Source organism: Arenibacter algicola (genome assembly GCF_000733925.1).
Taxonomy (GTDB): Bacteria; Bacteroidota; Bacteroidia; order Flavobacteriales; family Flavobacteriaceae; genus Arenibacter; species Arenibacter algicola.
The window spans coordinates 288,357-346,027 of sequence record NZ_JPOO01000003.1; the positions used below are offsets into that span (position 1 = coordinate 288,357).

At 37.2% G+C, this 57,671-nt stretch carries 54 protein-coding genes (2 of these 54 cut by a window edge); 29 read left to right on the forward strand and 25 right to left on the reverse strand.

What is annotated here, in order from left to right:
* The 3 genes from U735_RS0111370 to U735_RS0111380 form a co-directional block, all read left to right on the forward strand.
* Positions 1-4,560, forward strand: the 3' portion of a protein-coding gene (locus U735_RS0111370; protein ID WP_031443934.1) for a T9SS type B sorting domain-containing protein. It extends 2,967 nt beyond the left edge of the window; only the last 4,560 of its 7,527 coding nucleotides appear in the window; the start codon falls outside the window, past its left edge; its stop codon occupies positions 4,558-4,560.
* Positions 4,561-4,562: 2 nt separating this feature from the next.
* A complete protein-coding gene (locus U735_RS0111375) occupies positions 4,563-5,561 on the forward strand; it encodes a PorP/SprF family type IX secretion system membrane protein (protein ID WP_031443935.1) in 999 nt (332 codons plus the stop codon).
* Positions 5,562-6,088: 527 nt separating this feature from the next.
* Positions 6,089-7,687 carry an amidase gene (locus U735_RS0111380; RefSeq protein WP_198036649.1) on the forward strand — a complete coding sequence of 533 codons (1,599 nt, stop codon included), beginning with the start codon at positions 6,089-6,091 and terminating at the stop codon, positions 7,685-7,687.
* A gap of 183 nt (positions 7,688-7,870) precedes the next feature.
* Here the strand turns inward: U735_RS0111380 and U735_RS0111385 are convergent, their stop codons facing one another.
* Positions 7,871-8,089, reverse strand: coding sequence for a hypothetical protein (locus tag U735_RS0111385; protein ID WP_031443937.1), 219 nt, complete (start codon positions 8,087-8,089; stop codon positions 7,871-7,873).
* Between the two features lie 12 nt (positions 8,090-8,101).
* Positions 8,102-8,590 (reverse strand): DinB family protein, encoded by a 489-nt coding sequence (locus U735_RS0111390; protein ID WP_031443938.1) that lies wholly within the window; start codon positions 8,588-8,590, stop codon positions 8,102-8,104.
* 324 nt (positions 8,591-8,914) lie between these two features.
* Between U735_RS0111390 and U735_RS0111395 the strand changes: the two genes are divergently transcribed.
* Positions 8,915-9,871, forward strand: coding sequence for a helix-turn-helix transcriptional regulator (locus U735_RS0111395; protein WP_031443939.1), 957 nt, complete (start codon positions 8,915-8,917; stop codon positions 9,869-9,871).
* Between the two features lie 100 nt (positions 9,872-9,971).
* On the opposite strand, the gene U735_RS0111400 is transcribed toward U735_RS0111395, so the two are convergent.
* The 6 genes from U735_RS0111400 to U735_RS0111425 all read right to left on the reverse strand — a co-directional run bounded on the left by U735_RS0111400 (position 9,972) and on the right by U735_RS0111425 (position 17,309).
* On the reverse strand, positions 9,972-10,991 hold the full coding sequence (locus tag U735_RS0111400; protein WP_031443940.1) for a hypothetical protein: 1,020 nt from the start codon (positions 10,989-10,991) through the stop codon (positions 9,972-9,974).
* Positions 10,988-12,163, reverse strand: coding sequence for a M20 family metallopeptidase (locus U735_RS0111405; protein ID WP_031443941.1), 1,176 nt, complete (start codon positions 12,161-12,163; stop codon positions 10,988-10,990). The genes U735_RS0111400 and U735_RS0111405 overlap by 4 nt, the downstream gene beginning before the upstream one ends.
* On the reverse strand, positions 12,160-12,771 hold the full coding sequence (locus tag U735_RS0111410) for a flavin reductase family protein (protein ID WP_031443942.1): 612 nt from the start codon (positions 12,769-12,771) through the stop codon (positions 12,160-12,162). Before U735_RS0111410 ends, U735_RS0111405 begins: the two co-directional genes overlap by 4 nt.
* 409 nt (positions 12,772-13,180) lie before the next feature.
* Positions 13,181-13,336 carry a hypothetical protein gene (locus U735_RS25580; protein ID WP_157365021.1) on the reverse strand — a complete coding sequence of 52 codons (156 nt, stop codon included), beginning with the start codon at positions 13,334-13,336 and terminating at the stop codon, positions 13,181-13,183.
* Positions 13,337-13,339: 3 nt separating this feature from the next.
* Positions 13,340-15,769, reverse strand: a complete 2,430-nt coding sequence (gene ppsA / locus U735_RS0111420) for a phosphoenolpyruvate synthase (protein WP_031443943.1) — start codon at positions 15,767-15,769, stop codon at positions 13,340-13,342.
* Positions 15,770-16,616: 847 nt separating this feature from the next.
* A complete protein-coding gene (locus U735_RS0111425; protein ID WP_031443944.1) occupies positions 16,617-17,309 on the reverse strand; it encodes a LytR/AlgR family response regulator transcription factor in 693 nt (230 codons plus the stop codon).
* A gap of 372 nt (positions 17,310-17,681) precedes the next feature.
* Between U735_RS0111425 and U735_RS0111430 the strand changes: the two genes are divergently transcribed.
* From U735_RS0111430 to U735_RS25295, 3 genes are all read left to right on the forward strand, one after another.
* Complete coding sequence (locus tag U735_RS0111430; protein WP_051892093.1) at positions 17,682-18,275, forward strand: YceI family protein; 594 nt, start codon at positions 17,682-17,684, stop codon at positions 18,273-18,275.
* A 272-nt stretch (positions 18,276-18,547) separates the two neighbouring features.
* Entirely contained in the window at positions 18,548-19,111 is a 564-nt protein-coding gene (locus U735_RS0111435) for a DUF2867 domain-containing protein (RefSeq protein ID WP_051892096.1), read from the forward strand.
* A gap of 238 nt (positions 19,112-19,349) precedes the next feature.
* On the forward strand, positions 19,350-19,730 hold the full coding sequence (locus U735_RS25295) for a hypothetical protein (RefSeq protein ID WP_083260642.1): 381 nt from the start codon (positions 19,350-19,352) through the stop codon (positions 19,728-19,730).
* A 252-nt stretch (positions 19,731-19,982) separates the two neighbouring features.
* Here U735_RS25295 and U735_RS0111440 read toward each other — a convergent pair whose 3' ends face one another.
* The 3 genes from U735_RS0111440 to U735_RS0111455 all read right to left on the reverse strand — a co-directional run bounded on the left by U735_RS0111440 (position 19,983) and on the right by U735_RS0111455 (position 23,270).
* Positions 19,983-20,654 carry a fibronectin type III domain-containing protein gene (locus U735_RS0111440; protein ID WP_180994014.1) on the reverse strand — a complete coding sequence of 224 codons (672 nt, stop codon included), beginning with the start codon at positions 20,652-20,654 and terminating at the stop codon, positions 19,983-19,985.
* A 787-nt stretch (positions 20,655-21,441) separates the two neighbouring features.
* Positions 21,442-22,719: a hypothetical protein gene (locus U735_RS0111450; RefSeq protein ID WP_031443949.1), complete on the reverse strand. Its 1,278-nt coding sequence runs from the start codon at positions 22,717-22,719 to the stop codon at positions 21,442-21,444.
* A gap of 2 nt (positions 22,720-22,721) precedes the next feature.
* Entirely contained in the window at positions 22,722-23,270 is a 549-nt protein-coding gene (locus tag U735_RS0111455) for an RNA polymerase sigma factor (protein WP_034248446.1), read from the reverse strand.
* Positions 23,271-24,417: 1,147 nt separating this feature from the next.
* Here U735_RS0111455 and U735_RS0111470 point away from each other — a divergent pair.
* Positions 24,418-24,783: a hypothetical protein gene (locus tag U735_RS0111470; protein WP_031443951.1), complete on the forward strand. Its 366-nt coding sequence runs from the start codon at positions 24,418-24,420 to the stop codon at positions 24,781-24,783.
* Positions 24,784-24,915: 132 nt separating this feature from the next.
* Here U735_RS0111470 and U735_RS0111475 read toward each other — a convergent pair whose 3' ends face one another.
* From U735_RS0111475 to U735_RS0111485, 3 genes are read right to left on the reverse strand one after another with little or no spacing between them, the layout of a single operon-like run.
* The gene (locus U735_RS0111475; protein ID WP_031443952.1) at positions 24,916-25,134 is read right to left on the reverse strand and encodes a hypothetical protein; all 219 of its coding nucleotides are present in this window, start codon (positions 25,132-25,134) and stop codon (positions 24,916-24,918) included.
* A 14-nt stretch (positions 25,135-25,148) separates the two neighbouring features.
* Complete coding sequence (locus tag U735_RS25015; RefSeq protein WP_051892098.1) at positions 25,149-25,571, reverse strand: hypothetical protein; 423 nt, start codon at positions 25,569-25,571, stop codon at positions 25,149-25,151.
* Positions 25,572-25,589: 18 nt separating this feature from the next.
* Positions 25,590-26,117, reverse strand: a complete 528-nt coding sequence (locus U735_RS0111485) for an RNA polymerase sigma factor (protein ID WP_031443954.1) — start codon at positions 26,115-26,117, stop codon at positions 25,590-25,592.
* A gap of 272 nt (positions 26,118-26,389) precedes the next feature.
* Between U735_RS0111485 and U735_RS0111495 the strand changes: the two genes are divergently transcribed.
* The 6 genes from U735_RS0111495 (at position 26,390) to U735_RS0111520 (ending at position 29,069) form a co-directional block, all read left to right on the forward strand.
* Positions 26,390-26,767 carry a DNA-binding protein gene (locus U735_RS0111495; protein ID WP_031443955.1) on the forward strand — a complete coding sequence of 126 codons (378 nt, stop codon included), beginning with the start codon at positions 26,390-26,392 and terminating at the stop codon, positions 26,765-26,767.
* A 2-nt stretch (positions 26,768-26,769) separates the two neighbouring features.
* A complete protein-coding gene (locus tag U735_RS24595; protein ID WP_198036650.1) occupies positions 26,770-27,081 on the forward strand; it encodes a hypothetical protein in 312 nt (103 codons plus the stop codon).
* Positions 27,082-27,350: 269 nt separating this feature from the next.
* Positions 27,351-27,683: a metalloregulator ArsR/SmtB family transcription factor gene (locus U735_RS0111505; RefSeq protein WP_031443956.1), complete on the forward strand. Its 333-nt coding sequence runs from the start codon at positions 27,351-27,353 to the stop codon at positions 27,681-27,683.
* The gene (locus U735_RS0111510; RefSeq protein ID WP_031443957.1) at positions 27,673-28,179 is read left to right on the forward strand and encodes an SRPBCC family protein; all 507 of its coding nucleotides are present in this window, start codon (positions 27,673-27,675) and stop codon (positions 28,177-28,179) included. The genes U735_RS0111505 and U735_RS0111510 overlap by 11 nt, the downstream gene beginning before the upstream one ends.
* Before the next feature lie 4 nt (positions 28,180-28,183).
* Positions 28,184-28,687, forward strand: a complete 504-nt coding sequence (locus tag U735_RS0111515) for an SRPBCC family protein (protein ID WP_031443958.1) — start codon at positions 28,184-28,186, stop codon at positions 28,685-28,687.
* 4 nt (positions 28,688-28,691) lie between these two features.
* Positions 28,692-29,069, forward strand: coding sequence for a DoxX family membrane protein (locus U735_RS0111520; protein WP_031443959.1), 378 nt, complete (start codon positions 28,692-28,694; stop codon positions 29,067-29,069).
* Between the two features lie 576 nt (positions 29,070-29,645).
* On the opposite strand, the gene U735_RS0111530 is transcribed toward U735_RS0111520, so the two are convergent.
* The 10 genes from U735_RS0111530 to U735_RS0111575 form a co-directional block, all read right to left on the reverse strand.
* Positions 29,646-30,041, reverse strand: coding sequence for a response regulator (locus U735_RS0111530; protein ID WP_051892101.1), 396 nt, complete (start codon positions 30,039-30,041; stop codon positions 29,646-29,648).
* Positions 30,042-30,090: 49 nt separating this feature from the next.
* Positions 30,091-30,846, reverse strand: coding sequence for a LytR/AlgR family response regulator transcription factor (locus tag U735_RS0111535; RefSeq protein WP_031443962.1), 756 nt, complete (start codon positions 30,844-30,846; stop codon positions 30,091-30,093).
* Between the two features lie 781 nt (positions 30,847-31,627).
* Complete coding sequence (locus tag U735_RS0111540) at positions 31,628-32,029, reverse strand: response regulator (protein WP_031443963.1); 402 nt, start codon at positions 32,027-32,029, stop codon at positions 31,628-31,630.
* Between the two features lie 26 nt (positions 32,030-32,055).
* Positions 32,056-32,814, reverse strand: a complete 759-nt coding sequence (locus tag U735_RS0111545) for a LytR/AlgR family response regulator transcription factor (RefSeq protein ID WP_031443964.1) — start codon at positions 32,812-32,814, stop codon at positions 32,056-32,058.
* 278 nt (positions 32,815-33,092) lie between these two features.
* Positions 33,093-34,298, reverse strand: a complete 1,206-nt coding sequence (locus tag U735_RS25020; protein WP_031443965.1) for a sensor histidine kinase — start codon at positions 34,296-34,298, stop codon at positions 33,093-33,095.
* 21 nt (positions 34,299-34,319) lie between these two features.
* Complete coding sequence (locus U735_RS0111555; RefSeq protein WP_031443966.1) at positions 34,320-35,357, reverse strand: cobalamin B12-binding domain-containing protein; 1,038 nt, start codon at positions 35,355-35,357, stop codon at positions 34,320-34,322.
* A 285-nt stretch (positions 35,358-35,642) separates the two neighbouring features.
* Positions 35,643-36,170, reverse strand: a complete 528-nt coding sequence (locus U735_RS0111560; RefSeq protein ID WP_084681106.1) for an adenylyltransferase/cytidyltransferase family protein — start codon at positions 36,168-36,170, stop codon at positions 35,643-35,645.
* Between the two features lie 556 nt (positions 36,171-36,726).
* Positions 36,727-37,158 carry a response regulator gene (locus tag U735_RS0111565; protein ID WP_031443968.1) on the reverse strand — a complete coding sequence of 144 codons (432 nt, stop codon included), beginning with the start codon at positions 37,156-37,158 and terminating at the stop codon, positions 36,727-36,729.
* Between the two features lie 202 nt (positions 37,159-37,360).
* Positions 37,361-37,822 (reverse strand): UpxY family transcription antiterminator, encoded by a 462-nt coding sequence (locus U735_RS0111570; protein WP_031443969.1) that lies wholly within the window; start codon positions 37,820-37,822, stop codon positions 37,361-37,363.
* 58 nt (positions 37,823-37,880) lie between these two features.
* The gene (locus tag U735_RS0111575) at positions 37,881-38,984 is read right to left on the reverse strand and encodes a glycosyltransferase family 4 protein (RefSeq protein WP_198036651.1); all 1,104 of its coding nucleotides are present in this window, start codon (positions 38,982-38,984) and stop codon (positions 37,881-37,883) included.
* Positions 38,985-40,222: 1,238 nt separating this feature from the next.
* On the opposite strand from U735_RS0111575, the gene U735_RS0111580 reads away from it, so the two are divergent.
* The 15 genes from U735_RS0111580 (at position 40,223) to cysI (ending at position 56,666) form a co-directional block, all read left to right on the forward strand.
* Complete coding sequence (locus tag U735_RS0111580; RefSeq protein ID WP_031443971.1) at positions 40,223-41,251, forward strand: mannose-1-phosphate guanylyltransferase; 1,029 nt, start codon at positions 40,223-40,225, stop codon at positions 41,249-41,251.
* Positions 41,252-41,255: 4 nt separating this feature from the next.
* Complete coding sequence (gmd, locus tag U735_RS0111585) at positions 41,256-42,374, forward strand: GDP-mannose 4,6-dehydratase (protein ID WP_031443972.1); 1,119 nt, start codon at positions 41,256-41,258, stop codon at positions 42,372-42,374.
* A 338-nt stretch (positions 42,375-42,712) separates the two neighbouring features.
* Positions 42,713-43,663, forward strand: coding sequence for a GDP-L-fucose synthase family protein (locus U735_RS0111590; RefSeq protein WP_031443973.1), 951 nt, complete (start codon positions 42,713-42,715; stop codon positions 43,661-43,663).
* The gene (locus U735_RS0111595; protein WP_031443974.1) at positions 43,664-45,028 is read left to right on the forward strand and encodes a lipopolysaccharide biosynthesis protein; all 1,365 of its coding nucleotides are present in this window, start codon (positions 43,664-43,666) and stop codon (positions 45,026-45,028) included.
* Positions 45,028-46,077, forward strand: a complete 1,050-nt coding sequence (locus U735_RS0111600) for a polysaccharide pyruvyl transferase family protein (RefSeq protein ID WP_051892105.1) — start codon at positions 45,028-45,030, stop codon at positions 46,075-46,077. Before U735_RS0111595 ends, U735_RS0111600 begins: the two co-directional genes overlap by 1 nt.
* Entirely contained in the window at positions 46,077-47,327 is a 1,251-nt protein-coding gene (locus U735_RS0111605) for a glycosyltransferase family 4 protein (RefSeq protein ID WP_031443976.1), read from the forward strand. The genes U735_RS0111600 and U735_RS0111605 overlap by 1 nt, the downstream gene beginning before the upstream one ends.
* Entirely contained in the window at positions 47,299-47,922 is a 624-nt protein-coding gene (locus U735_RS0111610) for an acyltransferase (protein WP_031443977.1), read from the forward strand. Before U735_RS0111605 ends, U735_RS0111610 begins: the two co-directional genes overlap by 29 nt.
* Before the next feature lie 355 nt (positions 47,923-48,277).
* A complete protein-coding gene (locus tag U735_RS0111620) occupies positions 48,278-48,556 on the forward strand; it encodes a transposase (protein WP_031443978.1) in 279 nt (92 codons plus the stop codon).
* On the forward strand, positions 48,553-49,401 hold the full coding sequence (locus U735_RS0111625) for an IS3 family transposase (protein WP_031443979.1): 849 nt from the start codon (positions 48,553-48,555) through the stop codon (positions 49,399-49,401). The genes U735_RS0111620 and U735_RS0111625 overlap by 4 nt, the downstream gene beginning before the upstream one ends.
* A gap of 61 nt (positions 49,402-49,462) precedes the next feature.
* On the forward strand, positions 49,463-49,684 hold the full coding sequence (locus U735_RS0111630; RefSeq protein WP_031443980.1) for a hypothetical protein: 222 nt from the start codon (positions 49,463-49,465) through the stop codon (positions 49,682-49,684).
* A 377-nt stretch (positions 49,685-50,061) separates the two neighbouring features.
* Positions 50,062-50,877: an FRG domain-containing protein gene (locus U735_RS0111640; protein WP_031443981.1), complete on the forward strand. Its 816-nt coding sequence runs from the start codon at positions 50,062-50,064 to the stop codon at positions 50,875-50,877.
* Between the two features lie 449 nt (positions 50,878-51,326).
* Positions 51,327-52,220: a LysR family transcriptional regulator gene (locus U735_RS0111650; protein ID WP_031443983.1), complete on the forward strand. Its 894-nt coding sequence runs from the start codon at positions 51,327-51,329 to the stop codon at positions 52,218-52,220.
* 229 nt (positions 52,221-52,449) lie between these two features.
* A complete protein-coding gene (locus U735_RS0111655) occupies positions 52,450-53,085 on the forward strand; it encodes a peroxiredoxin (protein ID WP_031443984.1) in 636 nt (211 codons plus the stop codon).
* An 18-nt stretch (positions 53,086-53,103) separates the two neighbouring features.
* The gene (locus U735_RS0111660; RefSeq protein WP_031443985.1) at positions 53,104-54,924 is read left to right on the forward strand and encodes an assimilatory sulfite reductase (NADPH) flavoprotein subunit; all 1,821 of its coding nucleotides are present in this window, start codon (positions 53,104-53,106) and stop codon (positions 54,922-54,924) included.
* A gap of 41 nt (positions 54,925-54,965) precedes the next feature.
* Complete coding sequence (cysI, locus tag U735_RS0111665; protein WP_031443986.1) at positions 54,966-56,666, forward strand: assimilatory sulfite reductase (NADPH) hemoprotein subunit; 1,701 nt, start codon at positions 54,966-54,968, stop codon at positions 56,664-56,666.
* A gap of 475 nt (positions 56,667-57,141) precedes the next feature.
* Here cysI and U735_RS0111670 read toward each other — a convergent pair whose 3' ends face one another.
* A protein-coding gene (locus U735_RS0111670; RefSeq protein ID WP_031443987.1) for a LytR/AlgR family response regulator transcription factor crosses the window boundary here: on the reverse strand, positions 57,142-57,671 show its 3' portion. The gene runs 163 nt beyond the window's last position; 530 of the gene's 693 nt are visible here — the last part of the coding sequence; its start codon lies off the right edge, out of view; its stop codon occupies positions 57,142-57,144.

Consider the following 57,671-nt stretch of genomic DNA (forward strand, 5'->3'; position numbering starts at 1 on the left):
GACCCGCCTTCGGTAACACAGGATAATTACTATAGAAGAATTACCACTTCTACCTTAAATGGTCTATCCTGTACGGTAACCAGTAACGTATTGGAAATCATAAACGGTGGAAATGCCACGGGAGGTACTATAGGTACAACCCATGCGAACGGTAGTAATGGAACCAATGAAGAGGTAGTTTGTAGCGGGGATGATCCTAGCTTAATTCAAGAGTTGACCCCTTCTACAGGACAGACCTTAACCTACCAATGGTATGCCAATGGCGTAGAGATTGTTGGTGCCACCGGCACTAGTTACGACCCGACCAATATCATAAATACAACAACCTATATTAGAACTACCACAAGCACGGATATTTCCGGGGTAGAATGTGTAGTGGACAGCAACCCCGTAACGGTTTTGGTGCCACAAGCGGACAATATTGGCAACAATATTACCATCTGTTATAATACCATGGCCCCGACCCTTGGCAACCCCAGCGCCATAGAAGGATTGCCTTATTTGGCTTTTAGATGGTACGAATCCAATGATGGATCTACCTTCACTGAAATTATTGGAGCAACCAGTGAAACCTATACCCCCGGAACGGCCTTTACCGCCGATAAATATTATAGGAGGGATTACCTAGCTACTGTCGACGGTATTCCCTGCGAGCCATCCTATACTCCGAGTAATGTAATTAGAATTTTTGTCAATGATGTGGACGCTGGTACTATTTCAGGCGATCAAAAAATATGTTACGGGGAAGATCCCGCTATCCTAGGAAATACCGTAGACGGAACTGCAGAGGGAGTATTAAAATATCAATGGTACTCTTCAGTGGATAACAGTAACTGGGGCATGATCAATGGAGCCGTAAACAGCACTTATGACCCACAGGCAGGTAATTATCCAACGACCTATTTTAAGAGGACAACATCTTCCACCCTTAACAGTGTAGTTTGTACGGAAGATAGTAATACTATTGTTGTACAGGTTACTGAGCAATTATTGCCCGGAACCTTAGTAAACGATCAAACCATTTGTGAAGGGGTTGTACCGGGATCCTTGACAGTAACCGGTGGCAGCACCTTTGTGGACCAAACCTATGACTGGTATTCCTCGCCAAATGGTACAACCTGGACAGATATCGCTGTGCATTCTGCTTCCTATACACCTCCGGTCCCAACAACTACTATGTATTATAAGCGGACTATTACCAGAACCAGTTTGGTAGATAAGACTTGTATTGTAGAATCCAACGCAGTAAAAGTGACTTTAAACTCGGTTTATGCAGGAAAAATAACGGACAATCAATCGGTATGTGAAGGAAGTCAGCCTTTGGCCATTGTGGAACAGGAATCGGCCACTGGTGCAGGTGTGTTGACATACCAGTGGTGGTCTTCCCCTGACAATCAAACTTATACTGCCGTAGCCGGTGCCACGCAGCCAAATTATACCCCGCCAAGTACCCTTACTACTTCTACCTACTTTAAAAGAGTGGTTACCAGTACATTGAACGGTGTGGCCTGTGCGGATGAAACTTCGCCGAAAATTGTAACCGTAATTCCTTATGCCATTATAGACAATGATGCCATCTTTGACAACGACATCACCAATGTAAGCTGTAATGGAGGAAATGACGGAAGTATTGTAATACCCAACTCCAGAATCACTGGGGGTAATACGGCCCAGAAGCAAATCAATACAATTTCGCTTTTCGGCACCCCAACTTTTGGCAATACATATAGTATCATTATCGACAGTAAGGTCTATGATCACCAAGTTACTTTGAACGGCATTAATCAGCCGCAGGACAATAATGAGGTAGCTGCTGCCCTTGCCCAAAAAATAAATGCTGCAACCGGCGCTAACTTAAGTCCGGCCATAGCAGCAAACAATTTCCATGAAATTACCTTGACCGCCAAGGTTGCGGGGATTGGATTTACGGCATATGTAAGTACCGGAAGTGATCCAAATGCCAGTGCCACCCATGTAGTAACACAACCTAATTCCGTGGCCAATACTTATGTTTGGTCCAAAATTGGGGATAACAGCTTTACGGCTTCTACTTTGAGCATAAGCAATCTTACGGCTGGAGCCTACCAATTAACAGTGTACAATGAATTCTGCGGAACCACATCGTCGCCGTTTATAGTATCGGAACCCGAGGTATTGACCTTGAATATTGGGGATACCTGTAATACGGCCATTACAGCCTATAGCACTGGAGGCATTGCGCCTTTCACCTTTACGCTTACAAGGCCCAACGGTACAACATTGGTACAGACATCCAATAATCCGAATATTACCTACACCAATTTAACTGGTGGAGCTACTTACAACATAAGTGTTCAGGATGCCTCTTGTGGAATACAGGAATCGCAATCAGTAACCTTGCCCATGGGGCTACAATTTGATCAGGCATCCGTAGTAGTGGATAATGCCACTTGTTATGGTCAAAATGATGGTAGCATTAGTTTAAACATTGGAGCTACTACAGTAACAGGGGGATATCCTCCTTATAACTTTAGCTGGACAGGCCCCAATAATGCCAACTTTACCACCGAAAATATTTCCAACTTGGCACCTGGGGTATATGTACTATCCGTAACGGACCAACTTGGTTGTTCTACAACCTATACTGCGAATGTGGCTTCAAAAGCCCAATTGGAAATCAGTAGCGTTCAGGTAATCAACCAGCAGTTACAATGTGCCGGTGATGCCAATGCTGAAATTAGCATACAGATAAGTTCTGATCCTAGCAGCCAATTACAAATAAACTGGTACAAAAACGGAACAAGTTATTCTACCAACAACACCAGTCTTACCAATCTGGGTGGAGGTAGCTACGAAGTGGTAATTATTGATACCAATAGTGATGCCAATACACCATGTACCGTTAGACAGACGTTTGTTATTACGGCTCCGACCGTATTTAGTGCAACAGAGGTAACTAGTGGCAGCACCACTTGTGTGGATGCCAGTACCGGAAGGGATTTTACTTTTAGGGTTCAGGGAGGTACATCACCTTTTCAGTATACTTTGGACGGTGGAACTCCTGTAATATTCACCAATACCCAAACCACAATAAGCTCGCTTTCCAATAACAGTCATGTTATAGAGGTAACCGATGCCAACCAATGTGTTGTACAAACGTTTACCATGGATAGTTATGAGGCCATGGATTATACGGGAGCCAAATCCTATACTCTTGCGCCATGTGAAACAGATTACGCCTTTAGTTTGAATACCAATTTGATTTCTGGTGGAAAGCCGTTTATGGATGGAAATAACAACCCGTATTACTTTTATGACTGGAGAGGTCCCAATAATTTTGTGGCCCAGGACATTACCAGTTTTGATGCGGTGCCAGGTTCTTATTGGTTGACGATTACCGACAGTAATGACTGTTCATCAGAAGAAATCGAGTTTACTTTTAATACCACTTATACACCAATTGTTGTTAACAGGACAATAACTCCGGTAAGCTGTGGTGCTACCAATGACGGTGCCATTTCCATTACAGTAAGCGGTGGTCTAAGACCGTATAGTATTACATGGGAAAAAGAAACGGCTGGTACAGCGAATAATCCTGACCCGGTGTTTACTCCTTTTGGTCAGAATATAACACAATTGAATGGATTGGAAGAAGGCAGGTTAAGACTTACCATTACAAGTAACATAAATGGCTGTACCAATGCCGATCCAGCCTATTATTACCAGGAGATCATTACCATTAATAAAGCGGAATCGCTTCAGCTCATAGACGGACCTTTTCTGGATCAGTCACTTTGTTTGGGCAATCCCGGAAGTATTTCGGTATCGGTTTTCAATAGTCAACCTGGGGATTTAAGTTTTTACTATGAAGGCGCCCTAGTGCCATCCGTAAAAACAGGTACCAATACTTACTCTGTTCAAATTGGAAATCCGTTGGATAACGCTACCCTTAATGTAGTAAATGATCAAGGATGTGGAATTACAATGCCTATCAGTTCAGGGGTAACGGATCCGACATTTGCATATACCTCGGACGAATATGAAATTACAGGCCTATTGATGGCCAAGGAAGATATTCGGTTCAGTATAACCAGTGAGGCAGGTTATGGCAATGCTTCATGGGATTTTGGAGATGGAAGTCCTATAATTAACATTGATCCGGATGTGGACGGTATTATGACCGTTCATAAATATAGTTATCCTGGCATTTTTACTACCACCCTAACTTTATATAATGAGGAAGGTTGTAGTAAAACTGTTCAACAGGACGTGCAGGTAGGTAACGGTTATGACGTAATGTTCCCTAATGTATTCTCTGCCAATGCGGATGGAATAAACGATTACTTCCAAGGCGAATTTACCGGGATGGCCTCGTTTACCTTTCAGATTTATGATATGTGGGGCTCATTGGTGTATAGCGTGGCCTATGACTTTGATTCAATGCCCGTAAATTGGGGTTGGAACGGCAATTACAGTTCGGGAAAACCTTACAAAAACACTTCCTTCAGATATCTGTTTGTAGGAACAACGAAAGACAACAACCAAATAACCAAAACTGGCGAAGCCTCAATATTAAGATAGAGATGAAGAAACTTAATCTAATAACCCTACTAATTGTTCTTATTACGTTGGGGGCCAACGCTCAGGAAAAATTTGTGAACAACCTAAGCAAGGTGCCGGCTTCCTTAAATCCCAGTTTTCATGCTTTTAAAGATAAGACCAGGATAGGGGTCTTGGCCGAATTTGCCAGTCAAAGTCAAGGAAACCAATCCCAGCACAAATATGCCTTTGGCTCAACGGCCTTTGAAGAATACAATTTTCAACTGGGCGTAGATCTGTTCAATAATAACCTGAACAATTCAGGGTTTAATTATACTTCTGCGGCATTGAGCTATATGTACAAATTGGTTTTAAAGAACGATTGGATCCTATATCCTGGAATTACTGCGGCGTATAGCAATTACAGGTACGATTTTAACAATCTTACCTTTCAGGATCAAATAAACATATTTACCGGCCAAATTAGTGCCAATACCATAGATCCCATTACAGCCTCTGAAAATGTTGGTTATTTGGATATGGGTGCATCCGTTTTGATCCATAACGATATCAATACACTATTTGGACTGTCACTTAAGCATTTGAACCAACCAAGAATATCATCCAAACAAAGCGAAAATAATGTGAATTTAAACATGCTGATATCCGGGCAGTTTGGATATGAAATGGATATTAATAAATACGGACAGGCCAAATTACCGGAGCATTCCTATCTATACTTATTCAATGCAGTGACTATACAAGGCCCAAATACTAGACTGGATTTTTATCAGGATGTTACCCTGGGCAACTTTAGTATTGGTATAAATGAACATCTCAGCTATTTGGAGAATGCCTCATTTTCCGAAATAGGTTTTGCCACAAGTCTTACCTTGGAAACATTTGAATTTGGGCTTAACTATAGATTACCCTTTGGTGGGGAGGCCAAGCAATATATTCCCAATTCCCTGGAATTGTTTTTAGTCTTTGATATTTCAAGGTTTAAAGAACGCAGAAGATCTGACTACAGCAGGTTTTATTAATACTAACATAATAATTTTGCAAAACCCTCAACATTAGTTGGGGGTTCGTTTTTTTGTATAAAAGATAGTAGAGTAACTATAGGTACTTCTATAGATTCTGGAGGTTGATTTAAAAACTTGAAAATCAAAAAGTCGTCAAATAGAGTGGTTCTTCGCAGAGAAACGAAGAAAAATTGTATCGAAATTAGGCTTTTGGTCCAATAAAATTTAAGTAGGGTAGAAGTGGTAATTAAACCAACCACCTCCTATAAACACCCAGCACTAACTCAATTTTTATAACATTGATAATGGGTCTCCCTTTAAAATTGTAGGAATTCCAATATTTATACTAAATTAGACCCTACTTGCCCACAGTGACTTGCTGGCTTTATTGGCGTCTTGGTACGGATTACACTAAAACCCTAAAAGGTTGGTCTGTAAAAATGAAAAAACAAAACCAAAAGATTTCACTATGTTCTTGGCCAAAAGCAAACGCTAGTTTACTCCTGCACTGTAGTAGCATCAGACATTAACAAATAATGAATACTATGAGTAATATCTTCTTCAACAAGTTCAAAAATATCCTTTTCATTCTCTTGCTCCTACAGCTGTCTTGTCAGGCTCCACCTGAAAAAAAACAGGCTGTTGCCACTGAAGATTTCGGATTTATGGAATTGGGCATCCCTGAATTACAACAGGGATATAAGGACGGAACCTACACCGTCAAGGGGGTGGTGGAAGCCTATTTAAAAAGGATTGAAGAGATCGATAGAAGTGGCCCCACGCTTAATTCTATAATTCAAATAAATCCTGACGCCATTAAAAATGCGGAACAGTTAGATTTGGAGATGGCTCAGGGAAACATCAGAGGACCGCTGCATGGTATCCCCATCTTACTAAAGGATAATATAGACACCCATGATAAAATGGCGACCACTGCAGGGTCTAGGGCCCTTCTCAATTCTTACCCCTTACAGGATAGCCATGTTGCCAAACAATTGAAAGAAGCGGGAGCACTTATATTAGGAAAAGCCAATTTGAGCGAGTGGGCCAATTTCCGAGGGGAATTATCTTCCAGTGGTTGGAGTGGTGTTAATGGGCAAACCAAAAATCCCTACGTTTTAGATCGTAATCCTTGTGGCTCAAGCTCCGGTTCTGCCGTTGCCGTTTCTGCCAATCTCAGCATGTTGGCGATAGGCACTGAAACCAATGGCTCCATTGTCTGTCCTTCCAACAGCAATGGCATCGTAGGCATTAAGCCAACGGTGGGCCTTGTTAGCCGCTCTGGAGTAATTCCCATCTCCTACACCCAAGATACCCCCGGACCAATGGCAAGGACTGTAACGGACGCTGCCATTTGTTTGGGAGTACTCACAGGGATTGACCCGGCCGATGAAAAAACACTGGCAAGCCAAGAGAAATTTTATAAGGACTATACACAATTCCTCAAAGAGGACGGATTAAGGGGTAAGCGGATCGGCTTCTACCAAACACCGCTTGGCAAAAATTATAAAGTGGATACCTTGATGTCTAAAGCCGTAGATTTTATGAAGCGTCAGGGTGCAGAAATCATTAATATAAATGAGATATCAAGTGCCGACGTTGGTGGTTATTCATTTCAAGTTATGCTATATGAATATAAAGACGGATTGAACAAGTATTTCCGATCCCTGGGACCTAATGCAGCTATCAAAAGTTTAGAAGAGCTTATCGCATTTAATCGAAAGGATTCCATAGAATTAAAATTTTATAATCAGAAATACCTGGAAATGGCCCAGGAAAAAGGGGACCTAAATGATGAAGCTTACCAGGAAGCTTTGGCCAACATGCTGAAAGGGAGTAGGGAAGAAGGAATAGATAGGATTATGAATCTACATCATCTGGATGCCATAATAGCACCCACAGGAAGCCCAGCCTGGAAAACTGATCAAATAAATGGAGATAGCTTTCAGTTGGGAAGTTCTTCTCCCGCAGCAAGAGCTGGTTACCCCAATATAACGGTACCTATGGGCTTCGTTGATGAGTTACCTGTTGGAATATCTTTTTTTGGCAGCGCCTGGAGTGAGCCCGTTCTATTGGAAATAGCCTATGCCTACGAACAAGGAACCAAACATCGTAAAGCTCCTAAGTTTCTTAGTCCGGAGTAATACTGGGTTATAGCCCGTCTCTAAAAATGGAAAGACTAAGAATTACCATTACTGAACTGCACGCCCGATATTTGCGACTTCTCTTCCTAAAGCTATATCGGGAACCCGAAAGGACACTCTGTTGATCTGCCTACACAACCGGATACAACTCCTAAGCAATCAAAAAAATCCAACTTCCCTTAATCAATGCAGTTCCTCACAAAAGAAACCATGATTGTTCAAGAGACCAGTTATGGAAGTTGCCGTGACCATTGGGGTTTCGACCCGGAGGATATTGTCGCAATCCTCCAGATCAAAATTCCAGTAGCCATCTTTGGCAATCAATCTGTTCAACCCTGGTTTCAAGACATTCACTTCCCGTTTACTGTTTATTGATGTCCTAAATACCAATACTTCTTTCATGTTTCAATTCAATTAACGTTCGTAAAAGGCAGGTGGTTCTATTCCCAAGGATCTTAGATAAACGTAAGCTTGTCCTCGATGGTGAATTTCATTGTCTATAAAGTATAGGATGGAAGACATCACCGTACCATCATACTGACCAAAGATTTTGATGTTTTGTTGAAATTGCTCTTCCTTGATTTGCGACCAATAGGTATTGATTTCTGCGGTAGCCTTATCCCAAAGTTCCAGTAGTCTGTCCTTTTTATTACCGTGTTCCAAATGTTCGTTAAGAGGAGCTGAGATTCCGGTGGCAATTTCCCTTATACCGGGTGCTGCAATCCCCAATAGTTCCATAACCATTTCGGCAAATGTTCGCATACCCCCAATAGTATGGCTAAAAAAGGCCTCTTCAGGAAATGCTTCTATAGCTCTCCGTGTCAGTGCCCTATGTCCTTGCCAATGATCCAACAATTCTTGCGATGAAATAACCTGTGGGGTCTTGTTCAATGTAGTGTGCATAGTTCCAAATTTTTAGTGATTATTAATTTCATGGTCAAAATTAAATATGGGTGGTGACAGCCCTATGTCAGTAGTAAAAAATTAATTAAAATAGAAAAGTAATTACTTCAATATCAATTTGTTACATGTTTGCATATAAATTAAAAAACCAATGTTGACATTCGGTTGTCACCTGACCTCCTTTCATTTGTAAACTGATTTTGAAAATATCGGTATGTGATATTCTAACATAGCTAATGCAGTAACCATGTGGACAAAACAAAGTCAATTTTTGAATTATTCTTTTATTTGAAGTCATATCTTTGGGATATATGTAGGGCAATTATGGGTAGAGATACGGTAAATCGTTTTGATCGTATAGTATCGATCTTAGTGCAATTACAATCCAAGCGTATAGTGAAGGCGCAGGAGTTGGCGGACCGATTTGAGGTAAGTTTGCGCACAATTTATAGGGATATTAGAACCCTGGAAGCCTCCGGTGTACCCATCATCAGTGAAGCAGGAGTTGGCTATTCCATTATGGAAGGCTATCGGTTACCACCGGTCATGTTTACCCGTGAGGAAGCATGGAGCTTTGTGGCCGCTGAAAAACTAATGCAAAAATTTGTGGACAAGTCCCTTGGGAGCTACCATCAATCCGCTATGTTCAAACTGAAGGCGGTTTTAAGGGGAAGTGAAAAGGATTGGATTACTGCCTTGGAGTCCCAAATATCTGTAGACCCATCACAACAGTTGTTCAATGAAGACTTGCCGAACGCACTTGAAATTCTTTTTGAAAGTATAGCTGAAAAAAAGCAGGTATATTTAAGATATCACTCCATGCAGAGCGAACACCCTTCAGATCGGCATATTGAACCTGTAGGATTATTTCATGAAAATAACTTTTGGTATGTTCTGGGATATTGTCATTATAGAAGTGATTACAGACAATTTAGAACGGACAGGATGCTGGGCATTGCAAGAACTGCTCTTTCCTTTACCGCAGAACATGGTAGTTTGGATGAGCATTTGAGTAAGGATCACAATGTTCAAAAAACCAAGGTAAGAATACTGGTGGATAAAAATATCGCTAGGTTTATTAATGGCGATAGGAAACACTACGGCTTTATTTCCGAAAAGGTGAGGGGCAACCAAGTAGAAATGACATTTATGACTTCGAATGTGGAACATGGATTTCCTAGGTGGTATCTCATGTTTGGAGATTATGCCGAGATTATTGAGCCCGAAGTACTTAAACATCGCGTTAGGGCCATTTTGGAAAAAACGGCTTCCAAACTTTAAGAAGTTGCCGTATAGTATATGCAACTCTGTAGTCTTTTCTAGTAAATGAGGATGGCGGGGTCTGGAAAGCTCAACTGTACTTGCTGAACGGCCATTTTGCCTATAATGCGAAACCGGTTTTTTCGGATAGAATACTTTTAAGTTCCCCTGTAGTTGAGGCATCTATAATATTTAAGGCTTTTACCTTACACAGTTTCTCCACCATTTCCTTACCGGCCAGGGTATTGGATGCAATTCCTGTTACTATATCCGGTACCAGATCAAAAGCCTTCATAAGGCCATGTACCGCATAGGGATCGGAAGCTGCAAGAATGATGCATTTAATTTGCTCCCGTAAAGCATCGATAGCCAAATCCCCATTATAAGGTTCCAAGGGAGAGGCCCCTATCTCAATTATCGCCACATCGGCAAGTTCATATTCTATCATACTCAGGAGTTGATCTAATTTTTCTTTAAAGGCATCCCGGGGATAAATGGAAGAGGGGAGCCCCACGTCTACAAAGTCCATCACCGCGTCCGCGCCCACATCCTTAATGGCCATTATATCCTTATAGCGTCCGGCTCCAGTGAGTTTGGCACCCACCACCTTGTATCCCGCCGATTTAAAGATATGGGTAACGATCCTGGCGGAAGTAGTTTTTCCGGCTGACATGGAAGTACCTACAAAAAGTATGACAGGAGTTTTAAAAGGAATAATTTCGAAAGGCTTAACAAAATCGTTCATGTTGAGACTCTTGCCGTTCCTATGGGCGTGGCCAATATACAGCAGCTCCATCATATTGGGCATAAAAGCAGATCTGGACGTCAACTTCCCAAGGAGGCCTGCCCCAGTAAGTACGTTCATTTTTAAATCTGCCCCAACCTTGCGCCAGGTACCGGTAGCCTCCAGAGTGGCATAGCGTTCGCCCAAGGCACCTACTAGTAATTCACCCCCAATTACCCCGCGCATCCTGCCATTGGGAAGCTCCAAAAGCAGGGTGCTACTTCCAGGATCCAAAATTTTGCAGACCACATAATCCCCGGTTTTCCATTGTTCCCTGCGTAGTTTTACCACCTCATAATCCTTTTCCGTTAAATCGGAAATCCGGGTCAGGGAAGTATGTATATATTGATTTTTCATATGTTTTTGTTTAAAGGCTCGGTTAGAAGCAAGAGTGTCAATAAAGCCGTTCTTTCAATGATTTTGTTCTCAAAAATATACTCGTGCGGCGCATGGGCCCCGTCTCCCGGGGTGCCCAGTCCATCCAAGGTGGCCGTAAAAATACTGGTAGTATTGGCATCGGAGCCCCCTCCTGAGGTAGCCTGCTCCAAATCGATACCTAGTTCTCGGCCGTGTTCTTCCGCTATTCTCCAAAGTTCTTGATTACGCTGCGTCCTTTCCATAGGTGGTCTTCCAATTCTTCCTTCAATGGTCAACTGCACATTGGGCAAAAGGGGTTTCAGCGCCTTTATTTTATGGGTAATCAGTTTGCCATCGGCCTCGTTCAAAACCCGCACATCTACTACGGCTTTACTTTCGGGGGCTACTACGTTGGGTGAAATACCACCTTCTATCAAGCCCACATTTACGGTAATTCCCTTTTCAAAATCGTTCATGGCATATAATTGCTGTACCTGATGCGACAACTCTACTATGGCATTGATTCCCTTTTCTGGATCCAGGCCCGCATGCGCCGCTTTTCCGGTAACCTTCAAGGTAAACCGGCCCAAGCCTTTTCTTGCCGTCTTTAGTTTCCCGTCCAAGCCAAGAGGCGGCTCCAGTACATAGGCCCTATTGCAGATTTTCGCCAAACTTTTGATGGAATTGGTAGATTCCCTACTGCCTATTTCCTCGTCAGAATTAATGAGAACAATAGGCGTAACCTTTATGGGGGCAGGTATGGCCTTTAAAGCCAATAAGGAAAAATACAATTGGGTAAGGCCTGCCTTCATGTCATAGATACCCGGCCCTTTCATCATACCATTGTCATAGGATATAGGCATATTCTTTATGGTATCCGTTGGCCAAACAGTATCGCAATGTCCTACGATCAACTGTAGGGGCAAACTCCTATCCCGGTCTAAGGGCCGGGCATAAAGATATCCACCGGTAAGTTTCCCCGGGACCAAAATAACATGGTAACCAATATCTTCAAATTTGACCCTTAAAAAATCGAGGATTATATGTTGCTTTTCTATTTCCCTCGTGGGCGATTCCAAAGCCACCAGTTCTTTTAGAAAATGAATCATTTTTTCATGATGGGACTCTAAGTATTCCCGAATTAGGATTGCTATTTCTTTCTCTTCTATCATTTTTTAAAGCCTTTGGGAAATGGAAAATTATAGGTCTGGGCAATAGAGGCAAACCTTCCTGGTGGTAAGTAAGCCAGTAAGGGATATTCATTTATTTGTTGCTGTTCATCCATTTCGGAAACCCTTAAATAGTCTTTATTCACAAAGGCAGTCTTGATTTTGCCCGTTATAAAACTATGATCATCGAAGCCATCAATAATTTTGAACAACTCGCATTCCAGGTACAGATAGGAATTTTCAACAAACAGTGCATCTATTGTAGTGGCCTTGACCGTTGGCAAGGAAGCTACAATTTGCTCCGATTTATCAATGTCCGGATTTCTGGGGGAAGCCCCTAAGGAGGCCAATAATACTTGATTGGGGATGGGGAAACTAACGGAAAACTCTTTGGTCTCCTTTACATTGTGATAGGTGGAATGATTTCGCGTACACAGAAAACCAAAATAATTGGAGGGACCCAGGGGCGTGGCCATATGCTTAGGGGCCATATCATACCCATTGCCTTCTTTGGTACCGACAATAATTAGGGGAGCAACCGTAAAGAAATGATCCCAAATAGGCGTATTGGTCGATATCCGAACATAATTATCCTGTAACTGCTTTTCCATGGTAATGCCTAAGGTTTCTACCAAATTTACAAAGCACAGCAGAGAATTAAACTGATATTCCTCATAAGGACATCCCTTAAACCAAGCCTTTAACGTATTAGAGGGGCCAAAATATTGTTCGGGACATCTATTGGTAATTCCCTATGAATTGCGGCTTCCGCAAGAAACCCCGTTAAAACGGCCAGGTGCATTCGCCTATTGTATTTCAAGGAGCCTAAGGCTTTTAAAATACGGGTATCTCGAATACGGGATTAGACCCGGTACAGAAATTTTAACCGTTCCAAATTATTGATGACCAATTAAAAAATAGTCATTTTTAATAACAGCTGTATAACTACCAGACAAATTTCCAAAACATAGTGTTAGCGGAAAGGGGAGGGGCCTATCCGCTAATTACCATATATTAATTTTAGGGCTTAATAACCTTTTCATAGGCCATCTGGTACAGATCTGTCAATTCCCTATGCGGATTCTTCTGACGGATTTTTTCCAAAAAGGCCAATAATTCTTCTCTTTTGTTGTGTCTGTGTGCATCCAAAAGGATATCCTCTATAGTATTGCTCATAATCTAGTTTTCTATTTCTTGTACTACTTTTAATGTTTTTAACATGGAATCGGGGGTTACAGAGATTGTATCTATCCCTTCCTCTATCAGGAACTTGGAGAAATCCGGAAAATCCGAAGGCCCCTGACCACAAATCCCCACTTTGGTCTTATGTTTCTTGGCCGACGATATTAAGGTTTTGATCATTCCTTTTACAGCACAATTACGCTCGTCGTACAAATGGGCCACCAAGCTGGAATCCCTATCCAAACCTAGGACCAATTGGGTAAGGTCATTGGACCCAATGGAAAAACCATCTATCATCGGGGCAAACTCATCGGCCAAAATTACATTGGAAGGCAGTTCTGCCATCAAATAGATTTCCAGCCCCCTTTCACCTCTCTTAAGTCCGTTTTCCTCCATAATCTTTAACACCTTGGTAAGTTCTTGGGGAGTCCTACAGAATGGGATCATGATGGTAATGTTCTCCAGTCCAAATTCGTCCCTAACTTTTTTAAGGGCCTTGCATTCCAAAACAAAAGCCTCCTTAAAAGATTCCGAATAATAGCGTGAGGCGCCTCTCCAACCTATCATTGGATTTTCTTCCCGGGGTTCAAAATGATTCCCTCCCAACAGATTGAAATACTCATTGGTCTTGAAATCGGATAACCTGGTAATCACCCGATTGGGGTAAAAAGCGGCCCCGATCTTACCGATCCCCTGTGCCAGTTTATTGATGAAAAAGGCTTCCTCGGATTCATATCCCTTGATCAATTCGGCAATGGATACGGAAAGCGCCGGATCGTTCAAGGTCTTGTGCTTCAATAAGGCCAAGGGGTGTACTTTTATATAATTGTTGATTATAAATTCTTCCCTGGCCAGACCAACTCCGGCATTTGGAATTTTCCTGTATTGAAAGGCCAGTTCCGGAGAACCGATATTCATCAGGACCGGGGTTCTGGTCTTGGGAAATTCCGTGTATGCGGTTTCGTGGAGCTTGTATTTTATTTTTCCCTGGTATACCTTTCCAACATTGCCCTCGGCACAGGAAACGGTAATGTCCTGTCCATTTTCGAGTAGGGTAGTGGCATGGGCAGCACCCACTATGGCAGGGACACCTATTTCACGAGCCACAATGGCGGCATGGCAGGTTCTTCCCCCTTTTTCGGTAATAATGGCCGAGGCCTTCTTCATTAAGGGTTCCCAATCCGGATCGGTCATTTCGGTCACCAGAACATCTCCCTCCTTGAAATCTATTTCATCGGCACTACCATCTCTTCCATCCAAGGTGAATATCCGATATACCTTGCCGTTTCCTATCTTGTCCCCTACGGCAACCCCTTCTAGAAGAAGTTTGTCCGACAAGTGCTCCTCGTCCTCAATTTCATATTCCTTTATACTCTCTGTCTGTTCCTGGGAATGGATCGTCTCCGGACGTGCCTGAACAATATACAATTCATTGGAAAGTCCGTCTATGGCCCATTCTATATCCATAGGGCACCAGGACCCCCGAACAGAACTATAATAGTTTTCAATTTTTTGTACCCACTGCGCCAGTTGTATAATCTGTGGATCCTTTAAACAAAAAGTGTCTTGGATCTTTTGATCTACAGGTACCTGTTTCACCGTTTCAAAGGGTTTATTGCCATACACCATTTTATGGGTCTTCTTGCCAAGCTTCTTATCTATAATGGCATTAAAGCCCTTTTCCAAGGTGGGTTTGAACACTATGAACTCATCCGGGGAAATTTCCCCTCCCACAACTAGTTCTCCCAACCCATAGGCGCCATTGATCAGCACCACATCCTTAAAACCGCTTTCTGTATCCAATGAAAAGGCAACTCCGGAAGAACCCAGATCCGAGCGTACCATTTTTTGTACACAGACCGATAGTTTAATAGTAAAATGGTCAAAATTCCTGGAGGAACGATAAGAAATGGCTCTGTCCGTATATAAGGAAGCAAAACAACTCCTAATGGCCGTTAACAACATTTCCCCTCCGCGGATATTCAAATAAGTGGACTGCTGTCCTGCAAAGGAAGCGTCCGGCAGATCCTCGGCCGTTGCCGAAGAACGTACAGCAACATCGGTGGCGTCCTGACCATATTCTTCGGATAGGACATAATAGTATTCCAGTATCGCCTTTTCAACGGATACGGGAAATTTTCCGTTGGAAATAAGTTTCCGGATATTGGAACCCGTTTTGCGCAGTTGGATAATGTCTGTCGTGTCCAATCCCTCCAAAGCCGCACTAATCTTTTCCTTTAAATGGTTTTCCTCGATAAATGCATCATAGGCGTCCACGGTAACGGCAAAACCATTGGGCACTTTGATGTTCTGGGACGTTAAATTTTGGATCATTTCCCCGAGTGAGGCATTCTTGCCACCAACCCTAGATAGATCATCCATTCCAACTTCACTTAGTTTTTGGATGTACTCTTTTTTGTTTTTCATGACACTTTGCTGGTTAGTGATTTTTACGCAATCGTTTTCGTAGATTGGAAAAAAAATTATTACACTACAAAATTTCATCAATTATCGCATGTGTACAACCAATATTAATTCAAATTACAATACTTTTTGTGCCTAAATAAAATATTATTGTCAAATCTTGAAATTTTAGTACTAATTAATGATGTTTATGTAGGCGTTTTTTGACCCTAGCACAAATCTACAAGCTCTAGATTAATTAGGTTTTAAAGTTTTTTAAATTATCAGGGATTAAACAGCCTTGCAATAATATTTACAAATCAAAAGTTTTTTAAAAATTGTTAATCCCGAGACCGTGCATTTAGATTTGCAAAAAATAATATTAATGAATTCTGATGTTGCCAAAGGGCGTAAATTAAATTTTAATCATTGCACCCAATAGTATTGATCCGTGTAAAAGCACAGATCCAGAAACGGCTAGTTTTATAGATAAGTTGAAACAATAATGGGAATACCTCCTTTAAGCAATACGGATCGCATAACCCTATTTTAATTCAAAATAAATAACACGGAAAGAATTCCTAAGGATTGCACTGGAACGAAGTAATTAGGTTTACTACAGCATGAACTGGTTATTATGACATCTTTATTGGAAACTAAAATTTATTGATAGTAAACTACCTAGGGGTAAGCCTCGGAGCGTTTTAATCTCGATTATCGGGTAAGGACTATTCAAATTACACATAGACCAAAAGAAGATTTTAAACTTGGACAGGACTAGAAAAGGGTATCCAAACCACATTTAAAGGCAAAAACCGATAACCAGAAAAATCCAAAACTGATGGAAGGGAATAAACGTTATGTGCAATCCTTAAAAGTTGGAAAGAGCCTCCATCAATTCGTTTTTCTTATTTCTGCTCAAGGGTACCTGTCTTCCTTCCACTTCAATATTTTTACTGTTGAACTTTTCAACTTTTTCCAGATTCACGATATAGGATTTGTGTATCCTTAAGAATTTATCCTCTGGCAATTGCTTTTCAAAAGACTTCATGGTAGAAAGAATAATGATATTGCCTTCATTGGTTACCACTTTAATGTAATCGCCAAGAGCTTCTACCCATTTTATGTCATTTAAAACAACTTTACGCTTTTTCAGGTTGCTTTTTACGAAGATATACTCTTCTTCCACGTTCACGTTCTGGGATTGCTCATGTCTCACCACGGCTCTTTTTATGGAAGCCTCAAAACGGGCCGAGGAGATGGGCTTGTATAAGTAATCGGTTACATCATAATCAAACGCCTTTAGGGCATAATCGGGTTTACCGGTAATCAAAATTACTTGTGGTGGATTTTCCAAGGATTCCAAGAGGTCAAAGCCGTTGATGATGGGCATTTCCACATCTAGAAAAATAAGGTCAATGTCATTGTTTTTAATCCCGTTGTTGGCTTCAATGGCATTGCTGTACTGTGCTACCAATGCCAGGTTTGGATGTTTGTTCACTAATTGGGCTACGGCCATGCGCTGCATAGACGAATCGTCTACGATTATACTTTTTAATTTCATAATGTGTCTCTCGTGGGTTAAAACCGTGTTGAAAATACCTAAATAGCCTTCCAAACCCTCAAAAATGATGTGAACACCGTTTTAGATGTTGTGTAAATGGTGATATTTGTGGTCTAGGCATTTGGTTCTATATTCTACATATAAACCGGCCAATTCAGATTCAGGTGAATATTGTCTAAAAATTTTTGGGTTCTTATACTATATTGTTTAATACAATCTATTTACTCTAGAACACAGGCTAAAGTCGCCCTTAAACAGTCACAGAAGGGTAGAAGGGGATCATAATATCAATAAAGAGGTACAACTAATCCAATTAATAGGTATTGGTCATAGATTAGAATTAATAAACAATTGAGGGTAAAACTAAATCTTATGAAGAAATTTATAAAAGTTGAAAGTATAGGGATTTTATGTCTATCTAAAAACCTAATCTTCCAACTATCTACTTTGTTATTGTTCCTGTATGGCAATACCTCCAATGCACAGATATACTCCACCACAGATGGTCACGCCAATTTCGAGGCAAAAATGCCACTTAACACCTATATGGGCAAGTCGGACAAATTACAGGGGAGCATCAATTTTAAAACGGGAAAAGTAGCATTTCAGCTGCCTGTAAAATCCATTAAGACAGATAAGGATAAACGGGATGAACACATGTACGAGTTGCTAGAAGCGGAAAAAAAACCAGATGTTGTTTTTGTTGGGACACTTATCGATGATTTAAACTTTGATCAAAAGGGTAAACAAACGGTCAGGGTTAAGGGCGATTTTACTTTAGCCGGGACTACTAGGCAAATAACCATTCCCATAGATTTGGAGCTTATTTCTGAAGGCACAATTCAATTAAAAGCCTCCTGGTCTCTCTTAATTACCGACTATGGTATAGAGCGCCCAAGTATAGTATTTATACAAGTTAATGACAAGCATGACCTGAGTGTGGATGCTACGTTAAAGGAAAAGTAAAATTCATTTTAATATTAACCAAACAATAGCCTAAAATGGCAGGGGTAATTTCAATGCACTTGCTTTGATGGACTTTTCAATTATGGGATTTCGCCCCCCGTTGGCGTGAGCGTCACGCTCATGCCATAACGGCTAATCCTATAAAATGAAGATCTTCCTGCCATATTAAAATGCTATGCTTATTCTTAGATTTTAATTTTCTAAATTAGTTGCCGGTCACATACAAACACTTTAGTCGGTATTATAACGAACGTTACAGCCTAAGCTAGGAAATGAAAATAATCAAAACCACCCTTCCGTATCAGTCATTGCTTAATAATTCTGAAAAAAAGTACGATTACATTGACTCTTTTCAAGGCGCTATCAATGTCATTGATAATAAATTTACCTCGACCGACATCGGAAAGGCTTTTTTTTCAAGTGGACCGCAATGGGTATCCAAACTATTTTCTCTACGAAATAAAATTGTGTCCGTTTTCGGCCTAAAAACCTCTGGTGAAAATACGAATAGAGAAAAGCAGCTTCAAAATTTTAAATGCGAGCCGGGAGAACAAATGGGACTTTTCAAAGTATTCGCCAAAAACGAAAACGAAGTCATTTTAGGAGAAGATGATAAACATCTGAATTTTAGAGTCTCATTATTTTTAGGACCACAAATAAGTGGAACAACAATTAAACACACAACAGTTTCAACAACGGTAGAGTTCAATAATTGGTTTGGACGACTGTATTTTTTACCAGTTCGACCTTTTCACAAGTTAATTGTTCCCACAATGTTGAAAGGAATAATTAAAGAATTGGAAAAAAAGAATGGGCAACACAATGTTGAAAAATAACGAACTGCTTACACCCTGTACTGAACATATATTATATGAGCTTACATTGAAATAACTTCGGGCAGAGGGAACCTATCCTGTTTAAATTTTCCATTGCTTTATGACGCTTTCCCAACCCATAAGGACCTTAGCTATTTAGGGTAATCCAATTTTATTAGTAGAATTAATATCAGAATGATGTAGATCATTTCTTGACAAGTAAATATGACTTTATTTTGTTTTCAAAGTTCTTATGGACATGAAAACAAGAATACTGTTTAGAGCAAGGATATTAATACCCATATTATCAATATTCATGGCCGTCACCAGTTGTGGCCCAATGGTCTTCACCGCGGGGACAAACCCACCGCCCCCGCCTTGGTTCTATCCAAACCGGTTGGAGGTAGTTCGATACGTATATTTTCCAAACTATAGTTTTTACTATGACTTATCGGCCCGCACTTATATCTATTTGGAAGGGAATGTTTGGGTACGGCTCAGGGTATTACCACCTAGATATAGCCATTTGGACCTAAGACGTACGAAGTACGAGAGGATCAAGGGGTATCAAAAAGAAGATATCCGTAGTTACCATGAGGAACATAATGCCAATAGAGGCAGGAGCAATCGAAGCGGTTAAGGAATCAACAGGGGAATCCAAATAAAAATTAAAAATTTGGGGAAGCAAACTAGCCTCCAATAATTGAATTTGGAAATACAGGATCTATTTGCCCGTTCCAGATAATTCCTGCATAAAAATAGTACAATCAATGGCTAAAATCAACAAGCAGTTCTTCCGCCTCTTTGAGCTAAGCCAATAAGATTATAAGAAACAAAAAGAAGCCGCCTCAGGTTTTGAGACGGCTTCTCTTAATCAAACAATTTAACACAATCAACTAGTTGTGATTTCCTTAACCGCAGATGGTTTGGACACATCCGCACCTTTCTTGGTGTATACCCTTACATAATACTTGGTTTTGGTGGTTAAACCGCTTACGGAAGCAGATATTTCACTAACTTCTTTCTTGTTGAAACCAGCAACTGTAGAACTAAAATCCGATTTACTTGAAACCTCTACTAGATATTTATCGGCCCCGGTTATAGCAGTCCATTCAATTTTAAATGATGTGTTCTGGATATCAGTTGCATCTTTAAGCACAGGCCCAGCTATAAGCTTGGTTGTCGTGGCATCTTTGGCAGCAGATGCCTTTGATATGTCACTACCATCTTTGGCATAGACCCTAAAATAATATTTGGTCTCCCCTTCCAATCCGCTGATGACGGCACTGTTGGTGGTAACCGATTTTTTATTGTAGCCCGTAACGGTTGAACTAAAATCAGATTTTTTGGAAACTTCAATTAGGTAACTATCCGCCAAATCCACTTTGGTCCAAGAAGCCTTAAAGGAAGTAGCCTGAAGTTCACTGGCATTACTAAGTGTAGGGGCTGCCACTTTTGAATCTGGATCATTGTCGTCATCTTTACTGCAGGACGTAGTTAAAACGGTGACCATGGTCATAAGAATTAAAAAATAATACGATTGGAATTTAATTTTGTTTTTCATGTAAATTTTGTTTTTTATTGTTAATAACCCCATTACGGCCATGCTTTCAAAAACGCTACATATCCTAGACTATTTTTTTTGTTAAATCTCTAGACCATGGGAATCATTGAAAAAGTGAAAGGAAGTGGGGCATTTCTATAAAAGTATTTGTCCTGATCGAAGAATGGTAAAATGCATAACTTGTAATCGTAATTAAATTGATCATTTCCAATAACAGCAGGCGCTAAAAATTCTAAATCAGCAATAAACAGTAGTTCAGGTGCTGCTCTTGTACCTGAACAGTATTATAATCGCCCTTTAATTAAATTGAGAAATTTCAATATTTAGAGTTTAGGTTGGTTAAAGATTTGAACGCATCCTATACATTTTGGGCTTCAATGGTATCACTTTCCAATTACCCATCAATCAAACTACAGAAGGAAATAGTGGATATCAACTCAATTCTAAAACGTCCTCAAAAGAAACCATTGGGATTAAGAGGGAATACAAAAAAAGCCCCTATCATAGGCAATAGGGACTTTTCCAAAAAATATAAACAACTAATACATTTTGATAAAATTCACTGTACTATTATTTGGTTAAAAGCCCAATTCCAAATGGTCAATATAACTGATCAACTTTTTATAGCTCTATCCAATTCCTACACGTCAGTTCAATCCCTTAAATGGTTTTATATGGAGATACACTTTTTTATTAGTTATGAATCATCTATACGCATAAAATTGACGGAATGCTACATGTAAACTTAAAACATTTATATAGGAGGCATAGAGCTCCGAAAATGATATTAAGGAGTTATAGAGACTTTTAAGGATATCCCACCCATGGGAACTTTAGTGTTATCAGTGGTTATGGGATTTAAAGGGAATTTATAAAAGGGCTGGATTTCATACTTTATACGGTCTGTTAAAGGTGCCTTATACCCCAAGGATAAATTCAATGATCCCAAGGGGATCAACTTAGTACCATGGTAATCTGATTCTTCCTTTGACGATATAGCTTCAGTAACCATATAACTATGCGTTGTCCCGTCGACATCTTGAAAAACCTCTACTTCACGAAAGGTAGTTTTGGTCGATGCCATATTTTCATTAAAAGTTAAATAGGAAGACATACCGGCTTGAACATAAATATAGTTTCTTTTGCTAGGAATCTTATACATTAAATTTAAAGGAATATCCAAATTATAAAGTCTTGTTTCCTCCTTATAGTGTTTATCCTCTTCCATAGAAACCTCCGAAGATGCAAGCATGGATTCTTCGTTCGTTAAGCGCAGGTCATTAAAAATTACTCCAGTGTTAATTGAAAATGCCGAGGATTTAATTGGCACGTTCAAAGTTACCCCGCCGCCAAAGTTTGTGGAAGTCAAGGCTTGGAAACTGGCATTATTTGAACCATAACTTGGTGAAATCTGGAGCCCAACTTCAATATTCTTCTTATCGGACTTGGGAACCTTGTAATTTTCCTCTGTACTGTAAGATGTCAATTGCTCAGAATTCAAATAAACGTTCTCTATTGGTAAAGCCAAAAAATTAATATCCCCGGCATCATTGGGCAAAGCATTCCCAAACAGCATTATAGATTGTGTTACTGCCATAACAGATCTATCTTTTCCAACTTTTTTAAAAGTGTCTTTATGCCTACCATCCTTTTGGGTCAGTTTAATTCCAGTGGTACGATGCAAATTCAAGGTATCATCACTAGAGGAAACATAAGTGTTATTCTTTTTGGAAATGTCCTTAAGAAAATATTGGTTATAATCTTCGTTATCCCTGGCCGATGTAGAATCTATTAAGCGGGGATGGGGTAGGGGCCTTTCCTTTATAGTTAAGGGATTTTGTATATCTATAGGTTGCTGAAAATTTTTGAGTAATATCCAGCCAATCGAAACTACCAATAAAACAGACGAAGCAATTCCTGTAAAATACCAATAAGGAACCCGGTTTTTATTATTTTCCTTACGATTTAGAAAACGCTCCCATGCCCCTTCCTCATAGACCTCCACATGGTCAAGTATTGCGTCCCTAATTTTGTTTGCCAATTCTTCGTCAAAATGTTCTTTCATCCTTATTGATTAAAATGTCTGGTTACCATACTTCTCAACCTCTCTTTCGCTCTTGCTAGATAAGTCCTGGACGAACTTTCGCCTATGCCCATAAATTCTGAAATCTCCTTGTGGTTATAGCCTTCAATTTCGTAGAGATTAAAAACCGTCCTTAAAATTTCGGGAAGTTCTCCCAATAAATTATGAATATCATCAATGTTCAATTGGTCCAATAAATCTACCGCTGGCAAATCCAATGGACATTCACTTATGTCCAAGTGATATAAATGTTTTTTGTTCCTTCTAAATTCATCTATGGCGCAATTAATGGTTATTCGTCTCACCCAACCCTTAAAAGATTGGTTCCGGTCAAAGGAATCAATCGAATCAAAAATCTTGATAAAGACATCATCGACCACTTCCCTTGCCACATCCTTATTTGTACAATAGGCCATCCCAATTGCCATGACATAACCATAATATTTCTTATAAAGACGTTCCTGATCTATTCTTGATTTTAAAACACAACCAGAAATTAAATTCGTCTCTTCCTCCCTAGTGTCCTTGCTCAATCTTCTTCACAATTATACTACTTATGGGAATCAAAAAAGTAATTCCTAAAACAGGTAGCCGATTTGATTATTCTTTTTTCCATGCAATTTTATCATGTGAATGAACGGAGTTCCATTTAACAAAAACGCCGTCCAAACTTTATACCCAGAATTAATTAAAAGGAGCATCATGTCCATATAATTAGCTGTATAAGGACCTTATAAATCTTTGGCCTATCCATAAAAAATTATTAAATGTAGATTCACGATCAAAGCAATGGTTCTTTAAAGTAACGGCTGTTATTGTTTATTTTAGGTTTAGTTTTAAACTGTGCAAAAACTCTTATTCCAACGGTATTCTATTAATAGCGTTGACCTTGACAGACTTTAAAAGTTCAATTTGCGCTCTAAATTCCAATGGAACACAAAACATTATCTACATTACCCCAATAGTACTCTACAATATAAATCGTTCCATTCCCAACACTATGTTTCATATTCGATTATATACACTTCAAAATCAATCTGTAAAACATCTACAATCCAATTTGTAGACTCAGGTTATTACCGGTACGAAAAGTCGACCTAAAACGCTACATTAACTTTTATAAAATATCTAATATTGACTAAAGGCGTTATGCTTTGTGTCTCAAATATGCCCAAAGGATGCTCCAGTACCTCTGACTATCCTAAAAAATAGTGCTAGTCGGCAATTGCAATCATTTTTATTTTTAATTGGGGGGAACTATGCACCTGGTACCCGTGGGTTCCATGATTCGATTACTTGTTCGAAGAAGACGTCAATCAATTTAATTGGTTGCTTCAATGGAAAAAAATTAACAATGGCAAACCTAAATACATCAATCTTAGATAAAACCTCAATTGAATTGATATCCGTTATAGGAAAAGGCTTTCAACCCATTCTACCATCACAGGTTCATATTTTGGAAATGGTGGGTTCCAGGACTCCAATCGCTTCCAATATTTTTCCCAGATCAAACATGTCCACCCGATATTAGACATATGGAATTATATTTGGACAAAAACAACTTCTGTTGATTAAAAATGTAATATTCTGAATTCAAGCCGATTTAATAGTTAACAATTCAGATGATAAAATAAAGTAGGCAACCTTCCATCAAAACAGAAAAAAAGTAGTTTTGGTCATATGGAAAGTATAAGAAATAACTTAATCCCGAAAAACCAATCTTGTGAAGGAATTGTTGAAAATTCTGCACACGTTGTGTCAGAAATACCAACATGTTCATTTTCGGGAGAACCGGCCGATTACTATATAGGTTTGTCCGGACCAGGTTATCATGACGAAATTAGAGTGATAGGCGCCATATGTTCCAAATTTGTAGAAACGGCCATCTTGAATATTTTGGGCCAAGGGGTGGATGAAGTTAAATGGCCGGTAATATTGGATCTCAAAAAAGAGGTTTATTACCATGCTTATCCTGCCCATTTAAATGGATTATCTCCCATTATCGGCTGGAAGAGCTTCATTACTTTACAACATGAAAAGCTATAACAACTGAAGTCTGTTTTGAGAAAATCATTTGGAATAAAAACTAGGCTGCTTTTAGGGATTAAACATACCTTGAGCTTAATTCACTCCCATGTTTAGGTCATGACATAGAACGGAAATTTGGAGGCCAACGACTTAGTCCGGCAATGTTTGGATACTAAATCCTAGAACTTTCAGCAAATCAATAACTTCCTCCTCCATCAAATTTTTAGTAGCTTCAATTCTAAGTACATTATCAATATCCTCTAGGTCAATGGTCCATTTAAGAATATTGGAGTGACTGTTCAATATAGGTTCAATTGATTTCACTTTGTCCTTCGATTTAATATCTGTCTGAAATATCAATAATTCCATAATAAATTGTTAGGTTATTCCAACTCTGATTTTGGGCCGTTATCCTGCATAGGGTTTTCCTGCCTTTTTAAATAGTCTTTGAAGTGTTGATCACCTTCCTCTTTCCAAAATTTATCATAATGTTTCCATTTTGAAAAATCGGTTTTGGATTCATTTTCACATATTCTATCTTTATGTTTGGAGGATTTTTTCTTACTGCTACCGCTGCCGCCGCACCCACCAAGAAGTATCTTTAAGAGAATAAACAGTCCTACGGCCTGCCAGTAAGTAATTGTGGTCAATCCAAATAAATCGGGCATTAACCAGTTCCACAACCACATTAGGACAAAACCAAATAAAATGGCCAATCCAACTATGGCAATAGTTCCAAAAACAATCATTCCTATGATCTTAAGAGGGGATTTCTTTCTGAATTTATGCGTGAAAAAATTTGTCATGGTTCAATAATTTTAAGTTTATCTATTTATTTTTTGTTCAATTTGAGAATATAATATGCCCAGTGCCCTATGCCTTCTGGACATGAGTGTACCTATAGAAATACCTGTTTCCTTTGCAATTTCCTTGTATGAATACCCTTCAAAGTCAACGGCGACGATTATGTCCTTATATGCAGGTTTTAACTGATCGATACATTTTTTTAAAAGCAGCACTGTTTCCTCCGAGGAATAACTATTGGCAGATTGATGAATTACATCTACCAAATCCAATAGATCATTATCAATATCAACGGAATTCATATTTTTTTTAGTAGTCCGCATTACATCAATAATTCTGTTCCTTACGGATTTATAAACAAATCCAGCGACATTATTAATCGGTGCATATCTATCCGCCCCTGAAAATAGTTTTAGGGCAACATCTTGGATAATATCCTCTGCATCTCGATTGGCCGTGTCACTTATTTTTGAGTTCACATACCTCTTGAGAGAGTCGTATTCCCGTCCGAAAAAATCTTTCAGCTTTGTACTGTTTTCTGATTCCAAAATGGCTATTACCTTTTATAGGGGTCTTTGTTTAAGAAGACGTAAGTTTTTTAATTTATTGCATTTACTAACGTTTTATTTCAAAAAGATATAACATAAGTTTGAATTGGTATATTAGGGAAGTTATACGTTCAATTAGAACTAAGTGCGGTTATGACAGGAAAGTTTATTATGATGATAATGGCTATTATGTTTGTGTTTTTACCGAGCAAGATGAAGAAAAGTTTAACTTATTATATAATGAGAATATGTAAAGTTAAAAACGTTATAAAATGATCAAAATAATATCAAGTCCAAATTGTGGGAACTCACCCAAAATGGAATTTCTAAAGCAATACAATATCGCTTTTGCTGAAGGAAACCTAACATTTTTAATCGATAGTGTATCCGATGACATAGTCTGGAATATCATCGGGGATCAACAAATTGAAGGAAAAGTAAATTTTGCAAAAGCATTGGAGGAAATGAAATCAGTAAAAGCATCCGAATTGATTATTGACCAAATCTTATCGCACGGAAAAGAAGGCGCTGCAAATGGGATGATGAAAATGCAGAACGGGGAAAAGTACGCGTTTTCTGATTTTTACATGTTTCAAGCTGCAAAAGGAGTTAAAATAAAAGCGATTACTTCATACTGTATAAAGATGTAAAAATGAAAACCATATTCGACAAAAATACAAGAGATCAGTTAGTAGAACGAATAGAACAAATACGTAAGGAACAAAAAGCTATATGGGGCAAAATGAATGTGGTCCAAATGCTAAGACACAATACCTATTGGAATGGATGGATACTAGGGACACAAGACCATACCTACAAACAAGCTTTTATTGGAAAACTATTTGGAAAAATGGCACTGAAGAGAATGATAAAAGATGATAGACCATTGGACAGAAACATTCCTATTTCAGACCAGTTTAAGGTACAGACAATAGATGGAGATTTGGAATCGGAAAAGTTGTAATGGATTGATTTGATTTATAAATATGAAAACTACAACAACCCAAGATTCATTCACGATTTCTTTGGTAAAATGACCAAAGAGCAAATCGGTATTCTGGTATATAAACATACGGACCATCATCTAAGGCAATTTGGATTATAGAAGTCTTACTATGCCTGTGAAGTTCTTCTTATTGTCTGTCTAAACTTTCCACAAAATTCAAATGAAATCTGTTATTTATTTGCGTAGTTAAATGACTTCGTATATATTTGTAGCCAAATAACTTCATAATGAAATTAAGACGAGATATTTTTCAGGCCATTTCAGACCCAACAAGGCGTGCCATATTGGTAATGCTAACCTCACAAACAATGACCGCTGGTGCCATTGCAGAAAACTTTGATGCGGCAAGACCCACGATTTCCAAGCACATTCAAATTCTTAATGAATGCGACTTGGTCGAAGCCAACCAACAAGGTCGAGAAATATTCTACGAGCTTAAAGTTGAAAAAATGAAGGAAATCGATAAATGGCTAGAGCAATTTAGAGTCATTTGGGAAAACCGATTCAACCAACTGGATAATTTATTGGACACACTTAAAAACAAAAAAAATGAAAAGTAGTCTGTTATTCAATTTTTCAGTGGACAAGGAAAACAATTCCATCAACATTCAACGAGAATTTAACGCAGAACTAGAATTAGTATGGAAAGCGTGGACAATTCCCGAAATCCTTGACCAATGGTGGGCCCCAAAACCTTTTCAAAATAAAACCAAAATTTTGGACTTTAAGGAAGGAGGAATGTGGCATTATGCAATGGTAAGCCCAGAAAATAAAATGCACTGGAATAGGTTCGACTATGTAAGAATTGAAGAGCAAAAAATGTTTAGCGGTTGGGATGGGTTTTGTGATGAAGAAGCGAATTTCGTGAAGACAGATTTTTTGAAAATACATTGGAAAAACAGCTTCATTGATAACCATGAATCCACCACTGTAGATATCACCCTAACCCTGGACACTTTTGAAGGTCTGGAAAAAATATTAAAAATGGGCTTTAAAGAAGGCTTTACAGCAGGCTTAAATCAACTCGATAATTTATTGAACACATTTAAAGACTAAAAAAATGAAAGGTAATTTGCAATTCGATTTCCTTGTGGACAAGGACAACAACACTTTAACTATCGTGCGGGAGTTCAACGCAGAAAGGCAACTCGTTTGGGATTGCTACACCAAACTGGAATTCCTGGATAAATGGTTTGCACCAAAACCATTTACGACCAAAACAAAATCTATGGACTTTAAAAATGGTGGGCATTGGCATTATGCCATGATTGACCCTGAAGGCCCAGAATATTGGGGCTATACTGAATATTATGATGTAAATCCTATAGATTATTATCGATCAATCGATTCATTTTGCGATAGTGAAGGCACCATAAATCAAGAGCTTCCTACTGCCAATTGGAAAGTGACATTTACCGACAAAGGCGAAAATGCTATAGTTACAACTGTTGTTTCATACGATTCATTGAATGAACTTGAAGCGGTAATCAATATGGGAATGGAAGAAGGTATGCTTTCTACACTTGAGAAATTGGATGAGTTACTCGTAGCCTTAAAAAAATAAAAAGATGAAAAAGAAAATAATGTTCGTCGTTAGTCTGTTATTTGGTCTTGTGTTCATTAATGCAGGATTGAATAAATTTTTCAATTACATGCCAATACCTGAAGATTTACCCGAAAATATGGTAAAATTAATGAGCGCACTCATGGAGGTTAGTTGGCTTATACCCTTGGTGGCTTTTGCAGAAATTCTAGGTGGTTTATTGTTTGCCATTCCTAAAACTAGGATACTTGGTGCCCTGGTAATTTTTCCAGTAATAATAGGTATACTTTTAACAAACATCAATTCTGCACCATCGGGTTTACCTATTGCATTCATATTACTGGCCATAAACCTTTGGATTATTTATGAAAATAGAGAAAAGTTATCATTACTAATTCGGTAACAGCTTAAGAACAATCCCAATGACCCCCCCGCTGGCGCGAGCGTTACGCTCGTGCCTCGCCAGGATTCACTCGTTGCCACTCGTGCATCCCAATAGGCAATCCTGGGCAAGCATGGAAACCATAACCCTGAATAAAAGTGCTGGGCAAATTTGTAGCTTTCATACAGATAAAGGATTCACTCGTTTCCACTCGCGCATCCCAATAGGCAATCCCGGGCAAGCATGGAAACCATAACCCGCTCCGCGTGTTAGACTTTTTGTTTCCTTCCGCCTCTTCGAAGTAAACTTCGTAGGCTGCAGGAAACAAAAAACCCATAACTTTCGTTATGGGTTTCCTTTTGCGGAGAAAGAGGAACTGCAACCTACCACATTAAATATTGATTATCAGGTATTTATAAATTTTAATATAGAAATTACTCACCGAATTACGCACCTACAAATAACTTGTCTATTCTTATCATTGGTCGTTTTACGATTTGATATGTTCAGAAGTCACACTCTTAAAAGTATTGGTAATTTACTAAACCAACATGCAAAACTTAGTTAATCGTATAAATTCAACAAAATGATATATAATCAAGCCATAAGTGATTCAATAAAATTTTTGGAGATAGGTTTACTGGTAAATTTAGAGATTCCTCTTTCCAATTTTGCTTTATGCACGTCATGAGGGCTAATACTGCTGGATACAATACATACTTTACAATGTTCATGCAGATTATTATCCAATTTATTGAATTGATCCAAAAATTCAAAGCCATCCATTATAGGCATGTTAATATCTAAAAAAATCAAATCAGGCAAATTTTCAATATTGAGATTGTTTTCTTTTAGATATTCTAGAGCTTTTTCAGCAGAAGTATATTGCAATACATCCTTCGCAAAACAATATTTGGATAATAATTTAATTGTAATAAAAATGTCAATCTTATTATCATCAACTATCATTAACTTTTTATACTTATGTGTCATTGTCCTATTGGCGGTTTATATTATTTATTTTCAGAAAATAGTATGATTTTTATTGTTTGATAAATTGGGTAAACCTATCCATGCGCCTTTTGGCCACAGGTAGTATTGTGCCGTCAGAAAATTCACAATGAAAACCATCTTTTTTAGTGATTTTTACAATATGTTTTATATTAATTAGATAAGAATGGTGAATTCTAAAGAAATAATTTTGATTAATGGTATTTACATATTCACCAAGGTTCTTGGTAGATAAAATTTTTGCTCCATCCGTCAATTTAAATTCGGTATATTTCCCTTCGGACTGGCAATAAATAATATCATCTGTTTTTAGCAATTCTATTTTATTATTTGATGATATTGCAACATAATCTTGGTTGGTACGCGATGCGTTTAAGAAGTCTATTTTCTGTAGTTGGATTTTTTGAAAACTAAGTTCTATTTCACATATTTTCATGACATTATAAACCGCTAGTATGATATCATTAAAGCGCAATGGTTTTAATAGAAAGCCAACTGCGTTTAATTTGTAAGCGTGATATGCATCCTTCTTCTCATTGGACATGAATATAAATTTAGGTGCTACGAAATCTATATTATCAATGAGTTCAAAAAAATTTAAATTTGCCTCACAGGCATTAAAGAATATTAATTCTGGCCGCTTTTTTTTTATCATTTCTATGCCTATCTCAAACTTGGTGTCAGAGCCACAGATTGATATAATCATTGCATTTTCCTTTGCAAATTTTTGCAATAGTTGAACAGTATCATTTTCATGATCTATAATAACTGCGTTAATTAACTTCATAGGGGCCAAACTTCATAAGTAAATCTTCTATGCCACATAAATCTCACTTCTCCGTACCTTTTATTCGAATTAGGATTTATTGACAATTAAGAATTTTAACGACTTATGGATTTAATCTTTTAAATATTGTTTCTTTATCAATCAATTATTAAGTGTAATCCAGAGCATTTAATCTTTATCCATCTTCCACAAAATAAGGGTTTTTACTCCCACAACGATTTCGAATCTTATACCTTCTAAAGCTTATTTTCTTACTACAAGAAATTCCTTAAAACAATATTTAAATTTTAGAAGACTTTATATAAGTTTTTCCATGTCAATCTTTTCATAACACGGAAAGATTATCATCATTATAGAATGAATTCAAAACTACCTTGTTGAAGGCATTAAAATTAACCTTTTGGTGATAATTGGCTTGGTAAAATCCAACTAAGGTATTATTTGCTACTATACATTAATAAGTGTTAGGTTCCAAAGAACAAGTGTTCTCTATTTGGATAAATTAATGCCATGGCTAGGAACAAATCCGCTACTGATAATCTAATTAATTGAAGAATTTAGAGATGATGTGTTCACGACAATTGTTCCAAATGGCTAAATTTGGCTAATACCCAAGAACTTCACTGTTTACGTTAAATGGTATTGGCGCTTAAAAACGAAATACATATATAATAAGCTGTCAACTGGCATTATTCAACCGGTATAACCACAATAAAAACAGGGAAAAAATAGTATGATCAACAATTAACATGCCCCACCTACTTGTAGGTAGAAATTTAAATTATTGAAGATTAGCCAATCTTTCTATAAATTCACTGGTAATAGGTTTACTGGAAAAAAGGGGGATGCCTTTTTCAATTTTTGCTTTGTGGATATCATAATCACTTACAGTACTGGATACAATACATAATCTACAATTTTCCGTTATATTCTCGCCCAATTCCCTAATCTTATCTATGAATTCGAAACCATCTAAATTAGGCATATAAATATCTATAAAAATAATCCCGGGTAATTCTGACTTTTCAGTTTGGTTGTCCCGTAAATAATCATAGGCACCTTCAGCAGACGTAAATTCTAAAACATTCTCGGCTAAACTATTTTTCAATATCAATTTAGTGGTAAAATAAATATCCAATTTATTGTCATCAACGACCATTACCTTATTGTATGTTGTCTTCATGTAACGTTTGTAATTTAATATGGTGATTACGAAAGTTTAATAAATTTAGAAAATCCATCCAATCTTCTTTTTGCTACCGGTAACATTACACCATTTGTAAATTCACAGTAATAACCATCCTTTTTGGAAATTTTCACAATATGTTGAATGTTTATAAGGTAGGAGTGATGTATTCTAAAAAAATAGGTACTATCTAATGTTTGAGCATATTCACCCAGGTTCTTGGTAGATAATATTTTTGTGCCATTGGCCAAAATAAACTCTGTATATTTCCCATCCGCTTTGCAATATATGATATCTGTGGTTTTCACCAATTCTATCTTGTCCATTGAGGAGATAGCAATATATTCTTTGTTTTGATTTAAAAAATTTATGGAATTTATTTCATCAAGTTGCACTTTTTGAAAACTCTGTTCCATTCCCTTTAGTTTCAACACCTTATACACGGACAAAATAATATCATTAAAATTTAAGGGTTTCAATAAGAACCCAACGGCGTTCCATTTAAATGCTTGATATGCCTTTGACATATCGTTGGACATAAAGATGAACTTAGGTACCATAAAATCAATATCATTGAGAAGTTGGAGGTATTGCAGGTTTTCATCCTTTGGATCCAAGAAAATTAATTCTGGTTTTTGTTTTTTAATTAAATCGATACAAGTTTCAAATTTATCATTCTGGCCAGATATGGCAATTAGCATTACATTTTCATCTGCAAATTTTATTATGCGTTGAATTGTTTCACTCTCGTTATCAATTATAATAGCTTTGATGGCCTGCATTAATAGTATGGATTGATTTCAAAATTGGTGCAAAATTGGTGCAAAATTATCGATTTCAATCTACAAAATTAAATTAAGTTCTGTTTTGAAGGGCATATCACTACTGATATCCCTATCAACTCCTAATAACAAAAACGCATCAATGCAGCACTATTTGGCCGGTCTTCATAAACAGACCTAGAGAAAATTTATTTTTATTGACCATGTTTATTAACGAAATCTTAACTTGGTAACAGACAAAATATACCAGAATATTTCGCTTTAATTCTTTTTACTTGTTAATTTACAGCTTCCTTTTTAATCGTAAAGTGAAATACACTTCCCTTTCCTTCTTCTGATTCCACTTGTATTTCTCCGCCCATATTTGAAATTATAGTTTTAACAATGGCAAGCCCCATTCCTGATCCTTCATATTCCTCCGTATTTCCAACGCGTTTAAATATAGTAAAGATGTTCTTGAATTCGCGTCGAGGGATGCCTATTCCATTATCCTTTATCCAAAACTTGTAATTTTCTTTATCCTCTTTATATATAATATTAACAATAGGTTCTCGACCCTGAGGAACAAATTTTAGAGCGTTCGCAATAAGGTTTTGAAATATTTGTCTACAACCCGCAACAGAACCAAAAATTATAGGCAGTTTTTCCGAAGTGATTTGAGCATTTTTATCTTCTATTTCTTTTTTTAAAATTTCTTTGACCTCCGTCAGTATTTCATTCAGATCTACCCTTTCGTTTGTTGCGTAAGTAACGGCTTTGTGGTAATCCATTAATTCTGTCAGCATCCTATCCAATCGCTTGGCACCGTCTATAACGTAATCCAAGTACTCCCTGGGCTTTCCATTAAGATTCCTACCATATTCATCATTATAGAATGAGAGAAAAGAATTTACCATACGCAATGGCTCCTTTAAATCATGGGCAACAGAGTAAGTAAACATTTTCATATTATTATTAGCGAGCTGAAGTCTTTTATTCATTGACTCAATTTTGGTATTTATGACCATTAGCTCACGTTGTTTGTTAACCAGTTCATTATTTAAAGATGTAAACTCATTCAAGGATAATTCGGTATTCCATTCCTTGTAAATATTATTTCCTCTTTGAATTTTTGATTTGTTGCCCAATTTCCTTATCGGTTGATCTTTATCCGTTAATGGTAATAGATGATTTAATATAGGCATGTCTGAAGACCATTCCCCGTGACCATAAAGTAGAATCATATCTTCTTTCAGATAACCAGAAGCTTTAAACATCATTATATTATCATTTGCACTGAAAAATAAATCAGTGCCGTTTTCTTCGTAGTTATTAAGAATTTTATTCCAAAAATCTTTATAATCCGTTAATACTTCTGGTAAAACAAGAATATTTAGGTCTATAGGTACCGTTAATCGATTAAAAAAACCCAAAGAGTCTTCCAAAACTTTTTCAACAACACCTCGGGTATTGCACAGTAAGATAATCATATCCGAATTTTTCATGATCCTATAATTTATACCACATTAATTGGCCCAAGATAAAGCATCCGTTGCATTTTCTAAAAATGCATCCGCTGATACCTTTTTCCATAAGCCTGGATTGGATAGAAATGTATATCCACCTACCACAATCTTTAATTGGGCCAAACTACTATCCCCGCGTATCTGTTTTATTAGAGTTTCAATCTTGCTAACATTGCAGGAAAGTGTACAAGATATTGCTAACAAATCCGCCTTGGAATTAATTAAAACTTCTTGTACTTCTCGATCAGAACTATTGGATCCAATGTATTTAGTATTCCAACCTTCCATTTCAAAAAAGTCGGCAACCATTCTTATCCCCATTTCGTGTAATTCTCCAGAAACTGTACAAGCAACCATTGTTTTCCCCGTTCGCTTCGACGCAAAAATATATTGATATAAACCCGAAATGATTGATTGGGTAGAAGCCGTACAATAATACTCCTGTACAATAGTTATTTTGTTGTACAGCCATAACCTGCCCACTTCATACTGGGAAACCTTAAAAATGTGCAGATATATATCCTTTATGCGTACATTTCTTCTAATTAATTCATGAATAAAGAAAATTGCCTCATGTCTTTTTCCTTCAAGCAAAAAACGGAGATAAATATTAACCTCTTTTTTAAAAGGGTTATTGTTTGTGATGTAGGTTTCCCGCCTTTGCGGATTTACACCTAGTTTTTCTTTAGCTAAAACAATATACGACTCGGCCAAATTTGATAATTCACCTCCCACAATCTCTTTAAAAGCTCGTTGAACAAAATCGAGATTGGTATGTATTAAGGTTTCCGAAATATTTCTTGACTTCAGCATTGGCAATGACCAACGTATATAGTTTATGTATATATCAGGATGGTTCATATTTATAGCTTCGATTAGGTAGTTTATGTGAAAAAGACATTCGTCATTACATTTTTGCTTGCCACCAGTCGCATCAAGTTGTAAAAATTTAGTGTCATGTATAAAATGTAAACTCACAACAAATTGGGCCAATGTATTGGACTTTTCAGATAATGAATGCATTTCTATGATAGACATGATTAAACTCTGTAAGTTACGACTTATAACTTATATAAAACGCATATAATCCCGGGTGCCAGTTAAGTTATATATCGCAGTAATATTAACATTGTCTTAAATTTGACAATATAATTCTAGTTTCATGGCTAAATCTGTAGCATTTTTTAAAAAAATTTACTCAGTGAAGTTACAAAAATGACTATATTTTTATGTGCCAAAATTTGGTTGCAACAAAAACATAACTCATTCTCACACTTACCCACAACTAACATTGTTTTACAAAAAAAGGAAATATGAAATCCTTTATATCCTTATTACATTAAAAATTTGTTCAACTGTTTTTGAACGAGAGGTATTTCTAAAAAATGATTTCCTAAAAAAAGACAAGGCATTATGCAATTTGTCCGATTCTTGGTTATTGATGTCAGTACTAATTTTAGTAGTGTAAATAAACGGTAATTTATTCACCCGAGGATTGTAATAAATTTCAATACCCCTTTTTTCACAATATAATCTTCCTGTAAAATTTAAATGACGATACTCCTCTCCTATAATTCTAATATCAACATTAGCGGAACGCAATATACTTTCTAGTTCTTCTTCGGTCGTGTATGTAATTATTTCATCAACAAACTCACAATCACTTAAATCCGCATACCTTTCTTCGAGCGACAGTAATGTACTTTGCATCATAGGAATTTCAAGCGATGAATTGGAATTAGACTGAAGACCTACAATTAAATAATCGCACTTCTTTTTTGCTTCTTTTAACATTTCAACATAACCACAATATAATAAATCGAATTTACCAAAGGTTATTCCTCTAACCATAAAATATTAATTTAAAAAATGACCACTTTATTTTATTAATAATATAATAATCTTGTATCAACTATGGTCCATTGCCCCAGGTCAAGTCCATGAATTTTGAGTGGGCCAAATGTACATTCTTACAACTACTTTTATAGTTTTCAAACAACCTTCTTAGCAAGTGGCAAGAAATAAAAATAAGTGTATCCCATATTCGGCATATGTGATATTTTTATATGATTTTCACATATAAATGTTGTTGCAATTTAAAGTTCTTTACCCGCTATTTTGATGGAAACCACCTCCTTTTCATGAGGATTAGTGATAAAAAAATAGTATAGACCTAATTTGGATTCAATCCATAAATTACCCACATGACCACAGAGTGTTCTTTTGTATTTCGATATTTCTTGGATATTTAAAAAAAGTAATTAAATGGTAATCAGCGGTATGGAATTGCAGGGCAAATTACTAGAGTGAATGTTTAATCCTTATATTACGGTATAGCTTTTCCTAAAAACGATCCAAGACCCACCTCTTTCATAAGACTTCGACAATGGTTTAAAATCTTGTTTAATTAATTCTTGTCAATTAATTTATGGCGATTACTTGTAGTTAGCCAAGAATAGCTAATTCTTTGAATTGATCTCACAAACTCATTTATCTCCAATGGTTTTACTACAACTTCACTAACCTTTTCATCTAAATCTGACATAACTTTGCATTTAGAAGCCGTAAACAAAACTATTGGGACAAAATCCATGTAATAATATAAAGTCTTCAATAAGGAATGTATCTGATCAACGTATATCAGTTCTTCATTAACAATTACGAGGTCTGGTTTTTCCCTGAGACCGTCAATAATCGAAAGCGGATTATATAAATCGGCATCTGAATCATTTCGGATAACCTTAATTTCAAAATGATTCTTTTGTCGAAGCAAAGTTTCTTTTATAACCACAATATCAATTTCCGAGTCTTCAATGAGTAGAACATTTTTGATTTTCATTTAACAGAATTTAAAGAATTATGATTAATATTTAAATACTCAACTACAATAACTTCTTAAATTTTTATGCCTATTCCTAGTATAGTCTTTTGAGAATACATTATTAAATCGCCCTATCTAGAATTAATTAGCATTAGCGAAACCAAAACATTAAGAAAGCGTACCCGTTTTTTCAAACTTCAAATTCGCTATTTCATTAACACTAAGCGGTAATGGTAACAATAAAGCCCAGATCTTTCAACAATAACTGAACCCTGTTTCTCTCTACTTGCTTAACAACGCCACTTTGCCCCTTAAATGGACCATTTTTCACAATAGTATTATCTCCTTTTTTTAGTCCTTCTACTCTTACTTGTTCAGGGCTTTTCCCTGAAATAGACTCTTTCAGAATGTTTATCTCTTCTAAACTTATCTTTGCCGGCTTTCCCAACCAAAATACATATCGTACTACTCCTGGGGCCACATAAACCTTTGATCTTTCCTTTTCTTCCACTTCAACAAAAACATAGTTGGGGAGTAGGGGAGCTTCTACTTTTTTCTTCCTATCAGACCATTGCCTCATTTCGGTCGTCATCGGGCAATAAACATTTATTCCCTGTTTTTCAAGTTGAGAGGCCACTTTTTTTTCTTGTCTCGGCTTTGTATATAAGGCGTACCAATTCATTTTAGTTTTCTTTTTACTGGGCCAATTTCAAAAGGAGCCCATAGAATGCTATTAACTGTTATAAATTTTTGAAGTAGGCATTTCTTCCTTTTCCAAGGAAGGTGCTACCGTTACTTGGAATATTTATTTTTGCAAAAAGAATTACTGAAATAATTAAAGCAATCGTCATAAAAACAGAGAGTACAAAACTCTCATTGATATTCAAGTCTCTTGACACCATGGCTATTGTAATAGCAAAAATACTCACTACACCAAGTATGGCACTTATCTTCCAATGCGCAAAACCTAAAAGTGAAAATTGATGATGTATATGATTTTTATCTGGATAAAAGGGGCTTTTCCCCATATATAACCTTATAATAAACACCCTGGTCGTATCGATTAGTGGAAGAAGCAAAGGGGCACAGGCCAACACAAGAGTATTGTCCGTTTGAAGTATATTATTTTCCAAATATCCCACATTAGAGATAATGACCCCTTGAAATACGAGAAGTAAACCAATTAACATGGATCCAGTATCCCCCATAAACATCTTTCTTTTCTTTGAAAAATTGAATACCAAAAAAGACAGTAAGGCCCCAATAATAGCACAGGACAATAACAACATGGATGCATTACCTGTTGCATAGAAAATGATTCCGTACCAAACAGAGCAAATTATGGCCTGAGTACTGGCAAGTCCATCAACACCATCTATTAGATTGAAAGCATTTATAAACAATACAAAAACAAATAAGGTGAACAGGCCAGAAACGATTGGAGGAAAAAGATCTACACCCACCAATCCATGCAATCCTAGAAACTCAGCTTTGGAAAATACCACAAGTAAGAAAGCTGCCGCTATTTGACCTATTACCTTATACATGGGACGAAGGGATACCAGATCATCTGTTAGCCCTATAAAAAATATAATAATCATGCCACCAAGTACATAAAAAAGGGAATGTAGCCCATCACTTGGAGCAAAACAGAATAAGGTCATTGAGATGCCCAAAAAAATTGCAACCCCTCCAAGTGGTGTAACTCTACCTGCATGGGAGCTACGGGTACTTACAAAACATGTAATCTGCTTTACAAGCCCTATTTTTCTAATAAATGGTGCACATATATAGGTAACCAATGCTGACACCAATATAGATAAAAAGTAATATCCAAGCTCCATAATTAATATGATGATTATATTATTAGTAGGAAAAATCCTTCTTTTTTTAAAATTCAAATTTATCAGATTTAATGGAGTTTTATACCTTAAATACTCCACAGTTAACCACCGTATCATAAACAATATAAGTGGGGTCAGATCGATAATAAATGGTAAATGGGTAAAGATTAACGCAGTTAGAAAACAGATAATCTGCACTGTTTTACTCGCAAAACCTAAAACAAAACTTATTTGCACTCACGATACAACCTCTATATAACCAAATCTTATTACAGTACTGCCACGATAGCCATAGCTGTTGGTATTTAGCAAACACTAGCCATAAAGTATGCTGAATGACTCTTATAAAATCAAGTAATGTGCTACTTTAACTACATTATTTGATTAAAAAAATTTACATCTGTTACCGGGAGGTGGGCTTAATTTTCATTTTTAAGACATCTCCTAATCATAAAAGCAATCCAGTTGTTAGAAAATAATTATAAAGCGCTTATTTGGATTGTGCAGAGTGTTATATCCAATTTTAATAATATTGAAATAACTAATTACACTAAAAATTGACCGCTTATTACCACATGTTGCCACTTGATACTTTGCGTCTGGTCGTTACAATTGTTTATATAATTTTGCGGGTTGATAAAGTCGTGAAATACTTTTTTCACCTCAATTTAACTTATTTGATATACAGTGACTGTGGGTGACTGCGGCGGAGCCATGTCCTGGTCTGATTATTTATCCTTCTATTTTCGGAAGGTTTATAATAAAAGTACTTTATGTTGCCGGCTTAGCACGGCCTAAAGATAAATCGGTATTGGATTTTTGTGGCTTGCTAAATAAATATTAGCAAAAAAAATATAAAAGAAACCGGAATAGATTTAATAAAGTAAATACAAATACATAAATGGATACTGATATTAAAATAGCTGTTATAGGATTAGGTTATTTAGGCTTGTCATTAGCCCATTCATCGGTAACCAAATATCCTGTGGTTGACGTCAAAATCCCAACGGAACTTATCCTGCGGTAATCCCGTTTTTGTGAAGCAATTTATGAACCACGAAAGCCCGGTGACAAATGGTGATGGCATCTATTCTAGGGACTATAGCTCTATATACATGTGGTACAGATAAATCTATTGGCCATCACCACAGTAAATGAAGCAGCCCTAAACCAAGTGTACAACACATTGATAAAGGTATTGAAGAGGCTGTGGAGTGGAATTGGGGGAATCTTAATAAATGAATCAATTGAATAAAATTTATAATGCAATCCTTAGTGGAGGATCCGGCACCAGATTATGGCCCTTGTCTCGAGAGAGCAGACCCAAACAGTTTTTACCATTGTTTCATGGAAAATCGCTCTTTCAAGAAACGGTAATCCGAAATGCTAATTTGGTGGACGATTTTATGATCATTACCAATGAAAAGCAATACGAAGCAGCCTATCAACAGGCTGCAGAGCTAAACCAACCCCTATCGAAAAAGATTATAGAACCTATAGGCCGTAACACAGCTCCGGCCATTACCCTAGCTTGTTTAAGTGTGAATGCTGAGGATATTTTGTTTGTAACGCCTTCGGACCAAATGATTGGAGACAGTGATATTTATAGAAAAAACCTAGATCGCGCTATTCAATTAGCCAAAGACGGCTATTTGGTCACCTTTGGTATTCAACCTACTAAACCCGAAACAGGTTTTGGATACATTGAACACCAAGAAGAGAATGTGGTAAGATTTACCGAAAAACCCGCCTATAAAACCGCGATGGAATTTTTAGAGCAAGGTAATTTTTTATGGAACAGTGGCATGTTCTGTTTTAAAGCTGGCATATTTTTAGAAGAAATAAAAAAACACCACCCGGCTATCTATGAAGCGAGTGTTGAAGCTTTTAAAAAAAGTACAGAAGGACTAGTTGCTTTAGATGCCATGGAAGCTATCCCTAGTGAGAGTGTGGACTATGCCGTTTTTGAAAAAAGTGATCGTATAAAGGTTGTTCCTTCCTCTTTTTATTGGACAGACCTAGGCTCTTTTGACGCCATGCTCGATTATCATGAAAAACAACCTATATGCTGCTTAAAAACCATTAATGGTGAAGACAATCACAACACCCACGCCCTTGCTACCAAAGCGGTATATGGTATAGGAATAGAAGATATATTGGTTATAGATACCAAAGATGCTCTTTTCTTGATGAAAAAAGGACAATCAGATAAAGTAAAAGCAATATACAACCAGGCTAAGTCATCAGAGCCAGCATTACTACATTAAAATTATGAGTCAGAAAGTAGCATTTATTACAGGGGTTACCGGACAGGACGGCGCTTATTTAAGTGAGTTCCTTTTAAAGAAAGGTTATGAAGTACATGGATTAAAACGTCGTTCTTCCATGTTCAACACGGATAGGGTAGATCATTTATACCAAGATCCCCATATTGAAGATCGCAATTTTATATTGCACTATGGGGATATGACCGATAGTACCAACCTTATTCGTTTGATTCAAGAAATTCAGCCAGATGAGATATACAACCTGGCTGCTATGAGTCACGTTCATGTATCCTTCGAGGTGCCAGAATATACAGGAAATGCAGATGGCTTAGGTACTCTAAGAATTTTAGATGCGGTACGTTTATTAGGATTAGAGAAGAAAACTCGTATTTATCAAGCTTCTACTTCAGAATTATATGGTAAGGTACAGGAAGTACCACAATCAGAAACTACGCCATTCTATCCTCGTAGTCCTTATGCCGTTGCCAAGATGTATGCGTTTTGGATTACCGTTAACTACCGGGAAGCTTATGGCATGTATGCTTGTAATGGTATTTTATTCAACCATGAATCTCCTATACGTGGAGAAACTTTTGTTACCCGTAAGATTACCAGGGCCACAGCGCGTATTGCCTTAGGTTTACAGGATAAGTTTTATTTGGGTAACTTGGATGCTCAACGCGACTGGGGGCATGCAAAAGATTATGTCCGAATGATGTGGATGATCCTACAAGCCAAAGAGGCTGAGGATTGGGTAATAGCAACTGGGAAAACTACCACAGTTCGTGAATTTGTACGTATGGCTTTTGCTCATGTAGGTATTGAATTGGAATTTAGGGGAAGAGGTGTAGGCGAGAGGGCATATGTTGCAGCTTGCATCAATCCTGATTATCAATTGCCCATTGGGAAAGAAGTATTAGCTGTAGATTCGCGTTATTTCCGTCCTACGGAGGTAGACCTTTTAATAGGAGATCCCACCAAGGCCCAAACTAAATTAGGTTGGGAGTGTAGGTATGAGCTTAAGGATTTAGTAGAAGAAATGATGGAAAGCGATGTGGAACTTATGCGCAAGGAAACTCATTTAAAAGAAGGTGGGTATCAGATTATGAATTATTACGAATAAAGCACTAATAAGGTATTGTGGGTATTTTGAGTAGAGTCGATTTATGAATTAAAATACTCGACTTTAATTTTTTCTTATTAATGAATTTCTCCTAAAGACTATTATTTAGGAATTCATTTCTCATGATTTAATACTTTTTGAGAATTTAGAGTTGGTTTTCTTCTCAACTTATGCAGGCTTCGATGTTCGTTGTATATAAGCTATTGATTCATATTTTGTATTCTGATGGACAAGATTAAAGTGGAAGTGGTTTATTATTTTCAATTCTTAAAATATATATTATCCACGAAACAAGATTAAGTTAAAAACAACACTATAATTTACTCAACTAAAAAAGAATGAATAAACATTCAAAGATATACATAGCTGGTCATAAAGGTATGGTAGGTTCAGCTGTATGGAGAGCCCTAACGGCTGCTGGCTACAACAACCTAATTGGAAAAAGCAGCAAGGAACTGGACTTACGCAACCAACAAGCCGTGAATGCTTTTTTTGAAACCGAAAAACCAGAAGCCGTGATTGATGCCGCGGCGCGAGTGGGAGGTATTTTGGCCAATAACGATTTTCCCTATCAGTTTTTGATGGAGAACCTGCAAATACAGAACAACCTTATTGATGCGGCCCACAAGAATGAGGTAAACAAATTTATCTTTTTAGGGAGTTCTTGCATTTACCCAAAATTGGCACCGCAACCGCTTAAGGAAGAGTATTTGCTTACAGATACACTAGAGCCTACTAATGAGTGGTATGCCATAGCTAAAATTGCTGGTGTTAAAGCTTGTGAAGCTATTAGAAAACAGTATAATAAGGACTTTGTAAGTTTAATGCCTACCAATTTATATGGCCCGTTCGACAATTTTGACTTAAAAACTTCCCATGTATTGCCGGCCTTAATCCGTAAGTTTCACGAGGCTAAAGAAAACAATAACGCCCCAGTAACCCTATGGGGAAGTGGCAGCCCCATGCGGGAGTTTCTGCATGTAGACGACATGGCACGAGCGGTTTTGTTTGCCGTAGAAAATATATTACCAGATCATTTGCACAATGTAGGCACTGGCACGGATTTAACTATAAAATCCCTGGCAGAACAAATCCAACAGACCGTTGGCCATAAAGGAGAAATTTTTTGGGATAGTACAAAACCCGATGGTACACCACGCAAATTAATGAATGTAGACAAGCTTAAAGCTGCCGGTTGGGAAGCACAGATAAGTTTGGAGAAAGGTATAACTGATACATATAACTGGTTTGTAAAAAATCAAAATGATTTTAAAGAGGTAAAGTTATAAATGAAATTTTCTCTTTCTAATATTGCTGCAAACCTAGGTATCACAAGTGGCCGTACTAAAAATATTGTAAAACATATAGGATGGTCCTTATTCTATAAAATTGGTAGCATCATAGCTAATTTTCTTTTAGTCCCGCTTACGATAAATTATCTGGACACTGAAAATTATGGAATTTGGTTAACTTTAAGCTCTTTTATAAGTTGGTTTTCATTTTTTGATATTGGTTTAGGGAATGGACTTAGAAATAAGTTTGCTGAGGCCAAAACGCTTGGGAATTACAAAGATGCCCAGGCATTTGTGAGTACCGCATATTTTACTATAGGAACAATTAGCATGTTTCTGTTTTTAGTTTTAATTTTAATTAACCCACTAATAAATTGGGCTGCCTTATTCAATACTCAAGAAATCTTACAAGATGAACTTTCTTTACTATTGCCTATAATATTCGGATTTTTTGCATTGCAATTAGTGGTTAAATTAATCACAAGTATTTACCAGGCTGATCAAAATCATTCTATACAGGGGAAAATTCAGTTTTTCGGTCAGGTATTGTTATTACTAGTTATTTTTCTTTTGACTAAAACAGATCAAAGTTCATTACTTATTTTTGGAAGTATTTTTTCAGCCTTACCTGTTTTAATTTTAATTGGGCTTAATTTTTTTGCTTTTAACACAACTTTCAAAGCTTTTAAACCTAAATTTTCTCTATGGAAACAAGAATATTTGAAGGAAATTACAGGATTAGGTTTTAAATTTTTTGTGGTACAAATTGCTGTAATGGTACTATTTTCTACTGACAACTTTATTATTAGTAGGCTTTTTGGACCTGAGGAAGTTGTACCTTATAACGTTGCTTTTAAATATTTTTCAATAGTTACAATGGCTTATACCATAATTATAACCCCTTATTGGTCATCTTTTACTGAAGCTTATGCCAAAAAAGATTTTGAATGGATAAAAAAATCTGTATCCAATATTCAAAAAATATGGTTATCAATTCCAGTTGGGCTTGTTGGCATGATTTTTCTAGCCGATTGGTTTTATGAGTTTTGGGTCGGTGATAAAGTAAAGGTGTCTATGCAATTATCTTTGGCAATGGCTTTCTTTGTGGTATTATTGACATTTAATATGATTTATGTAAATTTTATTAATGGGGTTGGTAAAATAAAACTTCAATTAATAACTTCCCTTATTTCCATGTCTATTAATATTCCGTTGAGTATTTATTTGGGGAAGTATCTAGGTTGGGGTTCTACAGGGGTAATTTTGGCTACTTGCTTTAGTTTAGGATACTCTTTAATTCTAAGACCTATTCAATATTATAAATTAATTAATAACACCGCCAAGGGTATTTGGAATAAATAATGAGAAATTTTAATTTTTTAAAGACATATTACAAGGGCTATTTAAAAGCTCATTTAAGAAATCCTATTATTACCGATAACAGACCTTACAAAGATATAGGAATTCTAAATCCAGCCATTGGAACTTCAAATTTGGGAGATTTAATTATTTACGATAGTGTTTATTATAATTTAAGAGAGATATATGATGAGGGTTTAGTAACAAATTTCCCTACCCAATTGTACAATTCTTTTGATGCGATGAATATGATGAGTCAAAAGGATTTATTATTTATTTCCGGAACCAATCTCTTGTCCTCTAACCTCGAAACCCAACATCAGTGGAAAATTCACAAGGGGCATAAAAAGTTTCTAAATAATAAGGTTGTTCTTTTTGGATGTGGATGGTGGCAATATCAGAATGAAATAAATAGGTACACAAAAAACATTTATGAAGCCGTATTAAACAAAGAAGTATTGCACTCGGCAAGAGATCAATATACGGTTGATAAACTTAAAAATATAGGGATAAATAATATTGTTAACACTACTTGTCCTACATTATGGAGTATTACCCCTGAAAAATGTAAACTTATTCCAAAATCTAAAGGAGAGGAAGTAGTTACCACTTTAACATTTTATCATAAAAATGCTAAACAAGATAAAAGAATGTTAGAAATTTTATCCCAAAACTATAAGAAAGTGCACTTATGGATACAAGGAATGAATGACGTATATTATTATAATGAGATTAGTTCAGGATTTAATAATATTGAATTATTACCCCCAACAATGGAGGCTTATAATAAAATCTTACTGAAAAAAAATATAGATTATATTGGCACACGTTTACATGCTGGCGTTCGTGCTCTTCAAAATAATGTACGCACACTAATTCTAGCAGTTGATAATCGAGCGCTCGAGATTGGAAAGGATGTAAATCTGAATGTAATAAAGAGAGAAGACGTAGAGGATACATTAAATTTCATAAACAATGAATACGTAACAATAATAAAATTACCTCTTGAAAATATCGAAATTTGGAAAAAATCGCTTTATTCTAATAAATAATGAAAATACTCTGGTTTACCAATACACCATCCTTATATAAAAAGAATGAAAAAGGCTATAATGGGGGAGGTTGGATTGAATCTTTAGAAAATATTATAACCAAGGAAAATGACATTGAATTAGCCGTTGGTTTTTTTCATGCAGATACTAATTTTAAGAAAAAAAAAGGAAAAACTACATATTACCCAATTCCTTTATATAATACCATAGTCAAAAAACTTAAACGTTATTTTTTTTATAATAATGATAAGAACGAAGTAAATTATTATCTAAAAGTAATCAATGATTTCAAGCCTGATATAATTCATGTCTTTGGGTCAGAACAAAGTTTTGGGTTATTATCATTGTACACCAAGATTCCCGTAGTTATACATGTGCAGGGTATATTAAACCCATATTTAAATGCATATTATGCTCCTGGAAGTAATATGTTAGATTTAATAAAACAAAATCTTTTCAAACCACTTAAAATATTTAACTTAATACGCGGTATGTCAATTTTTAAATTTAATGCGCAACGAGAAGCTATTATATTAAAGAATTGTAAATATTATATGGGGCGTACAGAATGGGACAAGAATGTTACATCATTATATGCGCCAGAATCAAGATACTTTTATTGTAGTGAAGTACTTAGAGATTCCTTTTACGATGCGAAGGCCTGGCAACAAAAAAAGCGCACTAAACTCATCCTTGTTTCTACAATTTCAAAAACTTCATACAAAGGATTTGATTTAATAATAAAGACCGCAAAAATACTGCAAGAACTAAATAAAACTGATTTTGAATGGAATGTTTTCGGGATTAAAGAATATAATGAATGGGAAGCTAAATTAGGAATTAAATGTAGTAATGTTAATGTTTTTTTAAAAGGAGTAGCAGATAGCTCAACTTTAGTTAAGAATATTCAAGAATCAGATATTTTTATACATCCATCCTATATTGACAATAGCCCTAATAGCTTATGTGAAGCACAAGTGATTGGAATACCTGTTATTTCAACTAATGTTGGTGGTATTACAAGTTTAATTAAAAATGAGGAAACAGGCCTATTAATTCCGGCAAACGACCCATATACGCTAGCTGCACGAATAATTGAAATTAAAAATAATAAATTAAAAGCAATTAAAATAGGTGACAATGCAAGAAGTAAGGCAAAATTGAGACATGATAAGGAAATAATCTTGAACGATTTGTTAGACGCTTATAAACAGATAAAAAATGCAAAAATTACTAATAAAAATATATAAAGGCTGTAAATTGCTATATAGACAATTGTTAGGTAAGTTTTCAAAATTGTACTGTTCGGTGTTATTTTATTTAAATGATGTGAATGTTGTTTCCTTTAGTAGTTTAGGCATTCCTTACATACATAAAAGTATTAAAGCAAAGATTTTTGTTGGAGAAAATTTTAAAATGAACAACGGTGTAAAATACTCAGATTCTGGTTTAAATGGTAAATGTAGAATTGAAGTTAGAGATAAAGCCATTTTAACAATTGGCAACAATGTGGGTATGAGTGACGTAACAATCACTTGCCATGAAAAAATTAATATAGGCAACAATGTTTTAATTGGTGTAGGAACACAAATTAGAGATACTGATAATCATTCCCTAAATCCACAAGATCGATTAATAGGATTAGATTGGGAAAATAAAAAAAATGCTTCTATTTTAATTGAAGATAATGTATTTATAGGTGCAAATTGTTTTATTCTTAAAGGTGTTACAATTGGTGAAAACACAATTATTGGTGCATGTTCTGTAGTAACTAAAAATATTCCGGCAAATCAGATTTGGGCGGGGAATCCAGCAATAATAATTAAATTAATAAAGACTAGTTGAGGTTATGGAAAAACTATAAATGTATACCCATATATTCCTATAATCATTAATCTGCACAACTACAATAGATTTATTGACCGAAGAATTTATAGCATTTTTGCATTAATTTAAACTTCATTTGAAAATTTTAAAAATTCAATATCCTTTAGCTTTAATATTTATATATGAAGTTATAATGGTTGTTTTTAAGCCTGATGGTTTATCCTTCTTTAAATTAGGATTAACTACACTCTTATGGTTTTCCTTTATCATTGTTTTGAACATCTTAATTAAAGAATATAATAACATTAAGAAAACCCTATAATACTCCCCAAATATAGGACAGGAAATTAAGTTGTAATTTAACCCTGTCAATATGAAAACACCCAGAAGAAAATTCAGTGCATCGTTCAAGGCCAAAGTGGCTATTGAAGCGATCAAAGAGCAGACAAGCCTCCCTGATCTTGCCGCCAAATTTGAAATACACCCTGCCCAAATATCCAATTGGAAGCGGGAATTTTTAAAAAATGCAGATCTGGCCTTCGGATCCAAACCCGAAAAAGAATCCCCGGACCTGGATACCGCGCCCCTTTACAGTAAAATAGGCCAGTTACAGGTCGAGAACGATTTTTTAAAGAAAGTCTTGGGCAAATGAGCACTACCGAAAGAAGACAGAAGGTAGTAAGGTCCCATCCAAGGCTGAGTCTTGTACAACAATGTGAACTTCTTGGCATCCATCGCTCTGGTCTCTATTATAGGCCCAAGAGCGAGAGTCCGCTCAATTTAAGACTGATGAAGGAAATAGATGCACATTTCCTGGAACACCCTTATTATGGGGTAGAACGAATGACCGATTATCTCAACCTTGATATGGGATACCGTGTAAACGTGAAAAGAATAAGACGGTTGTATAAAATCATGGGACTACAGACCATATATAGAAAGCCCAAGACTACTATCAGGGACCCTAAAAGTTATAAGTTCCCTTATTTATTGAAGAACCTTCCAATAGAGCGTCCCGATCAGGTCTGGCAGACCGACATCACTTATATTCCCATGTTCCGTGGCTTTATGTACATGAATGCCATAATCGATGCATACAGCAGAAAAATACTTAATTGGAGCATCTCGAATTCCATGGACAAGCAATGGTGTATCGAACTCTTACAGGACACTATTGCCAAGTACGGACCACCGGAGGTACATAACTCCGATCAAGGGGCCCAGTACACAAGTACCGAATATATCGACGTGCTTAAAAAACATAACATCCAAATATCCATGGACGGTAAGGGAAGAGCTTTGGACAACATTTACATCGAGCGTTTCTGGAAGTCGATCAAATATGAAAAGATTTATCTAAATCCTCCAAATGGAGGTCTAGATCTCTATAAAATGGTAAGAGAGTACATTGAATTCTACAATACCAAAAGAAGGCATACCGAGATAGGAAAAGTTCCTCCTGATCAAATTTATAACATCAAAAAAATAGCATCATAAATAATTATAAATATCTTTAAACTGTCTTACAGATGGGGAGTAGTGTATATCTATTCTTACCATGATTGCCTTTTTGGATAGACAAGGTATTTATTTGAATATGATAACCTTGGTAAGAACCAATTCCGAGAATCAAGAATTTGAAAAACTTTTGGAGCTACTTAATTTGGACCCCGGCCGAAAGGGATGGGGACCGCCACTCTTTGGCCTTTTCTATAAGATCGATGACATTAAATATGTGGTCCAGGCCCATGAAAATCAAAATCCGTTTATCGCTGGATGATGAGCGAATACAATATTGATGCCATTGGGACCAAGAGAGTATATGTTTCTCCTGGATGCCGCGGAAAAGGAGTTGTATCCAGAATCCTGTCCGAACTCGGAAAATGGGCAAATTAATTATCCTATTTTCGTTGTATATTGGTAAAGGGAACCGACCTACTATGGGCCTACTGGTTTTATCGGAAGCCGGTTATGGTCGGATCCCCAATGACCGGTCTGTGGCCAAAACCAAGGATTGGCTGTGTTTCACAAAGAAAATGTAGTAATATAGGACGCACCGGTCCCTATACAAGGCCCATGGTGATCATTTAATTGGTTTACAGAATTGTTGAAATAAATAGGATCCACCTTTGGTCCGCACTTAAATTATTCAGAAAAATGAAAGATTTCGAGTTATTTGAACCTAAGAATTGGTTGGAACTACAAGAATATTTATTCCAGGAAAAAGACAACAAGATTGATAGATTTCGCTCTCCTTATGCCTATAGGGGCGTATATAATGCCCAATTTGGTTTAGAGACCAGTCTGCAGAGATTGGGAAGGATACCTTCGAAAGTAGAAGGTACAATGATCAGAAACTTTAAGAAGTACTCGCCCATAAACACCTTGATCGATGATTATAACAACCTTTGGAACTGGATCTCCTTGGGACAACACCATGGGTTGCCTACAAGACTTATCGACTGGACCCACTCACCAAATGTTGCATTACATTTTTTAACGGAAGACATGGGCACTTATAATTTGGATGGAGCCATCTGGATGGTAAACTATGTCGCACTAAGGGAGCACCTGCCGGACGAGCTCAAAACACCTATATTGAGCAAAGATATATTCTATTTTAGCTCCATAGAACTGAAACAAACAATTGGTAATTCCATAGAGGAACTATATGATTTTTCAAGTAGGAACACGAATACCATGGTGTTTTTCGAGCCACCCTCCCTTGATGATCGAATAATAAACCAATTTGCGCTTTTTTCATTTATGCTAGATCCGGATTCCAGTCCATTGGAGTGGCTTAAAAACCATCCCGAATATTTAAGAAAGGTAATTATTCCATCTGGACTAAAGTGGGAAATAAGGGATAAGCTCGATCAGGCAAATATTACTGAAAGGATCATATATCCTGGATTGGAGGGGATTTCCAAATGGCTAAAAAGATGGTATAGCGACAAGAACAAGGTCAAGTGATCGTTCAATTGTGTAATACAAAATTCACGAAAAATTAAGGAAAAAACCGCCCTCGACCGATTACTTCGAAAAAACTATTCCCATTTAGAAAATACTTTTTATATATTGCTTCGGCAGCCACCAAAAGGCACAATTGGAACCTGTTCTTGTTCGGAACCAAGGAAGAACGGCCCAAAATGGACAAAAAATTCACAAAATGCCGGAGTGAAAACTTTTTTGGGAAAGTACAGGGGGCTTTTGGAAGATGCGCAACGGCAGGGACATATAAGCAGGGGACCTGAATGTGAGCTTGTTCTGTGAGCTGAACCTTTGTAAGCGAAATAAAATTCTACAGGAAGCCGAGTTTTCGAAAAATACTACCCCGGAGTGGTTTCTGAAACATTTTAGTAGTTATATCCAGATTTTTCCTATTTCGGCATTCCATTCCAAAAATATGAGTAATATTGTATATGTTCGATTTTCGCCTAAAAGTTTTTTATACCGTTGCAAGAAGGCTCAATTTTACTAAGGCCGCAGAAGAATTATTGATATCCCAGCCTGCTGTCACCAAACATATAAAGGAGCTCGAAAGCCAATTTAATCTTGCGCTTTTCGATCGAAGGGGAAACAAGGTTGTTCTTTCTCCTGCTGGAGAAGTACTTCTGAAACATACCGAAAACATGCAAGAGATCTACCGGCAAATTGAATTTGACCTAAACCAATTCAATGAGGCATTTAAGGGTGTTTTACATGTTGGTTCCAGCACCTCAATTACGCAGTATATATTACCTCCATTACTTGCACGGTTCCACAACATTCATCAAGATGTGAAGGTAGAGCTGCTAAGTGGTAATTCGGAACAAATAGAGCAGGCCCTTCTCAATAAGAGCATTGAAATTGGGGTTGTTGAGGGCAAATCCAAAAGACGTGAAATCCACTATACCCCATTTTTAAAGGATGAGATTGTATTGGTTTGTGGTAGCAAAAATCCATTGTCTTCCAAAGAAGAAATAAAGCCAGAAAACCTGAAAAACATACCTCTACTTATTAGAGAACCTGGGTCAGGGACCTTGGAAGTCATTGCCGACGCTCTAAAACAAAAAGGAATCCGACTTGCCGATCTTAAAGTAGAAATGCAATTGGGAAGTACAGAAGCTATAAAATCCTACCTACAACACTCGGATTGCATGGCATTCGTTTCATTACATGCCATCCTTAAAGAACTTAAAAGTGGCGTTTTAAAAATTATAGAGATTAAAAAGTTACCTATCCATAGGCAATTCTACTTTATAACTCCCCAAGGCCCAGAAGGAGGATTACCCTTATTATTGATGAATTTTTTAATCCGAAACCATAATTTTTAGTTGTTATTAATTATTGAATACACTGTTCTTTAAGACAAATGTTTTTCAAAACTACATTGAACTTTCGCATAACCTTCCCACCTAATTCTCAATTACCTTCATAACCTTAGGTTATCGCAAATTAATATTTGCAATTGGCTATTGAGCATAAACCCCAGTAAATTTGTATTGGAAGGACAGCAATAATAATGGCAAGCTGTCTTGATGTATAATTAAAAAAATATATACTATGAGTTTGAGAATAGGCGACGACGCACCAAATTTTAAGGCGCAGACCACAGAGGGTGAACTTGATTTTCACCAATGGCTGGGCAACAGTTGGGGGATACTATATTCACACCCGGCAGACTATACCCCTGTGTGCACCACAGAACTTGGTAGGACCGCACAGTTGAAAGAGGATTTTGCAAAAAGAAATACCAAGGTACTTGCAGTGAGTGTTGATGACCTGGATTCGCATTTTGGTTGGGTCAAAGACATCAACGAAACCCAAAACTGCAATGTAGATTTCCCTATTATAGCTGATACTGACAAAAATGTAGCAACACTATATAATATGATCCACCCCAATGCATCAACCTCTGCCACGGTGAGATCTGTTTATTTTATTAGTCCAGACAAGAAGGTACAGGCTATTATAACCTATCCTGCCTCGACGGGAAGAAATTTTACTGAGATTCTTCGGGTAATCGACTCTCTAAAACTTACAGCAGAACATAATGTTGCCACTCCAGTGGATTGGGAAGTTGGACAGGATGTAATTATTCCACCAGGAGTTAAGCAAGAAGAGGTCGAATCCAAATATCCTAAAGGTCATCGTGTTATCAAACCTTATTTGAGATATACTCCCCAGCCCAACAAATAATTCTAATTATCGAATAGCATGGAACTAAAAAAGGGATTGAACAGGGGACCGTTTAACGATGAGCAAGCAGACAAACTCAATATAGCTTTGTCCGGACTTGATTCAGGACAGCTTCAATGGCTCAGTGGATATTTCGAAGGACTTATCCAATCATCTTTGAATAATACCGCTGTGGGAAGCCGATCATTTGGTTCGGATCCCAATGTTGATGGTGAGCTTAAAACTGAAAAGGTGCATATCCTTTTCGGGAGTCATACTGGCAACAGTGAAGGCTTGGCCAAGGAACTCCATGCTCGTGCAAAGGATATGGGAATTGATGCATTGATTTCCGATATGGCTTCCTTCAAAACAAGGGAATTAAAAAACATCAAAAAACTGGCCGTAATCGTGAGCACCCATGGATTGGGCGAACCCCCGGTACAGGCGGAGGACTTTTACAATTACCTTCACAGCAAAAAGGCGCCGAACCTGGCCCATTTGCAATATTCGGTTTTGGCTCTAGGTGACAGCAGTTATCTAGACTTTTGCCAGACCGGTAAGGATTTTGATACCGTACTCGAGAAATTAGGCGCTCAGAAAATCGTACCTCGCCAAGATTGCGATGTAGATTATGTAGATGAAGCGGAGACTTGGCAAAAGAATTTTTTATCTGCTATAATTCAGACCAGTTCCCAAAATACCACGGTCCAAGTGCAGGATCTTCCCAGCAACCAAGTTACTGGAATCCAATATTCGAGAAAAAATCTTTTTGAAGCCACTATTCTTGAAAAAATCAATTTAAATGGAAAAGGATCTTCAAAGGAAACCATTCACTTGGAATTAGATCTGGAAGGGTCTGGAATAAAATATGAGCCAGGCGATGCATTGGGAGTTTATGGAGCCAATTCCCCTAAACTAGTAAGGTCGGTTTTAGAATCGACCAAATTATCCGGTGAGGAGGAAGTGGAAACCCATGAAGGAATCAAAACTTTATATGATGCACTTACGTATGACTATGAACTAACCCCACTATCAAAAACCACGCTTTCCGGATATGCAGAGTTAACTGGCAATGAGGGACTAAAGAAAATCCTTGGGGACAAAATTGCACTTCAGGAGTATCTTTCCGGACGTGATTTTTTGGATCTGATAAGCGAGGTACCGATCACACTAACTTCTAAGGAACTGATTTCTGTCTTGCGCAAAAATACCCCGCGGATGTATTCCATAGCCTCCTCACAAGATGTGGTTGATGAAGAAGTCCATCTGTTGGTGTCGGTTGTCCGATATAATGCATTGGGCAGAAATAAAGAAGGTCATTGTTCGGCAACCTTGGCAGATAGGCTTGAGATTGGCGACAAGGTAAAGGTCTTTGTTGATAAGAATACGCGTTTTAAGCTTCCCGAAAATCCGGAAGCACCAATTATAATGGTCGGTCCGGGAACGGGAGTGGCACCATTTAGGGCATTTATGCAACAACGGGAAGTTTTGGACAAAAAGGGGCCTTCCTGGCTTTTCTTTGGTGACCGGAATTTCACGACAGATTTCCTGTATCAAACAGAATGGCAACAATATATGAAGGAGGGAGTATTGACCAAGGCAGATGTTGCCTTTTCAAGAGACCAGGAAGAAAAACACTATGTACAGCACAGAATGTTGGAGAACGGTAAAGAGCTTTATGAGTGGTTGGAAAAAGGAGCGCATTTTTACGTGTGCGGTGACGCACAAAAAATGGCCAAGGACGTGGATATTGCCTTAAAACAAATTGTACAACAACAGGGAGGAATAACTATTGAAAAGGCAGAGGAGTATGTTAAAAATCTTCAAATTACCCATCGTTATCAAGCAGATATCTATTAAGATAGCTTCAGGAGTGCTTTAATGCCCAGGAAAATGTATTTATGGAAAAACAATCGAATTACAAGGAATTATCGGAAGATGAACATATCAAGGACAAGAGTGATTTCCTTAGGGGAAGTATAAAGGACAGCCTAAAAAACCCTTTGACCGGAGCTTTATTTCCCGACGATGTCAAACTTATAAAATACCACGGTTCATATCAGCAATATGATAGGGATCTGGAGAGTGAACGAAAACAGAAGAAATTGGAACCATTGTACCAGTTTATGGTTCGGGTAAGAGCTGCTGGTGGGGTTACTACTCCCAAGCAATGGCTTGCCTTGGATGAACTTTCGGAACAATATGGAAATGAAACCCTTAAATTGACCACCAGACAATCTTTCCAATTTCATGGCATATTAAAAAGGAATTTAAAACCTACGATTCAAAAGGTTAACGAAGTTTTGTTAAGTACACTTGCGACCTGCGGGGATGTGAATAGGAATGTCATGTGTAATCCGAACCCTTATCAATCCCATATACACGAAGAAGTATACCAATTTGCAAAAGAAATAAGCGATTATTTTCTTCCAAAGACAACTGCATATCATGAAATATGGCTGGAAAAGGAAAAAGTGGCGGGAACTCCTGATTTTGAACCTTTGTACCAACACAATTACCTTCCTAGAAAGTTTAAAATAGCAATAGCCATTCCACCCAAAAATGATATTGATGTTTTTGCGAATGATCTTGGACTTATTGCCATAGAGGAAAACAACAAAGTAATAGGATATAATATTTGTGTAGGCGGTGGATTGGGGAGTACGTTTGGAAATCAGGAAACCTATCCGCGACTGGCCGATGTTATTGGTTTCTCTCGAAAGGAAAAAGTGTTTGAAGTAGCTGAAACGGTTATAGCCATCCAAAGGGATTACGGCAACCGATCTGACCGTAAGTTATCGAGATTAAAACATACCATAGACGACAGGGGACTAGAATGGTTCGTAGGGGAACTTCAAAATCGCATGGGGTGGAATCTGGCCAAACCGAAACCCTATCGATTCAGATCAAACGGAGATGAATATGGCTGGTTAAAAGGCATCAACAATAAATGGTTTTATACCTTGTTTGTGGAACATGGGAGAGTAAGGGATGAAAATGGATATGAACTGAAAAAGGCTTTAAGGGAAATTGCCAAAATTCACACAGGTGATTTCCGATTAACAGGCAACCAAAATCTCATTATCGGAAATATCGAGGAAGTTAAAAAGCAGGACATTGAAGCGATTTTAGAGGAGTATGGCGTTGGTAACCATCCTAAACTTACGGGTCTTCGTAAGAGTTCCATGGCCTGTGTGGCATTGAACACATGTGGATTGGCTTTTGCCGAAGCAGAGCGCTACCTTCCTTCCTTAATAGATAAACTGGAGGTAATTATGAGGAATAATGGTCTGGACAACGACGAAATCAATATTCGGATGACAGGTTGTCCAAATAACTGTGCGCGATCCTCACTAGGGGAAATAGGCTTTGTGGGTAGGGCCATTGGTAGGTATAACATGTATTTGGGAGCAAGTCACAACGGTGACCGTTTAAATACTCTATACAAGGAAATGTTATCCGAGGAAAATATTTTAGAGGAATTAGAGCCGATTATTGAAGCATATGCCCAAGATAGGTTAGGGGAGGAGCATTTTGGAGATTTCGTAATCAGAAAGAAAATTGTTGAACCAACAGAGCGGCCATTACGGGTTATGAACTAAGAGCATTGCTTATATGAAACCAACTCTAAAAGCACTAGAGGTGAATTTCATGGATTCTGTTTTATTTTGTCATCTTACGGTCTTTATTGTCGATGGACCATACGTTATGAGGACTACTCCACTCCGATAGGATAACAGATTAGTTTTGATATTCATTTTCAGAGTCAACAACTTTGAATTCAAATTTTAATCAAACGGGAATATAAATACTAAAAGTGGTCCCATTGGTCAGCTCCCTATGAGTTTAAACTTGAACGACCATTGGTCGAAAAATGGCAAAAACACTTAAAAGGTATGCCGTTTAAAAAATTGCGACTTACCAAGCCTATACAGATAAAGAATTAGATTAGAATTATACCTGACCAAACAATGGTATGAAAGTCTTCCTTCTATAAAATGAACAAATATTTAAAATTGAATAAAAAATATCGGGGTAGGCCCCCGATATTTTTTAGAACACTTTATACCATTATATTTAAACGTTATAAAGCGCCTCGGCCAATTCCGTTTTTTTGTTTCGACTCAACGGTACAGATGTTCCAGCTACTTCAACCTTTTTAGTATTAAACTTTTCAACTTTCTCCAAATTCACGATGTATGATTTGTGGATCCTCAAGAATTTATCCTTTGGCAGCTTTTGTTCAAAAGATTTCATTGTGGATAGAATAACTACATTTCCTTCAGTCGTTACCAATTTAATGTAATCGCCTAGAGCTTCTACCCAATTTATATCGCTTAAAACAACTTTACGTTGTCTTAGGTTACTTTTAACAAAGATATACTCCTCTTCCTCATCCAATTTATTAATCTGCTCATATTTGGCCACGGCCCTTTTTACAGAGGCATCAAATCGAACTAGGGATATAGGCTTATAAAGATAATCGGTTACGTTGTAGTCAAAAGCCTTGAGTGCATAATCAGGGTTACCGGTAATCAAGATTACCTGTGGTGGGTTGTCCAGTGATTCCAAGAGATCAAAACCATTGATGATCGGCATTTCCACAT

Excerpts from the sequence above, each read along its gene's own strand:
- U735_RS25580 (WP_157365021.1), bottom strand. The coding sequence starts at position 13,336 with ATGAGCAATACTATAGAGGATATCCTTTTGGATGCACACAGACACAAC.
- U735_RS0111580 (WP_031443971.1), top strand. The coding sequence starts at position 40,223 with ATGAATCAATTGAATAAAATTTATAATGCAATCCTTAGTGGAGGATCC.
- U735_RS0111520 (WP_031443959.1), top strand. The coding sequence starts at position 28,692 with ATGAAAAAGAAAATAATGTTCGTCGTTAGTCTGTTATTTGGTCTTGTG.
- U735_RS0111405 (WP_031443941.1), bottom strand. The coding sequence starts at position 12,163 with ATGATAGAAGAGAAAGAAATAGCAATCCTAATTCGGGAATACTTAGAG.
- U735_RS0111560 (WP_084681106.1), bottom strand. The coding sequence starts at position 36,170 with ATGGTTAGAGGAATAACCTTTGGTAAATTCGATTTATTATATTGTGGT.
- U735_RS0111410 (WP_031443942.1), bottom strand. The coding sequence starts at position 12,771 with ATGGAAAAGCAGTTACAGGATAATTATGTTCGGATATCGACCAATACG.
- U735_RS0111545 (WP_031443964.1), bottom strand. The coding sequence starts at position 32,814 with ATGCAGGCCATCAAAGCTATTATAATTGATAACGAGAGTGAAACAATT.
- U735_RS0111395 (WP_031443939.1), top strand. The coding sequence starts at position 8,915 with ATGGGTAGAGATACGGTAAATCGTTTTGATCGTATAGTATCGATCTTA.
- U735_RS0111565 (WP_031443968.1), bottom strand. The coding sequence starts at position 37,158 with ATGAAAATCAAAAATGTTCTACTCATTGAAGACTCGGAAATTGATATT.
- U735_RS0111390 (WP_031443938.1), bottom strand. The coding sequence starts at position 8,590 with ATGCACACTACATTGAACAAGACCCCACAGGTTATTTCATCGCAAGAA.
- U735_RS0111425 (WP_031443944.1), bottom strand. The coding sequence starts at position 17,309 with ATGAAATTAAAAAGTATAATCGTAGACGATTCGTCTATGCAGCGCATG.
- U735_RS0111505 (WP_031443956.1), top strand. The coding sequence starts at position 27,351 with ATGAAATTAAGACGAGATATTTTTCAGGCCATTTCAGACCCAACAAGG.
- U735_RS0111530 (WP_051892101.1), bottom strand. The coding sequence starts at position 30,041 with ATGACACATAAGTATAAAAAGTTAATGATAGTTGATGATAATAAGATT.
- U735_RS0111575 (WP_198036651.1), bottom strand. The coding sequence starts at position 38,984 with ATGGAGCTTGGATATTACTTTTTATCTATATTGGTGTCAGCATTGGTT.
- cysI (WP_031443986.1), top strand. The coding sequence starts at position 54,966 with ATGGAAAAACAATCGAATTACAAGGAATTATCGGAAGATGAACATATC.
- U735_RS0111630 (WP_031443980.1), top strand. The coding sequence starts at position 49,463 with ATGATTGCCTTTTTGGATAGACAAGGTATTTATTTGAATATGATAACC.
- U735_RS0111385 (WP_031443937.1), bottom strand. The coding sequence starts at position 8,089 with ATGAAAGAAGTATTGGTATTTAGGACATCAATAAACAGTAAACGGGAA.
- U735_RS0111380 (WP_198036649.1), top strand. The coding sequence starts at position 6,089 with ATGAGTAATATCTTCTTCAACAAGTTCAAAAATATCCTTTTCATTCTC.
- U735_RS0111475 (WP_031443952.1), bottom strand. The coding sequence starts at position 25,134 with ATGGAATTATTGATATTTCAGACAGATATTAAATCGAAGGACAAAGTG.
- U735_RS0111440 (WP_180994014.1), bottom strand. The coding sequence starts at position 20,654 with ATGAAAAACAAAATTAAATTCCAATCGTATTATTTTTTAATTCTTATG.
- U735_RS0111570 (WP_031443969.1), bottom strand. The coding sequence starts at position 37,822 with ATGAATTGGTACGCCTTATATACAAAGCCGAGACAAGAAAAAAAAGTG.
- U735_RS0111595 (WP_031443974.1), top strand. The coding sequence starts at position 43,664 with ATGAAATTTTCTCTTTCTAATATTGCTGCAAACCTAGGTATCACAAGT.
- U735_RS0111555 (WP_031443966.1), bottom strand. The coding sequence starts at position 35,357 with ATGTCTATCATAGAAATGCATTCATTATCTGAAAAGTCCAATACATTG.
- U735_RS25020 (WP_031443965.1), bottom strand. The coding sequence starts at position 34,298 with ATGAAAAATTCGGATATGATTATCTTACTGTGCAATACCCGAGGTGTT.
- U735_RS0111470 (WP_031443951.1), top strand. The coding sequence starts at position 24,418 with ATGGAAAGTATAAGAAATAACTTAATCCCGAAAAACCAATCTTGTGAA.
- U735_RS0111375 (WP_031443935.1), top strand. The coding sequence starts at position 4,563 with ATGAAGAAACTTAATCTAATAACCCTACTAATTGTTCTTATTACGTTG.
- U735_RS0111590 (WP_031443973.1), top strand. The coding sequence starts at position 42,713 with ATGAATAAACATTCAAAGATATACATAGCTGGTCATAAAGGTATGGTA.
- U735_RS25295 (WP_083260642.1), top strand. The coding sequence starts at position 19,350 with ATGAAAACAAGAATACTGTTTAGAGCAAGGATATTAATACCCATATTA.
- U735_RS0111650 (WP_031443983.1), top strand. The coding sequence starts at position 51,327 with ATGTTCGATTTTCGCCTAAAAGTTTTTTATACCGTTGCAAGAAGGCTC.
- U735_RS0111400 (WP_031443940.1), bottom strand. The coding sequence starts at position 10,991 with ATGAAAAATCAATATATACATACTTCCCTGACCCGGATTTCCGATTTA.
- U735_RS0111600 (WP_051892105.1), top strand. The coding sequence starts at position 45,028 with ATGAGAAATTTTAATTTTTTAAAGACATATTACAAGGGCTATTTAAAA.
- U735_RS24595 (WP_198036650.1), top strand. The coding sequence starts at position 26,770 with ATGAAAACCATATTCGACAAAAATACAAGAGATCAGTTAGTAGAACGA.
- ppsA (WP_031443943.1), bottom strand. The coding sequence starts at position 15,769 with ATGAAAAACAAAAAAGAGTACATCCAAAAACTAAGTGAAGTTGGAATG.
- U735_RS0111430 (WP_051892093.1), top strand. The coding sequence starts at position 17,682 with ATGAAGAAATTTATAAAAGTTGAAAGTATAGGGATTTTATGTCTATCT.
- U735_RS0111450 (WP_031443949.1), bottom strand. The coding sequence starts at position 22,719 with ATGAAAGAACATTTTGACGAAGAATTGGCAAACAAAATTAGGGACGCA.
- U735_RS0111655 (WP_031443984.1), top strand. The coding sequence starts at position 52,450 with ATGAGTTTGAGAATAGGCGACGACGCACCAAATTTTAAGGCGCAGACC.
- U735_RS0111495 (WP_031443955.1), top strand. The coding sequence starts at position 26,390 with ATGATCAAAATAATATCAAGTCCAAATTGTGGGAACTCACCCAAAATG.
- U735_RS0111640 (WP_031443981.1), top strand. The coding sequence starts at position 50,062 with ATGAAAGATTTCGAGTTATTTGAACCTAAGAATTGGTTGGAACTACAA.
- U735_RS0111515 (WP_031443958.1), top strand. The coding sequence starts at position 28,184 with ATGAAAGGTAATTTGCAATTCGATTTCCTTGTGGACAAGGACAACAAC.
- U735_RS0111660 (WP_031443985.1), top strand. The coding sequence starts at position 53,104 with ATGGAACTAAAAAAGGGATTGAACAGGGGACCGTTTAACGATGAGCAA.
- U735_RS0111510 (WP_031443957.1), top strand. The coding sequence starts at position 27,673 with ATGAAAAGTAGTCTGTTATTCAATTTTTCAGTGGACAAGGAAAACAAT.
- U735_RS0111620 (WP_031443978.1), top strand. The coding sequence starts at position 48,278 with ATGAAAACACCCAGAAGAAAATTCAGTGCATCGTTCAAGGCCAAAGTG.
- U735_RS0111535 (WP_031443962.1), bottom strand. The coding sequence starts at position 30,846 with ATGAAGTTAATTAACGCAGTTATTATAGATCATGAAAATGATACTGTT.
- U735_RS0111625 (WP_031443979.1), top strand. The coding sequence starts at position 48,553 with ATGAGCACTACCGAAAGAAGACAGAAGGTAGTAAGGTCCCATCCAAGG.
- U735_RS0111540 (WP_031443963.1), bottom strand. The coding sequence starts at position 32,029 with ATGAAGACAACATACAATAAGGTAATGGTCGTTGATGACAATAAATTG.
- U735_RS0111435 (WP_051892096.1), top strand. The coding sequence starts at position 18,548 with ATGAAAATAATCAAAACCACCCTTCCGTATCAGTCATTGCTTAATAAT.
- U735_RS0111610 (WP_031443977.1), top strand. The coding sequence starts at position 47,299 with ATGCAAAAATTACTAATAAAAATATATAAAGGCTGTAAATTGCTATAT.
- U735_RS0111605 (WP_031443976.1), top strand. The coding sequence starts at position 46,077 with ATGAAAATACTCTGGTTTACCAATACACCATCCTTATATAAAAAGAAT.
- gmd (WP_031443972.1), top strand. The coding sequence starts at position 41,256 with ATGAGTCAGAAAGTAGCATTTATTACAGGGGTTACCGGACAGGACGGC.
- U735_RS25015 (WP_051892098.1), bottom strand. The coding sequence starts at position 25,571 with ATGACAAATTTTTTCACGCATAAATTCAGAAAGAAATCCCCTCTTAAG.